General features: G+C 57.1%; 45 protein-coding genes, 1 tRNA gene and 1 riboswitch (2 of these 47 running past the window's edge). Of the genes, 31 read left to right on the forward strand and 15 right to left on the reverse strand.

What is annotated here, in order from left to right:
* The 19 genes from thrS to FXO11_RS06775 form a co-directional block, all read left to right on the forward strand.
* Positions 1 to 1453, forward strand: partial view of a threonine--tRNA ligase gene (gene thrS, locus FXO11_RS06685; RefSeq protein WP_148862268.1) — the 3' portion only. Its footprint begins 473 nt before the window's first position; the window shows 1453 of its 1926 coding nt (coding positions 474-1926); the start codon falls outside the window, past its left edge; it ends in the stop codon at positions 1451 to 1453.
* Entirely contained in the window at positions 1450 to 1992 is a 543-nt protein-coding gene (infC, locus tag FXO11_RS06690; protein WP_148862269.1) for a translation initiation factor IF-3, read from the forward strand. The genes thrS and infC overlap by 4 nt, the downstream gene beginning before the upstream one ends.
* 93 nt (positions 1993 to 2085) lie before the next feature.
* Positions 2086 to 2277: a 50S ribosomal protein L35 gene (gene rpmI / locus FXO11_RS06695; protein WP_148862270.1), complete on the forward strand. Its 192-nt coding sequence runs from the start codon at positions 2086 to 2088 to the stop codon at positions 2275 to 2277.
* A gap of 31 nt (positions 2278 to 2308) precedes the next feature.
* Positions 2309 to 2665: a 50S ribosomal protein L20 gene (gene rplT / locus FXO11_RS06700; protein WP_148862271.1), complete on the forward strand. Its 357-nt coding sequence runs from the start codon at positions 2309 to 2311 to the stop codon at positions 2663 to 2665.
* Positions 2666 to 2864: 199 nt separating this feature from the next.
* Positions 2865 to 3863, forward strand: coding sequence for a phenylalanine--tRNA ligase subunit alpha (pheS, locus tag FXO11_RS06705; protein ID WP_148862272.1), 999 nt, complete (start codon positions 2865 to 2867; stop codon positions 3861 to 3863).
* Between the two features lie 55 nt (positions 3864 to 3918).
* Complete coding sequence (gene pheT, locus FXO11_RS06710) at positions 3919 to 6291, forward strand: phenylalanine--tRNA ligase subunit beta (protein ID WP_148862273.1); 2373 nt, start codon at positions 3919 to 3921, stop codon at positions 6289 to 6291.
* 4 nt (positions 6292 to 6295) lie between these two features.
* Positions 6296 to 6598 carry an integration host factor subunit alpha gene (gene ihfA, locus FXO11_RS06715; RefSeq protein WP_111497793.1) on the forward strand — a complete coding sequence of 101 codons (303 nt, stop codon included), beginning with the start codon at positions 6296 to 6298 and terminating at the stop codon, positions 6596 to 6598.
* Positions 6579 to 6941 carry a MerR family transcriptional regulator gene (locus FXO11_RS06720; RefSeq protein ID WP_123634238.1) on the forward strand — a complete coding sequence of 121 codons (363 nt, stop codon included), beginning with the start codon at positions 6579 to 6581 and terminating at the stop codon, positions 6939 to 6941. The genes ihfA and FXO11_RS06720 overlap by 20 nt, the downstream gene beginning before the upstream one ends.
* A gap of 142 nt (positions 6942 to 7083) precedes the next feature.
* A tRNA-Pro gene (locus FXO11_RS06725) sits at positions 7084 to 7160 on the forward strand.
* A gap of 502 nt (positions 7161 to 7662) precedes the next feature.
* A complete protein-coding gene (locus tag FXO11_RS06730) occupies positions 7663 to 12585 on the forward strand; it encodes a HAMP domain-containing protein (RefSeq protein WP_148862274.1) in 4923 nt (1640 codons plus the stop codon).
* 94 nt (positions 12586 to 12679) lie between these two features.
* The gene (locus FXO11_RS06735) at positions 12680 to 14875 is read left to right on the forward strand and encodes an EAL domain-containing response regulator (RefSeq protein ID WP_148862275.1); all 2196 of its coding nucleotides are present in this window, start codon (positions 12680 to 12682) and stop codon (positions 14873 to 14875) included.
* A 248-nt stretch (positions 14876 to 15123) separates the two neighbouring features.
* Positions 15124 to 15840, forward strand: coding sequence for a response regulator (locus FXO11_RS06740; protein ID WP_148862276.1), 717 nt, complete (start codon positions 15124 to 15126; stop codon positions 15838 to 15840).
* On the forward strand, positions 15827 to 17290 hold the full coding sequence (locus FXO11_RS06745) for an ATP-binding protein (protein WP_168203132.1): 1464 nt from the start codon (positions 15827 to 15829) through the stop codon (positions 17288 to 17290). Before FXO11_RS06740 ends, FXO11_RS06745 begins: the two co-directional genes overlap by 14 nt.
* A gap of 251 nt (positions 17291 to 17541) precedes the next feature.
* Positions 17542 to 18792, forward strand: a complete 1251-nt coding sequence (locus FXO11_RS06750; RefSeq protein WP_148862277.1) for an ABC transporter substrate-binding protein — start codon at positions 17542 to 17544, stop codon at positions 18790 to 18792.
* Between the two features lie 126 nt (positions 18793 to 18918).
* Complete coding sequence (locus FXO11_RS06755; protein WP_148862278.1) at positions 18919 to 19848, forward strand: carbohydrate ABC transporter permease; 930 nt, start codon at positions 18919 to 18921, stop codon at positions 19846 to 19848.
* Positions 19841 to 20710 (forward strand): carbohydrate ABC transporter permease, encoded by an 870-nt coding sequence (locus tag FXO11_RS06760; RefSeq protein ID WP_148862279.1) that lies wholly within the window; start codon positions 19841 to 19843, stop codon positions 20708 to 20710. The genes FXO11_RS06755 and FXO11_RS06760 overlap by 8 nt, the downstream gene beginning before the upstream one ends.
* A gap of 10 nt (positions 20711 to 20720) precedes the next feature.
* Positions 20721 to 21836, forward strand: coding sequence for an ABC transporter ATP-binding protein (locus tag FXO11_RS06765; protein WP_148862280.1), 1116 nt, complete (start codon positions 20721 to 20723; stop codon positions 21834 to 21836).
* A gap of 173 nt (positions 21837 to 22009) precedes the next feature.
* Positions 22010 to 23251: an ATP-grasp domain-containing protein gene (locus tag FXO11_RS06770; RefSeq protein ID WP_148862281.1), complete on the forward strand. Its 1242-nt coding sequence runs from the start codon at positions 22010 to 22012 to the stop codon at positions 23249 to 23251.
* Between the two features lie 33 nt (positions 23252 to 23284).
* Positions 23285 to 25318, forward strand: a complete 2034-nt coding sequence (locus FXO11_RS06775; RefSeq protein WP_148862282.1) for a hypothetical protein — start codon at positions 23285 to 23287, stop codon at positions 25316 to 25318.
* Here FXO11_RS06775 and FXO11_RS06780 read toward each other — a convergent pair whose 3' ends face one another.
* From FXO11_RS06780 to thiB, 3 genes are read right to left on the reverse strand one after another with little or no spacing between them, the layout of a single operon-like run.
* A complete protein-coding gene (locus FXO11_RS06780) occupies positions 25319 to 25996 on the reverse strand; it encodes an ATP-binding cassette domain-containing protein (protein ID WP_148862283.1) in 678 nt (225 codons plus the stop codon). It lies immediately after the preceding gene.
* Complete coding sequence (gene thiP / locus FXO11_RS06785) at positions 25989 to 27668, reverse strand: thiamine/thiamine pyrophosphate ABC transporter permease (RefSeq protein WP_148862284.1); 1680 nt, start codon at positions 27666 to 27668, stop codon at positions 25989 to 25991. Before thiP ends, FXO11_RS06780 begins: the two co-directional genes overlap by 8 nt.
* On the reverse strand, positions 27644 to 28639 hold the full coding sequence (gene thiB, locus FXO11_RS06790; RefSeq protein WP_202980300.1) for a thiamine ABC transporter substrate binding subunit: 996 nt from the start codon (positions 28637 to 28639) through the stop codon (positions 27644 to 27646). Before thiB ends, thiP begins: the two co-directional genes overlap by 25 nt.
* Before the next feature lie 110 nt (positions 28640 to 28749).
* A riboswitch (TPP riboswitch) is annotated at positions 28750 to 28849 on the reverse strand.
* A gap of 371 nt (positions 28850 to 29220) precedes the next feature.
* Here thiB and FXO11_RS06795 point away from each other — a divergent pair.
* The gene (locus FXO11_RS06795; RefSeq protein ID WP_148862285.1) at positions 29221 to 30807 is read left to right on the forward strand and encodes a BCCT family transporter; all 1587 of its coding nucleotides are present in this window, start codon (positions 29221 to 29223) and stop codon (positions 30805 to 30807) included.
* 75 nt (positions 30808 to 30882) lie between these two features.
* Here FXO11_RS06795 and FXO11_RS06800 read toward each other — a convergent pair whose 3' ends face one another.
* From FXO11_RS06800 to FXO11_RS06815, 4 genes are all read right to left on the reverse strand, one after another.
* Positions 30883 to 31884, reverse strand: a complete 1002-nt coding sequence (locus FXO11_RS06800) for an alpha-L-glutamate ligase-like protein (protein ID WP_202980301.1) — start codon at positions 31882 to 31884, stop codon at positions 30883 to 30885.
* Positions 31881 to 33392 carry an inactive transglutaminase family protein gene (locus FXO11_RS06805; protein WP_148862286.1) on the reverse strand — a complete coding sequence of 504 codons (1512 nt, stop codon included), beginning with the start codon at positions 33390 to 33392 and terminating at the stop codon, positions 31881 to 31883. Before FXO11_RS06805 ends, FXO11_RS06800 begins: the two co-directional genes overlap by 4 nt.
* Before the next feature lie 16 nt (positions 33393 to 33408).
* A complete protein-coding gene (locus tag FXO11_RS06810) occupies positions 33409 to 34224 on the reverse strand; it encodes an ATP-dependent zinc protease family protein (protein ID WP_148862287.1) in 816 nt (271 codons plus the stop codon).
* Positions 34225 to 34380: 156 nt separating this feature from the next.
* Complete coding sequence (locus FXO11_RS06815; protein ID WP_148862288.1) at positions 34381 to 34728, reverse strand: hypothetical protein; 348 nt, start codon at positions 34726 to 34728, stop codon at positions 34381 to 34383.
* A gap of 394 nt (positions 34729 to 35122) precedes the next feature.
* On the opposite strand from FXO11_RS06815, the gene rmuC reads away from it, so the two are divergent.
* Positions 35123 to 36784, forward strand: a complete 1662-nt coding sequence (gene rmuC / locus FXO11_RS06820; protein WP_227546066.1) for a DNA recombination protein RmuC — start codon at positions 35123 to 35125, stop codon at positions 36782 to 36784.
* Positions 36785 to 36936: 152 nt separating this feature from the next.
* Positions 36937 to 37785, forward strand: coding sequence for a hypothetical protein (locus tag FXO11_RS06825; protein WP_148862289.1), 849 nt, complete (start codon positions 36937 to 36939; stop codon positions 37783 to 37785).
* Here the strand turns inward: FXO11_RS06825 and FXO11_RS06830 are convergent.
* Entirely contained in the window at positions 37770 to 38786 is a 1017-nt protein-coding gene (locus FXO11_RS06830; protein WP_148862290.1) for an AraC family transcriptional regulator, read from the reverse strand. The genes FXO11_RS06825 and FXO11_RS06830 overlap by 16 nt on opposite strands.
* A gap of 237 nt (positions 38787 to 39023) precedes the next feature.
* Here FXO11_RS06830 and FXO11_RS06835 point away from each other — a divergent pair, with 237 nt between their 5' ends.
* A complete protein-coding gene (locus tag FXO11_RS06835; protein ID WP_148862291.1) occupies positions 39024 to 40163 on the forward strand; it encodes a CaiB/BaiF CoA transferase family protein in 1140 nt (379 codons plus the stop codon).
* A 4-nt stretch (positions 40164 to 40167) separates the two neighbouring features.
* Here the strand turns inward: FXO11_RS06835 and FXO11_RS06840 are convergent, their stop codons facing one another.
* Together FXO11_RS06840 and FXO11_RS06845 are read right to left on the reverse strand one after the other, a co-directional pair.
* Entirely contained in the window at positions 40168 to 41205 is a 1038-nt protein-coding gene (locus tag FXO11_RS06840) for an AraC family transcriptional regulator (RefSeq protein ID WP_148862292.1), read from the reverse strand.
* 745 nt (positions 41206 to 41950) lie between these two features.
* A complete protein-coding gene (locus tag FXO11_RS06845) occupies positions 41951 to 42922 on the reverse strand; it encodes a GGDEF domain-containing response regulator (RefSeq protein ID WP_148862293.1) in 972 nt (323 codons plus the stop codon).
* A 186-nt stretch (positions 42923 to 43108) separates the two neighbouring features.
* On the opposite strand from FXO11_RS06845, the gene FXO11_RS06850 reads away from it, so the two are divergent.
* Both FXO11_RS06850 and FXO11_RS06855 read left to right on the forward strand, forming a co-directional pair.
* Positions 43109 to 43591 carry a YajQ family cyclic di-GMP-binding protein gene (locus FXO11_RS06850; RefSeq protein WP_148862294.1) on the forward strand — a complete coding sequence of 161 codons (483 nt, stop codon included), beginning with the start codon at positions 43109 to 43111 and terminating at the stop codon, positions 43589 to 43591.
* Between the two features lie 52 nt (positions 43592 to 43643).
* Positions 43644 to 45011: an AmpG family muropeptide MFS transporter gene (locus FXO11_RS06855; protein ID WP_406565644.1), complete on the forward strand. Its 1368-nt coding sequence runs from the start codon at positions 43644 to 43646 to the stop codon at positions 45009 to 45011.
* Positions 45012 to 45016: 5 nt separating this feature from the next.
* On the opposite strand, the gene FXO11_RS06860 is transcribed toward FXO11_RS06855, so the two are convergent.
* Both FXO11_RS06860 and FXO11_RS06865 read right to left on the reverse strand, forming a co-directional pair.
* Entirely contained in the window at positions 45017 to 45355 is a 339-nt protein-coding gene (locus tag FXO11_RS06860) for an MGMT family protein (RefSeq protein WP_148862295.1), read from the reverse strand.
* Positions 45339 to 46100, reverse strand: coding sequence for an SDR family oxidoreductase (locus tag FXO11_RS06865; RefSeq protein WP_148862296.1), 762 nt, complete (start codon positions 46098 to 46100; stop codon positions 45339 to 45341). The genes FXO11_RS06860 and FXO11_RS06865 overlap by 17 nt, the downstream gene beginning before the upstream one ends.
* Before the next feature lie 139 nt (positions 46101 to 46239).
* Here FXO11_RS06865 and FXO11_RS06870 point away from each other — a divergent pair, with 139 nt between their 5' ends.
* The 6 genes from FXO11_RS06870 (at position 46240) to gspD (ending at position 52839) form a co-directional block, all read left to right on the forward strand.
* The gene (locus FXO11_RS06870; protein WP_148862297.1) at positions 46240 to 46749 is read left to right on the forward strand and encodes an FxsA family protein; all 510 of its coding nucleotides are present in this window, start codon (positions 46240 to 46242) and stop codon (positions 46747 to 46749) included.
* A 182-nt stretch (positions 46750 to 46931) separates the two neighbouring features.
* Entirely contained in the window at positions 46932 to 47222 is a 291-nt protein-coding gene (gene groES / locus FXO11_RS06875; protein WP_148862298.1) for a co-chaperone GroES, read from the forward strand.
* A gap of 72 nt (positions 47223 to 47294) precedes the next feature.
* Complete coding sequence (gene groL, locus FXO11_RS06880) at positions 47295 to 48944, forward strand: chaperonin GroEL (RefSeq protein ID WP_148862299.1); 1650 nt, start codon at positions 47295 to 47297, stop codon at positions 48942 to 48944.
* 157 nt (positions 48945 to 49101) lie between these two features.
* The gene (gspN, locus tag FXO11_RS06885) at positions 49102 to 49890 is read left to right on the forward strand and encodes a type II secretion system protein N (protein ID WP_148862300.1); all 789 of its coding nucleotides are present in this window, start codon (positions 49102 to 49104) and stop codon (positions 49888 to 49890) included.
* 3 nt (positions 49891 to 49893) lie between these two features.
* Positions 49894 to 50736, forward strand: coding sequence for a type II secretion system protein N (locus FXO11_RS06890; RefSeq protein ID WP_148862301.1), 843 nt, complete (start codon positions 49894 to 49896; stop codon positions 50734 to 50736).
* Positions 50737 to 50853: 117 nt separating this feature from the next.
* A complete protein-coding gene (gene gspD, locus FXO11_RS06895; RefSeq protein ID WP_148862302.1) occupies positions 50854 to 52839 on the forward strand; it encodes a type II secretion system secretin GspD in 1986 nt (661 codons plus the stop codon).
* 506 nt (positions 52840 to 53345) lie between these two features.
* Here the strand turns inward: gspD and FXO11_RS06900 are convergent.
* From FXO11_RS06900 to FXO11_RS06910, 3 genes are all read right to left on the reverse strand, one after another.
* The gene (locus tag FXO11_RS06900; protein ID WP_148862303.1) at positions 53346 to 55412 is read right to left on the reverse strand and encodes a putative bifunctional diguanylate cyclase/phosphodiesterase; all 2067 of its coding nucleotides are present in this window, start codon (positions 55410 to 55412) and stop codon (positions 53346 to 53348) included.
* A gap of 405 nt (positions 55413 to 55817) precedes the next feature.
* Positions 55818 to 56402: a superoxide dismutase [Fe] gene (sodB, locus tag FXO11_RS06905; protein ID WP_148862304.1), complete on the reverse strand. Its 585-nt coding sequence runs from the start codon at positions 56400 to 56402 to the stop codon at positions 55818 to 55820.
* 252 nt (positions 56403 to 56654) lie between these two features.
* A protein-coding gene (locus tag FXO11_RS06910; RefSeq protein ID WP_148862305.1) for a 5-(carboxyamino)imidazole ribonucleotide synthase crosses the window boundary here: on the reverse strand, positions 56655 to 57671 show its 3' portion. It continues 99 nt past the right edge of the window; the window shows 1017 of its 1116 coding nt (coding positions 100-1116); its start codon lies off the right edge, out of view; its stop codon occupies positions 56655 to 56657.

Here is a 57671-nt window from a genome sequence, read left to right on the forward strand (position 1 = left end):
CATCATCCGGGACATTCCGGGTGAAGAAGACCTCTCGTTCTACCGCCAGGGCGATTTCATCGACCTGTGCCGGGGGCCTCATGTGCCCAATACCAGTAAGCTCAAGGCGTTCAAGTTGACCAAAGTGGCCGGCGCCTACTGGCGTGGCGACACCAGCAACGAGCAGTTGCAGCGCATCTACGGTACCGCCTGGGGTAACAAGAAAGACCTTAAGGCCTATTTGCACCGCCTGGAAGAAGCTGAAAAGCGGGACCACCGCAAAATTGGCAAGAAGCTCGACCTGTTCCATATGCAGGAAGAAGCGCCGGGCATGGTGTTTTGGCATCCGGATGGCTGGACCGTCTACCAGGAAATCGAGCAGTACATGCGCGATAAGCTGCGTCGCCACGGCTACCAGGAGATCAAGACGCCCCAGGTGGTCTCGCGCACGCTATGGGAGCAGTCCGGTCACTGGGACAAGTTCGGTGACGACATGTTTACCACCGAGTCCGAGAAACACGACTTTGCCATCAAGCCGATGAACTGCCCGTGTCACATCCAGGTGTTCAATCAGGGGCTCAAAAGTTACAAGGAGCTGCCGCTGCGCCTGGCGGAATTCGGCTCGTGTCATCGCAACGAGGCGTCCGGCGCCTTGCACGGGCTGATGCGTGTACGCGGATTTACCCAGGATGACGCCCACATCTTCTGTGAAGAAGAAGATATTCAGGCGGAAGTGTCCAAGTTCATGGATTTGCTGCATGAGGTTTATACCGATTTCGGTTTTACCGAGATTCTGTATAAACTCTCCACTCGCCCGGAAAAGCGTGTCGGTTCCGACGAAATATGGGATAAGGCGGAAGCCGCCCTGGAAGAAGCGCTCAACCGGGAAGGTGTCGAGTGGGAACTGTTGCCGGGCGAGGGCGCCTTCTATGGCCCCAAAATCGAGTATTCGCTGAAAGACTGTATCGGCCGGGTCTGGCAATGCGGCACCGTGCAAGTGGACTTCTCCATGCCGGGCCGTTTAGGCGCTCAGTATGTCGCGGACAACTCCGAACGCAGAACGCCGGTTATGCTGCATCGCGCAGTACTGGGATCGTTCGAGCGCTTTATCGGCATTCTGATCGAAGAATACGAAGGTGCATTCCCAGCCTGGCTGGCTCCCACTCAGGTTGCGGTCATGAATATCACCGACAACCAGCGCGAATATAGTGAAAAAATCGCCAATGCCCTTGAAAATTCCGGCTATCGGGCGCATGCCGACTTGAGAAACGAGAAGATCGGCTTTAAAATTCGCGAGCACACGCTTAATAAAGTACCTTACCTTGCCGTAGTCGGTGATAAAGAGGTCGAATCCGGCGCGGTTGCCGTACGCAATCGTAAAGGTGATGATCTGGGTACCATGTCGCTGGACGACTTCAAAGCCCTATTGGCAGAAGATGTGTCCCGCAAAGGTAGAAACCAAACGGAGAACTGATTATTAAACAGCGAGCGAATCGGGGACGGGCTCCAAAAGCGCCCATTAACGAGAATATAGAAGCCACAGAAGTACGTCTGATTGCAGCAGACGGTGAGCAGGTGGGTGTCGTATCCATCGAAGATGCTTTGAAAGCTGCTGAAGAAGCTTCTTTGGATCTGGTTCAGGTGACGAATTCCGATCCGGTCGTCTGTAAGATAATGGACTACGGCAAGAAGATCTTCGAAGAGAAGAAGGCCAAAGCTGCTGCTAAGAAGAAGCAGAAGCAGGTCCAGGTAAAAGAAGTGAAGTTCCGGCCTGGCACGGAAGAAGGGGATTATCAGGTCAAGCTACGCAACCTGGTACGTTTCCTTGAGAACGGGGACCGGGGCAAGATTACGATCCGTTTCCGCGGTCGTGAGATGGCGCACCAAGAAATTGGTATGAAACTCATGAACCGTGTTGAAGAGGATATCACTGAACTTGCCCAGGTAGAGCAACGGCCGAAAATGGAAGGCCGGCAAATGACGATGGTTGTTGCCCCCCGCAAGAAAAAATGATCCCAGCGAATTTGCCTGTCCCCCGTCACAGTGCGGGGGATTTGTCGTTCAGGGATCATTATTCATTTAAAATGAAAATGCGGAGTTTTAGAAATGCCTAAGATGAAAACCAAGAGCGGAGCCACCAAGCGGTTCAAACGTACCGCTAAAGGCTTCAAGCATAAGCAGTCCTTCACGAGTCACATCCTGACGAAGAAGAGCCCGAAGCGTAAGCGTCAGCTGCGCGGCACCAAGTTGGTCGCCAAGTCTGACGTCGCATCCATCAAGCGCATGATCGCGCTTTAATTTCAGGTTCTTAGAAGAGAAGGATTGAGTTATGGCTCGTGTAAAGCGTGGTGTCGTCGCGCGTCGTCGTCACAAGAAAATCATGAAGCAGGCCAAGGGCTACTACGGTGCCCGGAGCCGCGTCTATCGTGTTGCCAAGCAGGCGGTTATCAAGGCCGGTCAGTATGCGTACCGTGACCGTCGTAACCGCAAGCGCCAGTTCCGTGCACTGTGGATCGCGCGTATTAACGCCGGTGCCCGTGCCAACGGTCTGACTTACAGCCGTCTGATCGCAGGTCTGAAAAAGGCCAATGTCGAGATTGATCGCAAGGTTCTTGCTGACCTGGCGATGAATGAGCAGCAAGCGTTCAGTGCTGTCGTTGAAAAAGCCAAAACTGCGTTGGCGTAAGCTCTTTCATCGATTGCAGATCGGATTGGATGCCTCAGGGCATTCCGAAGTGAGGGGAAGGGCACATGCTCTTCCCCTTTTTTATTCAGGGGTCTGTAGAATGAGCCTCGCGGAGAGCTGCTGATAAAAGATCGGACGATGCGCCGGTCCTTTCTCAGGAGTTCCCTGAAAGATAAATGACATGTTTGGAGCAGGGTCAATGGACAACCTGGAACAACTCGTACAGGACGGCCTGAAATCGGTTGAGCAGGCGGATAACCTGCAATTGCTGGATCAGGTTCGCGTTGATTATCTGGGTAAGAAAGGTGCGCTCACCCAGCAGTTGAAGTCACTGGGGCAGCTTTCGCCGGAAGAGCGTCCGGCTGCCGGCCAGCTTATCAACCAGGCCAAAGCGCAGGTCCAAGACGCCATTAACGCACGTCGCGCGGAACTCGAGACCGCAGCACTGGACGCCAAGCTGGCTGCCGAGTCTATCGACGTAACGCTGCCGGGCCGGGGTCAGGCTCAAGGGGGGCTTCATCCGGTAACCCGTACCCTCCAGCGTATCGAGAATTTCTTTTCCCGGGCCGGCTATACCGTCGAAGAGGGGCCGGAAATCGAAGACGACTACCACAATTTCGAGGCGCTCAATATTCCGGGTCACCACCCGGCCCGCGCCATGCACGATACCTTCTATTTCAATCCGGGCACGCTGCTGCGAACCCATACCTCGCCGGTGCAAATCCGGACCATGGAGCACGGCAAGCCCCCGTTTCGTATGATTTGCCCGGGGCGGGTCTATCGCTGCGACTCGGATATGACGCATACCCCGATGTTTCACCAAGTCGAGGGGCTATTAGTCGAAAAGAACGTCAGCTTTGCGGATCTGAAGAGCACGGTGGAGGAATTCCTGCGGGTGTTTTTCGAAAAGGATCTAGCGGTGCGTTTCCGGCCGTCCTACTTCCCGTTTACCGAGCCGTCGGCAGAGGTGGATATCGAGTGGGGGCGCAACGAGGATGGTTCCATTAAGTGGCTGGAGGTCATGGGCTGCGGCATGGTGCACCCCAAAGTCTTTGAATACTGTGATATCGATCCTGAAACCTATCGCGGATTTGCCTTCGGTATGGGCGTCGAACGTCTCGCCATGCTGCGCTACGGCGTCAACGATCTGCGCATGTTTTTCGAGAACGACTTGCGTTTCCTACGGCAGTTTCGCTAAACGCGATTGTTTTCAAGGGTTTCAGGATTAACGGCATCAGGACAAGGCAGATAGCATGAAATTCAGCGAACAATGGCTCCGCGAGTGGGTCAATCCGAAAATCGATACCCAGGCCCTCGTCGACCAGATCACCATGGCCGGTTTGGAAGTGGATGATTTCGAGGCCGTCGCCGGAGCTTTCAGTGACGTTATCGTAGGCGAAGTTGTTTCCGTGGAGCCTCATCCGGACGCCGATAAACTGCGTGTCTGCCAGGTCGCTGGCGGTAGCGAAACCGTCCAGGTGGTTTGCGGCGCACCTAATGTGCGTCCGGGGCTGAAGGTGCCGTTCGCGGTGGTCGGCGCGGTGTTGCCTGGAGACTTCAAGATCAAGAAGGCCAAGCTCCGTGGCCAGCCTTCCAACGGCATGCTCTGTTCCGAATCCGAGCTGGAGCTGTCCGAAAGCCACGAGGGGCTTATGGAGCTGCCGGAAGACGCTCCGGTAGGCCAAGACCTGCGTGACTATCTTGGGCTCAACGACGTGACTATCGATGTGGATCTCACGCCCAATCGTAGTGACTGCCTGTCCATACGCGGCCTTGCGCGCGAAGTGGGTGTGCTGAACCGAATGGTGGTCGAAGGGCCGGAAATTCCGCCTGTCGAGCCCGTCCATTCCGAGTTGGTAGACATTAGAATTGATGCGCCGGAAGGCTGTCCGCGGTACCTGGGCCGTATTGTCCGCAATGTGGATCTGAGTGCCGAAACGCCATTATGGATGCGTGAGCGTCTGCGTCGCTCCGGTATTCGCAGTATCGACGCGGCAGTGGATGTCACCAACTACGTCATGCTGGAGCTGGGGCAGCCTTTGCATGCTTTCGACCGCTCCGAGATCAGCGGCGGCGTCGTTGTGCGCTGGGCGAAGGCGGGCGAGAAGCTAGTGCTGTTGGACGGCCAGGAAGTGGGGCTCACCGAGGAAACCCTGGTGATTGCCGACCACGACAAGCCCATTGCGATTGCAGGCGTCATGGGGGGCGAACATTCCGGCGTAGCCGAAGCAACCCGTGATCTGGTGTTGGAAGCGGCTTTCTTCGACCCTATTTCGATCGCCGGCAAAGCGCGTCACTATGGCTTGCACACGGATGCATCCCACCGCTTCGAGCGCGGTGTTGACCCCCTGCTGACGCGCGATGCAATGGAGCGCGCTACCGCGCTGCTGCTGGATATCGTCGGCGGCGAAGCGGGTGAGATCGTGGAAGTTCACAGCGCGGCGCGCTTGCCGGAGGAGCGGGTCATCGAACTGCGCGAACAGCGCGTAGCCGATGTGCTTGGGCTGACAATCAACCGCACGGAAGTTGAGGAGATCCTTACCCGGCTGGGCCTGCATATCGACAAGTTGACGCGAGATGGCTGGAAAATCCATGTGCCGAGTTACCGGCCCGACATCACCATCGAAGTGGATCTGATCGAAGAAATTGGCCGCATCTATGGCTACAACAATTTGCCGGTAACCGAGCCGGTAGGCAGCCTCGGTCTACGGGAAGAGAAGGAGGCCGTCAGGCCGCTATCCAGCGTTCAGGCGCTGCTGGTTTCTCGCGGATACCAGGAAGCGGTCACTTACAGCTTCGTGGACGACAAGATTCAGTCGCTGATCGATATCCATAATGAGGGTATTGAACTGGCCAACCCCATTTCCAGCGATATGGCCGTCATGCGCACCTCGCTTTGGCCGGGCTTGCTGAAAACCGTCGCGTATAACCAGAATCGGCAACAGTCCCGGATTCGCTTCTTCGAAACCGGTTTGCGGTTTATCCGTTCTGGCGACGAAATCGATCAGGTGCCGATGCTCTCCGGCGTGGTGAGCGGCCCGCAAAATCCAGAAAGCTGGGTCAATGGGCGCCGCGCCGTCGATTTCTACGATGTGAAGGGCGATCTGGAAGCACTGTTCGACCTGTTAGGAATCGATGTGGAATTTCAGGCTGCCGAACATGCCGCGCTGCATCCCGGACAGGCTGCAGAGCTGCGTCTGGCGGGGCTTCGCGTGGGTTGGGTTGGGGCCTTGCACCCCCAGGTGCAGAAAAAACTCGACCTGGATGGCACGATCTATGTGTTTGAGCTATTCTTGAATTCGATCCTTTCCGGATATGTGCCTAATTTCAAAGAATTTTCAAAATTCCCTGAAGTTCGCCGAGATTTGGCTATCATTATCAGGAACGAGGTGACCTACGCAGAAGTACAGCGCATTGCGCGTCAGCAGGCCGGAGAGCACCTTACCGGCGTGCGCGTGTTCGATGTGTTTGAGGGCGAAGCCATTGGCGAGGGCCGCAAAAGCCTTGCACTGAGTCTCTTCTGGCAGCATCCTGAACGGACGCTGAATGACGATGAAATTCAGTCGTGGTTTAATGCGGTTATAGATGCTCTGAAGGCTGAGCTTGGTGCAACACTGAGGAGTTAACGAAATGTCGGCTTTGACGAAAGCGGAGATGGCAGAGCGCCTCTATGAAGAGCTGGGGCTCAACAAACGCGAAGCCAAGGAAATGGTGGAAGCCTTTTTCGGAGAGATCAGAGATGCACTGAGCCATAACGAACAGGTCAAGCTGTCGGGGTTCGGTAATTTTGATCTGCGGGACAAGAAGGAGCGGCCCGGCAGGAATCCGAAAACCGGCGAAGAAATTCCAATCAGCGCACGTCGAGTCGTTACTTTCCGACCTGGACAAAAACTAAAACAGAAAGTAGAAGCGTATGCTGGAACCCAGTCATAACAACGAACTGCCTCCAATTCCGGGCAAACGCTACTTCACTATCGGTGAAGTAGCTGACCTCTGTAGCGTGAAAGCCCATGTGCTGCGCTACTGGGAACAGGAATTCCCACAACTGTCGCCGGTCAAGCGTAGGGGTAATCGCCGTTACTACCAGCGCGCCGACGTGCTGACCATTCGCCAGATTCGCAGCTTGCTCTACGATCAGGGCTACACCATCGGTGGCGCCAAGCAGAAGCTGAGCAGTCATGAGATCAAGGACGATACGTCGCAGTACAAGCAACTGATTCGTCAAATGATCGCCGAACTGGAAGAAGTTCTGGACGTCTTGAACAGCCCGACCTGAAACCATCGCCGCTCGGGCTCAACGTGTCATTTTTATCTCGATTTCCTGTTTATTTTTGGTGGGAGCTAGTGTAGACTTCGCTCCCGCTAAGCCATTGAAGTTCCTCTTTAAAGGAGCAATCCACTCAGTGGCTGGCGTGTGTCGGGGCGTAGCGCAGCTTGGTAGCGCATCTGCATGGGGTGCAGAGGGTCGCAGGTTCAAATCCTGCCGTCCCGACCAATTATTTAATCACGGACGAACTTTTCTTTAGTCTCTGTTTTCTTTTCAGTCGTGTGCCTAGTAATGCACTGCTGCTTTCCCGTCGTTCATCGGTTTTTTCCAGCCTCCCAGTGTCCCTTAAAACGATATGCTGCTGTTATTAATCTCGCCCCTGTAATCGGTGAGTGCTCGCCGGACATTTGCCGCTACTCTTTGCCTATAAACCCGATCGCTTTCACGGGCTGGAATAGGCGCAGTGCAAACTATAGGGCTTATCTAGCTAGCAAAAATTTAAGCGATGCCGGGTAGAAAAAACACGGCCTGACAGGGAGGTGGGCTCGCTCAAGCCGCCGCTTCATTCCAAGCGGTCTCGGTGAGTCTAGCGTTACGCTATTTGATAGACGTCAAAACAAAAATGGTTGAGTAACGTCTACCGGGCAGGTATTTTTTAATAGATGAGCTAGAAGTCCATCCATTTAAAAGGGTCCGTGAACCCTTTTTTTCGTTTGTGCAGGAAGTAAAAATGACAAGCGCCCACCTTCATGAATCCGATTTTGACCCCGCCGTTCTCCTGCAAGTCCTAACCGCCGTCAAGAAAGGTGATTTTTCGACCAGAATGCCGCTGGATTGGACCGGCGTCAATGGCAAGATCGCCGACACGCTCAACGATATCATCGATATCAACGACAAGATTTCAACCGAGCTAGATCGGGTCAGCAACGCTGCGGGTAAGGAAGGCAAGCTGGCGCAGAGAGTCTCCTTCGGCGCTGTCGACGGCGCCTGGGCCGTTCAGGGTGACTCCATCAATACCCTGATTTCCGACCTGGCGATGCCGACCAACGAGATGGCGCGGGTTATCGGCGCCGTCGCCAAGGGCGATCTTACCCAGCGGGTCAGTCTGGACGCGGACGGCAAGCCGATGCGTGGGGAGTTCATGCGTACGGCCAAGATCGTTAATACGATGGTGGCGCAGTTGGAGTCATTTTCGTCCGAGGTCACCCGTGTCGCGCGTGAAGTAGGGACCGAGGGCAAACTGGGTGGTCAGGCACAGGTTAAGGGGGTGCTGGGTACCTGGAAAGACCTCACTGACAACGTAAACGCAATGGCGGGCAACCTGACGGTTCAGCTGCGTGACGTCTCCAAGGTGGCTACCGCCATTGCTCAGGGCGATCTGACGCAGAAAATCACGGTGGACGTGAAAGGTGAAATCCTGCAGATCAAAGACGTCATCAATACGATGGTGGACCAGCTGGGTTCCTTTGCCTCGGAGGTAACCCGGGTTGCGCGGGAGGTGGGTTCCGAGGGCAAGCTGGGTGGCCAGGCCCAAGTGCAGGGGGTCGCCGGAACCTGGAAGGACCTCACCGACAACGTCAACTCCATGGCCGGCAACCTGACCGTTCAGTTGCGCGACGTTTCCAAGGTCGCCACAGCGATCGCCCAGGGCGACCTGGGACAGAAGATCACCGTTGACGTAAAGGGTGAGATTCTCCAGATCAAGAACGTGATTAACACGATGGTGGACCAGCTTGGCTCCTTCGCCTCGGAGGTAACCCGGGTGGCCCGGGAAGTGGGCACCGATGGCAAACTGGGTGGCCAGGCCCGGGTAGAAGGTGTAGCCGGCACCTGGAAAGACCTGACCGATAACGTCAACTCGATGGCCGGCAACCTGACCTCGCAGGTGCGAAACATTGCTGAAGTCACGACCGCGGTGGCCAACGGCAATCTTTCCAAGAAGATCACGGTAAACGTCAAAGGCGAGATCATGGAGCTGAAGAACACCATCAACACGATGGTGGATCAGCTCGGTTCGTTCGCATCCGAAGTAACGCGGGTGGCGCGGGAAGTGGGCACGGACGGTAAGCTCGGCGGGCAAGCCCAGGTGCAAGGCGTGGCCGGCACCTGGAAAGACCTGACCGATAACGTCAACTCCATGGCCGGCAACTTGACCTCCCAGGTGCGTAATATCGCCGAGGTGACGACCGCGGTGGCTAACGGCAATCTCTCCAAGAAGATCACGGTAAACGTCAAAGGCGAGATCATGGAGCTGAAGAACACCATCAACACGATGGTGGATCAGCTTGGTTCGTTCGCGTCGGAAGTAACCCGGGTGGCACGGGAGGTGGGCACGGACGGTAAACTCGGTGGTCAGGCTGAGGTAGAAGGCGTCTCGGGCACCTGGAAGGACCTGACGGACAATGTAAATCTGATGGCCTCGAACCTCACCGGCCAGGTGCGTGGTATCGCGCGCGTTGTTACCGCGGTGGCCGAGGGCGACCTGAACAAGAAGCTAACGGTAGATGCCAAAGGGGAGATCGCTTCCCTCGCCGATACCATCAATAACATGATCGACACGCTCGCTATCTTTGCCGACCAGGTAACCAGCGTGGCGCGGGAAGTGGGGGTCGAAGGCAAGCTGGGCGGTCAGGCCCGGGTCCCGGGGGCATCGGGAACCTGGAAGGACCTCACCGATAACGTAAACCAGCTTGCCGCCAATCTGACAGCCCAGGTGCGCGCGATTGCGGAGGTAGCGACAGCGGTAACGAAAGGTGACCTGACACGTTCGATCGGGGTTGCGGCGGAAGGCGAGGTTGCTGTCCTCAAGGACACGATCAACGAGATGATTCGCAACCTCAAGGACACCACGGACAAGAACACCGAACAGGATTGGCTGAAAACGAACCTGACCCGTTTCACCCGTATCCTCCAGGGCCAGCGTGAAATGCTGACCGTCTGTAAGCTGATTTTGTCAGAGCTGGCGCCATTGGTGAATGCCCAGCACGGGGTGTTTTACGGCATCGAAGGCGAACACCGCGATGCGCGCTTGGCGCTCAAAGCCAGTTATGCCTACCGGGCACGGGAAAGCCTGCCCCGGACCTTCGCCTTGGGCGAGGGACTGGTTGGGGAGTGTGCCCTGGAGAAAGAGCGCATCCTGTTGACGAATGTGCCTTCCGACTACATCAAGATCAACTCGGGCGTCGGTGAAGCGTCGCCCCTGAACATCGTCGTTCTGCCGGTCATGTTCGAAGGGCAGACCAAGGCGGTCATCGAACTGGCGTCTTTCGAGCGCTTCAGCCCCACCCACTTGTCGTTCCTTGAGCAGCTGACAGAAAGTATTGGTATCGTTCTCAATACGATAGAGGCGAATTCTCGTACCGAGGGTTTGTTATCCCAGTCTCAGAAAATGGCAGAAGAGCTGCGCGACCAGCAGGAAGAGCTGCAGCAAACCAACGAGGAACTGGAAGAGAAAGCCCAACTGCTGTCGGCCCAGAATATCGAGGTGGAGCGCAAGAACCGGGAGGTGGAGATCGCCAAGCAATCGCTTGAGGAAAAAGCCGCCCAGTTGTCGCTCACCTCAAAGTATAAATCGGAATTCCTCGCCAACATGTCTCATGAGCTGCGTACACCGCTCAACAGTTTGCTCCTGTTGGCGCAGCAGCTCCGTGACAACCCGGACCAGAACCTGAGCGGCAAGCAGGTTGAGTACGCCAAAACGATCTTCGCCTCCGGCCACGATCTGCTAAACCTGATCAACGATATCCTGGACTTGTCCAAGATTGAGTCGGGTACGGTCACAGCGGATATCGGCGAGGTGGCCTTCAGCGATCTCGACCGCTTCGTTCAGCAGACCTTCCAGCATATGGCGGAAGATAAAAAGCTGGACTTCGCCGTCGAACTTGGTGGCGAACTGCCCTCAACCATCCTCACCGACGAACGTCGCCTTAAGCAAATCGCCAAGAATCTCTTGTCCAACGCCTTCAAATTCACCGCCCACGGCTATGTGAAGCTCAGAGTCGAGTTGGTGACCGGCGGCTGGGGCGAGCACACCGGGCTTAGCCGGGCTGACCACGTGGTTGCTTTCTCCGTCAGCGATTCGGGCATTGGCATCTCAGCCGACAAACAGCGCGTTATTTTTGAGGCCTTCCAGCAAGCCGACGGGACAACCAGCCGTAAGTATGGCGGTACGGGCCTCGGTCTTGCCATAAGCCGGGAGCTGGCTCGCCTGCTGGGCGGACAAATCACGCTCAAGAGTCTCCCGGGCAAAGGCAGCCGCTTCACGCTGTATTTACCCCTACAGTACCGGGCTGCCAGTTCGGCCAACCTGCCGGCAAGGGTCGATGAGCTACCCTCTCCCGAGCATACTCGCGAACTCGCTGAGTTAACGTCTGGGACGGAAGGGGCTGCCACGCCGGGCATGGGAGACGATAGTCTGCGCCCCTCGGCCGTGCCAAAAAGCATCGACGACGACCGTCTCGACCTGCAGGCAGAAGAGCGGGTCATGCTAATCGGCGAAGATGACCCTAATCTCGCTAAAACCCTGCTTGGATTAGCTCATGAACGCGGTCTCAAGGGCATCGTGGCGAATCAGGCGCAAACAGCGCTATCGATGGCACGCCAGTATGCGCCCGATTTAATCGTACTGAATCTGAGCCTGCCGGGAATGAGTGGCTGGGGCATTCTGGATCACCTGAAACATGACCCGGAAACGCGGCATATACCGGTCTTTCTCGTCGCTCGGGAGAACGATGTACATGCGGGCCTCAGACTGGGTGCGTTGGGCTCGATGTCCAGCCCGGTGAAGCAAGAGGCTCTGGATCTGGCCATCGAGCGATCACACCAGTACGCGGTCGGGAATCGCAGGGACCTGCTACTGGTAGAAACCAAGCGTACCAAGAAACAGGATCTTGCGGATCTCCTCCGGAGTTCTGGCGTCACCATCACGACCACTGACCGGGCCGGAGCCCTGGAGAGTCTCGGAAACGGGCATTTTGACTGTCTCGTTATCGATCTTAGCGCGGACGTGAAAGCGGGGCTCGAGTTGCTGGAAACGCTTGGGAGGAATGAAGAGCTAAGTGCTTTACCTATCGTCGCCTATCGAGGCGAGCCAGAAGCACTAGACGATGCAGGCCGCAGACAGTTGGAGGCCCTTAGTCAGACGCTGGTCTTGGCCGAGGTCGATTCTCGGGCATGGCTGCTTGATCAGGTCACGTTATTTTTGCACCTGCGTGAAATGGATCTCATGGATTTCCAGCAGGAAGCCCTCGAGCACATCCGTAGGGTAGATCCTCGGCTGGCGGGCAGGAAAGTGCTCATCGTTGACGATGATATTCGCAATATTTTCTCGCTTACCGCCTTCCTGGAGCAGCATCAGATGGAGGTGCTCTCAGCTGAAAACGGTAAGAGCGCGATTGCTCAGCTCGAGAATCGACCGGACATCGAAATAGTCCTGATGGATATCATGATGCCGGAAATGGACGGATACGAAACAACCCGCGCGGTTCGAAGTATGCCGGACCTCAAAACCCTGCCGGTGATAGCGTTGACGGCCAAAGCGATGCCCGGCGACCGCGAAAAGTGTATTGAGGTAGGTGCCTCCGACTATATTCCCAAACCGGTCAATACCGCACAGTTACTCGCCCTGTTGCGTGTCTGGCTGGCGCCTCGGTAAACCGTACTGGCGCACCGGATAGAGTGTTAAAGCGGACGTATGGATGGCTAACGAGTTGCAGGATGGGTGACTGGACGTGAAAGGAACAAGGCGCGTGGAAACCGAACAAAGAGCGAATATCCTGGTGGTCGACGATAATGCGGCGAAGCGCCAGGCTTTATCGGCTGTGTTGGAGGAGCTCGGGCAGAATGTCGTTTTGGCGGACTCCGGTCATGACGCACTCAGATCTTTGCTCGCCCGGGATTATGCCGTCATTTTGATGGACGTCCAGATGCCGGGCATGGACGGCTTCGAGGCGGCCTCTCTTATCCGCAGCCGCGGGCGCTCGGCGCTCACGCCGATCATTTTCGTCACCTCGTACTCCGATGCTGAAACGGATATGCTCGGCGGTTATTCTCTCGGGGCAGTGGATTTTATTTTTGCACCGGTCATTCCAGAGATTCTCCGAGCCAAAGTTTCCGTTTTCGTCGAATTGTTCCACACCACCCAACAGCTCAAACGGCACGAGGACCATTTGGAGAGTCTGGTGCGCCAGCGGACTTCGGCGCTAACGGCAGAAATTGCCGAGCGCGAGCGCGCCGAGCTGATCATTCGTAAGCTGTCCAGTGCGGTTGAGAAAGTGGCTGACTCGATTTTTATCACCGACACCGAAGGCGTTATCGAGTACGTCAACCCAGCGTTTGAGGCAACGACCGGCTATGGCGATGCCGAGGCCATCGGGAAGACACCCCAGTTGATTAGGTCCGGCGAACACGAGCCGGCCTTTTACGCCAACATATGGGAAACCCTGGGCCGCGGGGAAATTTACCGGGAAGTCGTCATCAACCGGAAAAAAGACGGCCAGCTGTACCACGAAGCGGTGACGATTACGCCGCTGGCGGACGATAAAGGGCGCTGCACTCACTATATCTTTTCCGGCAAGGATATGACCGAGCGCATGCAGACCCAGGAGCGGCTGCACCATCTGGCGCACCACGACATTCTCACTGACCTGCCGAATCGGATGTTGTTTGTCGATCATCTCAAACAGGCGTTAAGCCGGGCAAAATGGCGTGATCGATCCGTCGCGGTGATATTTGTGGATCTGGACCGGTTCAAAATTGTCAATGACACTCTGGGCCACGAAGCCGGAGATCAGCTGCTTCAGGCGATTTCCGAACGGATGCAGTCCTGTATGCGCGAGGGTGACATTGCGGCGCGATTCGGAGGCGATGAGTTTGCGGTGTTTCTCAACGATATTGCCTCTCAAGACGACGTTGCGCCGCTTGCCCAGAACCTCCTCGAAGCCATGTCGCCGCCTTTCATGATCGCCGGACAAGAGCTGTTTATAACCTGTAGCCTAGGCATCAGCCTCTACCCCGACGACGGCCACGACACTCAAGCCTTGATGCAGAACGCTGATACTGCCATGTATTGGTCCAAGCAGCAGGGCGGCAACTCCTACCATTTTTACCAGGTGGCCATGAATGCCCACGCCATGGAAAGGCTGCAGCTGGAAACGGATCTTCGCCACGCTCTGGAGCGCGAGGAGTTCGCGCTCGACTACCAGCCACAGTACGATCTTGAGAGCGGCGCGTTGGTTGGCGTAGAGGCGCTGCTCCGCTGGCATCGGCCAGGTTTCGGGATCGTGTCGCCGGAGAACTTCATACCGCTGCTTGAGGAGAATGGCCTCATCGTACCGGTGGGTGAATGGGTGCTCCAAACGGCCTGCGCACAACACCAGAAGTGGACCGCCGAAGGGTTACCGCCGGTTGCTCTGGCCATTAACGTATCCGGTCGTCAAGTGGATACCAAGGTGATCCTGGAGACCGTGAGCCGTGTTCTTGAGAGCACCGGAATGACCCCGGAGCTCCTGGAACTCGAACTCACCGAAAGCGTGCTTATGGAGAACATCGAGTCTATCGGGGACGTCTTTCGGACGCTCAAGTCTATGGGCCTGAAGTTCGCTATCGATGATTTCGGTACCGGGTTTTCGTCGCTTAGCTACCTAAAAAACTTCCCGGTAGATGCCCTGAAGATCGACAAGGATTTCGTTCAGGACATTACGACAGATGCCGACAGTGCAGCCATTGTAATCGCTATTATTAGCCTGGCTCACGCCCTGGGTATGCGTTCTGTCGCCGAAGGCGTTGAAACCCAGGAGCAAGTGGAGTTCCTATGGGCGCAAGGCTGCAACGTCGCGCAGGGCCGCTACTTCAGCGCGCCTTATTCAGCCGAAGAATTCGAGTCCCAAGTGGCCCGGCAGGGCAGCTTTGGCTTTTCTGAATCCCCACTCTTGGTTCGATCTTGACGGGTTAGAAGTTGAATGGCTTAAAGTGGCCGCTTTTCTATGGATTACAAGGGACGTCGAGACACCGCCTAGTGGAGTCAGCAACGACCGTCAGGCCTTTGTCACGTAGCCTATGAATCACAATGCCATGAAATGTCCACCGATCTGGACAGGCGGCCAAGTAGGGCACATAGTGTTGTCCTTGGTGCCGGCGTACCTCGGCATGCCGGCGCTGCAACAATAACAATGGACACTATCGGCTTTCCGCAATGACAGCAGTAACCCATTCCGTACTTGTCGTGGATGACGATGAAGACATCTGCGAGTTGCTTCAAACCTTCCTGGGACAGGCAGGCTACCACGTTCGTACCGCGCCGGATGGCGACGGCATGCGTGCGGCGATGGATGAATGCCTGCCGGATGTGCTGATCCTGGACATTATGCTACCAGGCGATGACGGCTTTTCTTTGTGTCGCTGGGTGCGCGATCATTTCGCCTTGCCAATCATTATGCTGACCGCAAGTTCCGACGAGGCCGACAAGGTTATCGGGCTTGAGCTCGGTGCCGATGACTATATCGCGAAGCCTTTCAGCGCTCGTGAGTTGCAGGCGCGGATCAAGGCGCTGTTGCGCCGGTCCCAGCTAAGCCAGCAGGGTTTCCGGCGTTACGTACGTTTCGGTCAATGGCGCCTGGATTGCCAGAATCACGAACTCAACGCTCAGGACGGCAATCGCGTCGCGCTTTCCGGCGCCGATTTCGCATTACTCAAGCTGTTTATCGACCATGCCAACACGATCCTGGACCGGGATACTATCGCCGGAGTGACCCGGGGGCGGGAATCGGATCCGATGGATCGCGTCGTCGATGTGGCTGTAAGCCGCTTGCGACAGCGTCTAGGCGATCAAGGGCGCCAACCGAGGCTGATTCGTACGGTGCGTGGGGCCGGGTACATGCTGACGGCAACGATCAGCTATGAAAACGAGTAGATGGCGGCCGCTGGCCAGTCGACTCTATCCGCGCTCCCTGTTGACGCGGATGCTGTTGCTGACCCTGCTCGCAGTGGTTTTGGCGCAGGGGATTTCCAGCGCCTTTTGGTACACCACTTTTCGCGCGCAGGACAATGAGGGATTGCTCAACAGCAGCCGCAATCTTGCTTATTCTGCCGCCGCCACTGTCCGCTTTTTCAAATCACTGCCTTTGGAATACCGGCACATCGTATTGGATCAGCTGCGCAATATGGGCGGCACCCGCTTTTTCGTTTCCCTGAACGAGCATGAGATCGCTCTAAAAGCCCTGCCTGATTCGGATCGTAAGCTAATGGTTGTCGATGCCGTTAGTCAGGTGCTCAGGGAACGTTTGGGTGGCGATTTTCCTATCCGGGTGGAGTTTGTTGCGCCAGAAAACGTGCGGATACTCAACAGTCAAATGAGGCTGGCGGACCTGCCGCCATCTTGGGCCAACTACGCCTTGAACCTGGAGCCGGTCCATCCGCCGGTTTTGGTCACCCAGATCGAGATCGCTGTGGACGAATGGCTGTACCTGGCGACGCCGTTGCCGGCGCCGTATGTCTCGCTGGAAGACAGCGGGCTGCCCAAGCAGCAGATTTTCTTTATCGTCTTGATGAGTGTCTTTCTACTGTCGTTTATTGCGATTCTGGTGCGCTGGCAGACGCGCCCCCTGCGCCGGTTGGCCCGGGCCGCACGGGAAATGCCGTTCGACGACGACCGGCCGCCGTTGGCAGAGCGGGGCAGTAGCGAGCTTAGGGACGTGACGCGCGCGTTCAATACGTTGCGCGAACGTATACAGCGTTACTTGAAGGACCGGGAACAACTATTCACGTCGGTTTCTCACGACCTCAAAACCCCGATTACCCGGTTACGGCTGCGCAGTGAATTGCTGGATGACGACCTGCTGCGAACCAAGTTCGAAAAGGATCTGCAGGAGCTGGATCTGCTGGTTAAGAGCGCTCTGCAGTCGGTGAAGGACAACGATATCTACGAGAATATGGAGTCGGTCGACGTGCATGCATTGATCGATCAGGTCACGGAACCGGCGGCGAAAACGCCGGGGAAAGTGACGCTGGTGGGGCGTGCCCGTCGGCCTTATCGCTGCAAGCCACTGGCCTTGCGGCGCTGCATCGGCAATCTGTTTGATAACGCGCTGAAGTACGGCGAGCGGGTCACCATCCGTATTGAGGATTCCCGCGAGACGCTGGCGTTACATTTTGAAGATGAAGGGCCAGGCCTGGCGCCAAAAGAACTCAAGAAGATTTTCGAACCTTACTACCGTGCGTCGCCGAATACACCGGGCGACGGCCTTGGGTTGGGCATTGCCCGCACCATCGCCCACGCTCACGGCGGCGACGTCGAGGCGTCCAATCGCGAGGAACGCGGGTTGCGTCTATCGCTCATACTGCCTCGAGATCCAGTCCAATAGCACTCGCCATTAGCACTCTCCAGTAGCACTCGCCATTAGCACTAGTCAAATAGCACTACTCCAATGGTACCCTCCAAATATAGTACTTCTAGTACCCTCCAAATATAGTACTTCGAACGCTTTTGTATCCTCCTTGATACATTGACCTTGCACTTTGATACTTCAGTCGAAGCGTGCTTGCCATAGACTCATCTGACGTCGTATTCGACGTAAAAAATGCTCAGTCCCAAAACAACAACAAGGTGCCAATTATGAAATCGATCAGGAATTTCCTGGCCGCTGCCGGCCTAAGCGTTGTACTGACGCCTGCCTATGCCGGTCAGGTTGAAGTATTGCATTGGTGGACCTCCGGTGGCGAAGCGAAGGCCATGGGCGTCCTCAAGGAAATGATGGAAGAGCAGGGCCATACCTGGAAAGATTTCGCAGTGGCCGGTGGTGGCGGCGAGGCGGCAATGACCGTGCTCAAGACCCGCGCCGTATCCGGCAACCCTCCCGCAGCTGCTCAAATTAAGGGCCTGGATATCCAGGAATGGGCCAAGCTCGGTTTCCTGACCAGCCTCGATGATGTCGCAGAGGACGCCAAGTGGGACGAGGCGCTCCCGCCCGTCGTCGCAAAAACCAGCAAGTACGAAGGTGATTACGTCTCCGTGCCGATCAACGTTCACCGGGTAAATTGGCTTTGGGCCAATCCTGACGTCTTCGAGAAGGCGGGCGTCGACGTTCCGCAGACGCTGGACGAATTTTTCACCGCGGCCGATAAGCTGAAGAAGGCCGATGTCATTCCGCTGGCTCATGGTGGCCAAGCCTGGCAGGACGCTACCGTATTTGAAGCCATTGCCCTGGCGGTCTTGGGCCCCAAGGATTTTTCAGCCGCTTTCGTCGACCACGATATGGACGTGCTGTCCGGCTCGAAAATGGTTGAGGCGTTGACCAAGTTTCACCGCATCCGTGATTACATCGACCCCAACTCAGTTGGACGTGACTGGAACGTGGCCACCAAGATGGTCATCAACGGTGACGCCGCGATGCAGATCATGGGTGACTGGGCCAAAGGCGAATTCACCGCTGCCGGTATGGTCGCAGGTGAGGACTATCTTTGTGTCCCCGCACCGGGCACTGAAGGCTCCTTTACTTTCAACATCGATTCACTGGCGATGTTCAAGCTGAACGACGAAGAAGACGAGAAAGCGCAGAAGGATCTTGCCCGCACAATCCTGGAGCCGGAATTCCAGACCGTCTTCAATAAAGCTAAAGGCTCTATTCCCGTTCGTACGGACATGGATATATCCGGCTTCGACAGCTGTGCGCAAGCCGCTATGGAATCCTTCAAAACCACCTCTGATAACGGACAGTTGATCCCGAGTCTCGCCCATGGCATGGCAACGACCAGTGCGGTTCAAGGCCAGGTCTTCGATGTCATCACAAATTTCTTCAACACCCCGGATGCCGATCCCAAAACTACGGCTGAGCGCTTCGCCTCCGCGGTACAGTCGGCTCTGTAATCCAGTCTGTCTTCCCGGTTCGAACCACGATCTCGCAGTCTGTGGGAGTGCGGACCGGGAACTTTCCAGAAAGGGTGGAGCTAAGGCTCCACCTTCTGACCGATAACGGTTGAGGAGTTTCTAGAGATGGCTCAGCTCGGTGCGGTGTCCCAGTCGACACCCCGGCATTCCCGTGTCCGTCTTACCCAGCGACTGCAACACTGGCTTCCCAAGTTGGCGCTCGCGCCCACCGGAGTCATGGCGCTGGTCGGCATCTACGGATTTATGATTTGGACCGGTATCCTGTCGTTTACCGGATCCACCTTTCTGCCCAGCTACGAGTTCGTCGGCTTCGATCAGTACGCGCGGCTGCTCGGCAACGATCGCTGGCTTACGGCGTGTACCAACCTGGCGATATTCGGTGGTCTGTTTATCACGCTCTGCCTTGTCATAGGTTGCTTTCTCGCCGTTCTACTGGATCAGCGTATCCGCAACGAAGGCGTCATTCGCACGATTTACCTGTATCCGCTGGCCTTGTCGATGATCGTGACAGGGGCCGTCTGGCAGTGGATTCTTAATCCCAGCCTGGGATTGGAAAAGCTTATGCATGATTGGGGCTGGACCAGCTTTCAATTCGATTGGCTGACCGACCCGGAGATGGTGATCTACACCATTGTCATTGCGGCCGTTTGGCAGGCTTCCGGTTTTGTCATGGCGCTGTTCCTGGCCGGGTTGCGAGGGATCGATCCTGCGATTATCAATGCGGCCCGTGTCGACGGCGCCGGTATGCCGCGCATTTACCTGCGCATCGTATTACCGGCCATGCGTCCCGTGTTTTTCAGTTCGGTCATGGTTTTGGCGCACATTGCCATCAAGAGCTTCGATCTGGTCACGGCGATGACCGCGGGCGGCCCGGGTTACGCGTCGGATCTGCCGGCCTTGTTCATGTATTCCTTTACCTTCACGCGCGGCCAGATGGGCCTGGGCGCGGCGAGCTCCATTCTGATGCTGGGCATGTTGCTGGCGATCCTAGTGCCTTACCTGTATTCCGAACTGAGAGGACAGCGCAATGGCTAGCTACGCCCGTAAATCCCTGACGCCAAGTCGCGTTCTGATCTATGCGATCTTGCTGCTGGCCTGCTTGGCCTATCTGATTCCCGTGTTCATCATGTTGATTACCAGCTTCAAGACCACGGGCGATATCCGCACGGGCAACCTCATCAGTATGCCGGAGGCCTGGTCTCTGGACGCCTGGATCAAAGCCTGGTCCAGCGCATGCACCGGCGTGCAGTGCGAGGGCGTCAGCGGTTACTTCTGGAATTCCATCCAAATGGCGGTGCCAGCGGTACTCATTTCCACGGGGCTGGGGGCGATCAACGGTTACGTGTTATCGAAGTGGCGCTTCCGCGGGTCTGACATTTTCTTCAGCCTGCTGCTGTTCGGCTGCTTCCTGCCGTTCCAGGTTATCCTGCTGCCGATGGCGGCCACACTGGGCAAACTGGGTCTGGCCAATACGACGACGGGGCTGGTGCTGGTCCACGTGGTCTACGGCGTCGCCTTTACCACGTTGTTCTTCCGCAACTTTTATGTGGGCGTACCCGACGCGCTGATCAAGGCCGCGCGGCTGGATGGCGCCGGATTCGTCACGATTTTCGTCCGTATCCTGATGCCGATGTCGACGCCGATCTTCATGGTGTGCGTGATCTGGCAGTTCACTCAGATCTGGAACGACTTCCTGTTTGGTGTGGTATACGCCAGCGGCGATAGCCAGCCGATTACGGTTGGGTTGAACAACCTGGTCAACACCAGTACCGGGGTCAAGGAATACAACGTCGATATGGCCGCGGCCATGATTGCGGCGCTTCCAACGCTGGTGGTCTACATCGTGGCGGGCAAGTATTTCATTCGCGGGCTTACGTCCGGCGCTGTAAAAGGTTAGAGGTCCTACAATGGCACAATTACAACTCAAGGGTATCCGCAAAACCTACGGCAAATCCGTTCAGGAAACCCTGAAAGGTATTGATATTCATATCGAATCCGGCGAATTCCTGATTCTCGTCGGACCCTCCGGTTGTGGCAAGTCGACGTTGATGAACACCATAGCCGGTCTGGAAAGCGTGACCGAGGGCAATATCCTCATCGACGGCCAAGACGTGACTTACGCCGAGCCCAAAGACCGCGATATCGCCATGGTGTTCCAGTCCTATGCGTTGTATCCCACTATGAGCGTGCGAGAGAACATCGCCTTCGGCCTGAAGATCCGGCGTATGCCAAAGGACGAGATCGACACGGAAGTTCAGCGAGTCGCCAAGTTGCTGCAGATCGAACCGCTGCTGGAGCGCAAGCCGTCGCAGCTTTCCGGCGGCCAACAGCAACGTGTGGCCATGGGGCGGGCGCTGGCGCGGAGGCCTAAGATCTACCTGTTCGACGAGCCTCTTTCCAACTTGGATGCCAAGCTCAGGGTTGAGATGCGCACGGAAATCAAGCGCCTGCATCAGCGCTTGGGAACGACGATCGTCTATGTGACTCACGATCAGATCGAGGCCATGACCCTGGCTGACCGTATTGCGGTGATCAAGGATGGTGAGCTGCTGCAATTAGGCACGCCGAAGGAGATTTACGAGCGCCCGGCGACGCGGTATGTGGCGAGCTTTATCGGTTCCCCGGCCATGAGCTTTATTCCGCTGAAAGTGGAGGGCGAGCCGGAAACCCCGCGTGCCCGACTGCTCAGTGCCGACGGCGACGAGACGTTTGTTCCGTTGCCGAAAAAGTTGGCGGCCTATAGCGGCAAGGAGATTCATCTGGGTATCCGTCCGGAGCACATTACCCAGCCTTTGGTTCATAAGGAAGGGCAACCCGCCATTGCTTCCGGCAAGTTCCGCATTGAGGTCACCGAGCCTACGGGGCCGGATGTCATTGCGTTGACCCGGATCAACGACACGGAGGTTCATTGCCGCCTGGATCCGGATCACACCGTCGAGCCGGGGCAACCTGCGGAGCTCATGGTGGATCTCAGCCGTGCCATTTATTTCGAGTCTGGCCAGGAAGCCCGGATAGATATTTGATTTCATTAGCAAATGTAATCTTTGGCCGGTGATCCTTTAACACGTTGTAGGATCACGGGCTTGAGGTTATTTCGGTGTACCGGGAGAACCGCCCGCAGATAGGTGTATTTTTTATCCACTCCCCATTCGTGTACGGTAGTAATAGAACCGGTGTTCGACAAGGAGGGCGTTCGATGTCATCAGATACTCAGCAATCTTATAATCCTGAAAAGGGTTATGTCGCTTTACTCGGCTGGAGTCTTAACGCGGTTGAAGCGGTCGATAAGTTTGACCGGCGTTATGTAGTCGTTGCCCCGGACTGGGCAGAGAGCTACTGCGAAGAACACAATATTCCCTATATCCCCTGGAATTTTGAGCGCCTCAACGATCGCTCCATGGAGATTGCCCAAACGTTGAAAGACAAGGGCGTCGATGTGGCGATTCCGTTGTTCGAGGAAACGGTGGAATGGGCGGGCGCCATCAATGCAGTGCTGATGGATAAGCCGCGTCTGTTCGGTCAGGCGATGCTTCTGCGCGATAAGGCCCTGATGAAGCGCCGCGCGCAGCTCGGTGGCATTCGCGTGGGTATTTTCGAAGAGGCCCATGATCGAGAAGATGTCATCCGTTTCCTCAAGCGAGTGAACCAGACGCTGCTTAAGCTGGATGGCGACCCCAACGATCCTATCCACCTTAAGGCGTTCGACAAGGCCGGCTGTCTCGGGCACCGGGTCATTCGTACCCCGGACGAGGTGGACACGATTCCGGATGAAGAATTCCCGGTATTGATGGAATCCCACCTGGATGGCTGGGAGTTTGCGGTGGAGGCCTGGATCCACAATGGCAAGATCCGCTTCCTCAACATCTCCGAGTACGTGACTCTCGGTTATTCTGTCTTTGTGCCAGCCTCCCCCGAACTCGAGAAGTACCGGGATCTGATCAGGAAGCAGATTGAGAAACTGATCAAGACGTTCGATATCGATTTCGGCTTCGTGCATCCGGAGTACTTCGTCACCAAGGACGACGAGATGTACTTTGGTGAGGTTGCCTATCGGCCGCCGGGCTTCAAGGTATTCGAGCTGCTGGAACGGGTCTACGGTTTCAACGCCTATCAGGCGATGGTTTTAACGTTCGACCCCAAATCCACCGAGGAAGAAGTGGAGGCATTTTTCCCCCGCGAGGTGGTCGATGCCAAGTGTTACGCTGGCTGCTTCGGCGTTTATCCACGCCGGCGCGTGGTCAGCCATCTAGAGATTCCCGAGGAGACAGAAGAGCACGAGTACTATGAGTCGAACGACCTGGCCCCACCGCTCCAGGATACCGTAACCAAACGAACGGCATTCGGTACCCATTGGGGACTGCTGTATTTCAAAGGCGATGATCCTCATCGTCTGAGAGATTTGCTGAAACACCAGGAAGAGCTCGACTTTTACGTGTAGTCTGGCTGCTATCGACGATAGCGAGGATGTCGCGTGGATAACAGAGAGACTTTGGGGGCAGCTCCGGGAAAGCTGGAGGGGCTGCTAGCCAAGCTGGATTATGCCATTGGGCAACTTGCCCAGGCTAAAGGCTTCGCCAAGCCGGGCAAGGTCGGACCGGTTTTCGACCTTGCCCGGCGAGTACTGATGCAGCCTGGCGGCTGTGCTGCGATTGAGGAGCGGGCCCGTCAGTTGGAAGAATCCGGGGTGTTTGAGGGCTCGGACTGGGCCCGGCCCCACATCCTCATTCCCTCGTTCACTACCCACTCGCTCAAGAGCGCTCAAGCCGATACCGTGGTGCTGGAAGCGCTCAGCGAGTTGCGGTTGCTTGCCGTCGCCAAAGAGGATTATCGCCATCCGTTGATGTCCGCCGAGCAGGCGCATCACTACCTGACCCAGGTGCTGGCGATGAACCTGGGACTGCTGTTCGGCCTGTTCGGAGAGGCTGAGCGTGAACAACAGGGCCGGCTGGCTCAGGTCAGTCAGGCTCTGGTCAAACACGTCGCGGACCGTATCGGCTACGAGCACGTTATCGATCAGCTGATTGCCGAGATCTGGCGTATTCTCAATCAGCGGCCGATCCAGACGGCATCGGTTAAGCAGATGATTACCCAGATCGCCATTTGCACCCGTGATCCGGATATTGATCTCGGTGCAAGTGGGCAGGGTGCCTCCCGCTTGATCAGCAGCCTATTCGGGCCCACCCAAGCCTGCCAGGAAGATCCGGGGATAGAGGTTTACGCGCAACGCTTGGCCTCCATGGATGTGCGCAGTCTGCAGAATGAGAGTCTTGGTTGCGCCCGAGCAATGCACGATACGGGGCTGGTGTCCGCCTACCATGCGGAGCTGGTTCGCTTTCTGAGGGAAAATGATAGTTCGCTACTGATTGAGGCGCTTGGTCTGTCCAGCACAGGTCGGGACTGCTACCTATGTTACCGCGATCTGGTCCATGCCTTGATCGATGCCATGGTCCAGCCGGAGACCGCTCAGTCCGTCTATGGATTGTCTCTGCTGCTGGAGCGAGGACTGCTCTACCAGCCGGCAGCGGCGCCAGCATTGTGGCGTCAAGTGTCGTTGCCGCTTTCCCGCACCACTCGGGAGCGCTTACGGCTGGTGTTCGGCTCAGCCGTTTCGTCCCGTTCGTTATTGCTCGAGGGCGTCGTGTGCATGCTCGGTCAGCCGTTGGGCGTGGGCCAGGGAAACAACCCCACCTGCCAGTCGGCGCGCGCCGTGTCCATGTGGGCTTATAGCGATCCCGACTACCTGTTGCAGCTCGTGGTTTGGGCCGCGCGGGACGACGAAGTCATCATGCATTTCGAAGGCAAGGCCGTCTCCTCTTTGGAGAGCCGGGGCGGCGTCGCCCAGGAATTGCACCTGGATCTGGACGCCGTATCGTTGATCCTTGTGCCCCACCTGGACCGGATCTACGGCGAAATGGGACGGCTGTGTGTAGGACGCGAGGGCGACCCTCATCGCTGGATTAATCCGGAATTCCACGGCTGGTGGTGTGGGCGGGGCTTCAGTATCAACGTCGATGTCGCGAGCGGCCGGCTGCAGGATCTCGAGGATTTCCTGCGCCATTTCTACGCCAGCTACCATCCGTTTTATAATGGCAATCAGCCCCTTATTCACCCGCAGCCGGCGGGTATTGCCGTAACCGACAGCGCTGCCCGTTTCATCGGCTGGCACGCAATCAGCGTTCTTCGTGTGGCACTGGATCCACAGGAAATAATGCGCGTGTACTTCTTCAACCCCAATAACGACAGCGGCCAGAACTGGGGTGACGATATCGTCGTCAGTACGTCGGGCCACGACGAGCTTTATGGTGAATCATCCTTACCGTTCGAAGCATTTGCTTCGCGCCTCTATATTTTCCACTTCGATCCGCTGGAGCATGGGGCGCTTGCCGATGTTAAGCCGGACGAACTGCAGCGTGTCACCGACCGAATTTTCCGTAGTTGGGGCGCAGACCGCCTGCCAGCGGCGGACTTGCAGGCGGATTCAGGTACGGGTGAGACCGAGCTGTGATTAGCCGTTGGTCAGTGACAGCGTATGATCCGACAAGATCGCGACATCGTCCGGGTCGTGACTGACCAGGATAAGCGTTGTGCCGTTGGCTTTCTGACGCAAAAGCAAGTCATGCAAGCGCTTGCGAGTTTCGCTGTCCAGCCCGGTGAAAGGCTCGTCCAGTAGCAATAGGGGGGTGTCCCGCAGCAACGCGCGGGCCACTGCGACCCGCTGGCGCTGACCACCTGACAGTTCCGACGGATAACGTCGAGCCATGCCTCCAAGACCGGCCGTACTTCCAAGCTCCGCTGTACCTCCAAGACCAATAGTCTCGAAAAGACCAATAGTCTCGAGAAGGTCGGCAATTCGCTTTTCATCGTTTGCAGTGATTTTCATACCGGGGTGGAGCCCCAAGGCCAGATTGTCCCGGACATTGAGGTGATTGAATAGGTTGTGTTCCTGGAATACCGAGGTGACGGGGCGGTCCCAGGGCGAAAGGTCCGTCAGATCCTTTCCCCGCCATTGAATGCGGCCGGATTCGGGCGTCAGAAATCCAGCCAAAAGGCTGAGCAGGGTCGTCTTGCCACAGCCGCTGGGACCGGTGACGGCCAGACATGTGCCGAGCGCGACCTGAACGTTGAACTCAAAGCTCTGCCGAGCCTCGGGATAGCCAAACCGCAATTGGCTGACATCAAGCATGGGTATTTGATCTCCTGGCTGCCGGCGTCGTTCCGGTCGCCCGAATCGTTGCGTTTTGGCCGAGCCGGTGCAAGACAAAGAATAGGCCGAATAGCAGTATGAGCATCAATAATGCCGTTCCTGCGGCGGCGTCCAGTTGATAGCTCGAGAGCTGCTGGTAGAGGAGCAGCGGCAGGGTCGGCGAGCCGGGGCTGCCGAACAGCGCAATGACGCTGAAGTCGCCCAGGGAAAGACCGGCGGCATAAGCGAAGCCCAGCAGCAGGGGGCGTTTGAGCAAAGGTAATATGAGCTGGCGAAACCGATACCAGCCCCGGATGTTGAACTGGTCCGCCAAACGCAGGGAAAACGGGTCAAGGCTGGTAAAAGGGCCGCGTAAAACCTGGAGCACAAAGGGCAGTGCCATCAAGGCATTGATTAGCGTCACTAGCGCCAGCCCCTGGGATACGTTGCCCAGCTGAGGACGTAGCAGGATAAACAGGCCGGTGCCCAGTACCAGTGCGGGTACGACAAGCGTCAGGTGTCCCCCCGCTTCCGTCAGTCCGGCCTGTGCGTTGCGGTGCGCGTCGCGGTCGCCCTGGCTCGCGGCGAGGATGGCGAGGCCGAAAGAGACACTCAGACCGGCCGCGATCACGGCGACCATCAGACTGCGGACCAGGCTGGACCAGAGGCGCAAACTATCCAGTTCGGCATACAATCCGGGCAGGCCGCGGACGGTAATCGCGGTAAGAGGCAGTATCAGGAATGCCAGGAAAAGCGACAGTAGCAGACGATCCCGCATCCTGGCCTTTTGGGTATCGCGACGTGGCGAGCCGGCGATGTCGATACCGCCAGGAAGCAGATCGCGCGACGTGCGTTGCCGTGTGGCCAGCAGCCAGAGCGTGCCACAAATCAATAGCTGGACGACGGCCAAAATCGCCGCCTGGCTGAAGTCGAATTCGTAACGCAACGCTTGATAGATAGCCACCTCGACCGTGGTCGATTTCGGCCCGCCCCCCAGGGTCATGACAACGGCGAAACTGGTAAAGCACAGGGTAAAGATGAACGCCGCCAAACCCGGCAGTAGTCGGCGTAGGGAAGGCCATTCGAGTGTTTTCCAAATGGGGCCGCTGTCCAGACCGAGCTGTGCCGCGATACGCCATTGGTTGGTAGGAATGCGCTCGAGGCTCAGAAGCATGATGCGGGCGGCCAGCGGGGCATTAAAAAAGACATGCGCCAGGAGAATGCCCTGGAGGCCATAGAGATTCCAGTTAAACGGCAGGGCCATTGCGCCCAACAAGCCGTTGAGCCAGCCAGAGCGGCCGTAGACTGCAACAAGACCAAAAACCGCAACAATCGTGGGCAGGACCAGGCTCAGCTCTGTAAGCCGCAACAGCAGTCCGCGACCCAAAAAGTGGGCCTGTCGGTGCAGGGCGCGCGCGACCGGTAAGGCCACAACTAGGCTCAATGCGGTGGAGAGCGTGGCCTGGTATAGACTGAACCAGATGACTTGCCGCAGGTAGGCACTTTGCCAAAGTTCGGGAATGGCTTGCCATCGCCATTCCCGGAGTAGCCCACAAAAGCCGGCCAACACCACTGCAAGTAATATCAGGGCGACAATCCGCCCGGGCCAGAAGCGCCAACCCGGATGTGCGAGCGGGGGCGTATTTTTCAGCGTGCTGTCGCGTTGAGCCACTCGTCAATCCACTGCTTGCGCCCTTCGGCCACTGCATCCGGTTCAAAGTACAGCGTTTGGGGCGGGTCGATCAGTCGTTCGAAAACGTCTGGCAGTTGTTCGCCCAAATCGGTGGCGGGGTACATCACATTTTTCAGCGGAATCGCTGCTTGGAAGGCCGGTGTCAGCATGAATTCGAGAAATTGCCTGGCCAGCTCCGGATGCTCGCTGGTGCGCACCCGCGCAGCGAGTTCCACCTGCAGGTAATGCCCTTCGTCGAAGGCGACCGCCTGGTAGCGCTCGGTATTGTCGACGGCCATGTGGTAAGCCGGTGACGTGCTGTACGAGAGCACCATCGGCGCTTCGCCATTCATAAACAGGGAAAAGTACGCTTCGCTCCAACCTTTAGTGATGGTCAGGATGTTGTCCTGGAGTGCCTGCCATTTTTGCGGCGCCTGTTCGCCATAGACATGGCGCATCCATAACAGAAACCCAAGGCCCGGCGTGCTGGTGCGCGGATCTTGCAGGATAATTTTCAGATCGTCTGGCGCGTTGATGAGCGCCTCAAGGCTGGACGGCGGCTCGGCGAGCTGCTCGGTATCGTACACGAAAGCGAAGTACCCCCAGTCGTAGGGGACGAAAATGTCGTCTTTCCAAGTGATCGGCAAGGCCAGTGGCGACGTATCGATACCGTGCGCTGTGAGCAGGCCGGTCTTACGGGCGTCGGCCATGATGCTGGCATCCAGACCCAGTACCAAATCGGCCTGGGTGGATTCGCCCTCGAGTCTGAGCCGGTGCAGGATGGCGACGCTACTGTCGAGTGCGACAAAGTTCAGGGTGCAGTCACACTGGTTTTGGAATGCTTCTTTTATAGCCGGGCCGGGACCCCATTCGGACACGAATGACGGGTAAGTGTAGATGGTCAGCGTGGGCGCCGCCCAGACATTGGCTCCGACGACCGTCAGAAAAAGAAAAACGAGAGATCTCGCCACGATGGATACCACCCGCAATGTATAGGAACTATGTTTATAGGGACGATGTTGTACAGCAACAACGTTTTATCGGAGCGTTATAGAGACAGCGGGGCGGGAGACCAAGGGATGGCCTTGAGTTTCTCAATCCCTGCGCTGGCATGATCCGGGTCAGGTTCCGCGGGTCTGATCTCAGCCTGCGCTTGTACGCAGACACCCCGTTGAGGACAGGGGGAGTCTACCAGAGTGGGCTTTGTTCTGCAGGCGTCTAATCTTCCTGGGGTGCTTGATTCTTTGAGGTTGTTCTCTTAGGCTGCGCACCTTTAGAGCTATAAATAAATGTGCCGTGGCGACTCGTGGCGGTTTGCGACCCGATTAGCTGGGTGATTGCTCGGCGTATGCAATGTTTCGAGCACATACGGCTGCAAAACTGTTGCCGGCCAGCAAAAGCGGTCAGGCGTCTGACAGATAGGCCATGTACCCTGCAGATCGACGCACGCACTTTGATCTTTCGAGCTCAAATAAATAGACTTAAATAGTTGTAATCTCGCGCCCTTACTACCTTACTAGAAGGGCAGCTAATCCGTTCGAGGAGACTTGATGTGAGCGAAGGTCTAAAAGACGAGTACTCCACCGATTATCAGGCGGGGCAGGACAACGTGACGCCCCTCGGGCTTGACCTGCACAAGTCGGTATTTTTTATCACTGCATTTCTAATCATTGTTTTTGTTGTTGGCACTCTTCTCTTTCCCGAGGTGTCCACAGGCTTGCTTACCGGAGCGAAAAACGGCGCTATTGCGCATTTTGACTGGCTGTTCCTGATCAGCGGCAATATCTTCGTTATCTTCTGTCTGGCACTGATCGTGATGCCGGTCGGTAAAATCCGGATCGGGGGCATGGACGCCAAGCCGGAATTCTCAACACTCTCTTGGTTTGCCATGCTGTTTGCAGCCGGTATGGGTATTGGCCTGATGTTCTGGGGCGTTGCGGAACCTGTTGCCTATTACACCGACTGGTATGGTACGCCGCTGGGCGTGGAGCCCAATACCCCCCAAGGGGCGGAGTTGGCGCTGGGTGCAACGATGTACCATTGGGGCCTGCATCCTTGGGCAATCTACGCGATTGTCGCGCTATCCCTGTCGTTCTTCGCCTTTAATAAGGGCATGCCTTTGACGTTGCGCTCCGCGTTTTTCCCGATCTTCGGTGATCGCGTATGGGGCTGGATCGGCGATGTGATCGACATTCTTGCCGTCCTGGCGACCATCTTCGGCCTCGCGACTTCACTGGGGCTGGGTGCGCAGCAGGCGGCCGCAGGCCTGAATTACCTGTTTGATATTGATGGCGGCATCGGTACTCAGATTGCGATTATCGTCGGCGTTACCTGTGTCGCTCTCGTGTCTGTCGTACGCGGCCTGGAAGGGGGTGTCCGGGTTCTGAGTAACATCAATATGACCCTTGCGGCCATCCTGCTGCTGTTTGTCATTCTGGCCGGTTCGACCTTGGGCGTATTCCAGGCAATGTGGACGACAACCTCGTCCTACGTCACGAACATCATCCCGCTGAGCAACCCGTTTGGTCGCGAAGACGAAACCTGGTTCCACGGCTGGACCGTGTTCTACTGGGCTTGGTGGATTTCCTGGTCACCGTTCGTCGGCATGTTTATCGCTCGAGTCTCCAAGGGGCGCACGGTACGCGAGTTCATCACCGCCGTTCTGGTTATCCCGACAGTGATCACCATCGTTTGGATGAGTGCTTTTGGTGGTTCTGCGCTTGAGCAGATCCAGGCGGGCGTAGGGCCACTGGCTAGCGAAGGGCTGACGGATGTCTCCCTGGCCATGTTCCAGATGTTCGAAAACATTCCGCTGACTGCCGTAGTGTCTTTCATCGGCATCGTGCTGGTGCTGGTGTTCTTCGTGACCTCATCCGACTCAGGTTCGTTGGTTATCGATAGCATTACGGCCGGCGGCAAGCTGGATGCGCCGACGCAACAGCGTGTGTTCTGGGCGGTAATGGAAGGCGCTATTGCCGCTGCACTGATTTTCGGTGGCGGTGCTGACGCATTGAAAGCATTGCAGGCAGGCGCCGTGAGTGTCGGTCTACCGTTCACGTTTGTCCTGCTGGTCATGTGCTACGGCTTGTTTAAAGGGCTGAATAACGAGCGGGCGCTGATCAACGCTGGCATGAAGTAAGCCCCTGTGGGCCAATAAAAAAAACCCGCCTCTGGAGAAGGGGCGGGTTTTTTAATGCGGGTTTTCTATGACTGATTAGGCCGGCACACGCGGAGATGGCGCCTTTTTTTGCGATGTATAGAGCGTGCCGGTGTGACTGAATACAGACATGGCATATTCCACGCGAGCTTCGGGCGTCAGATGAGTACGCTTGAGGCTTTCAATGTATTTCAGTCGGGGTAGCAGGCCTTTGCCATTGGCCATTTGGATGGCCAGGCCCGGTCGGGCGTTAAGCTCCAGCAGGGTAGGGCCGGCGTTCTGGTCCAATACCAGATCGGCGCCCATGTAGCCTAGCCCCGTGGCTTCATAGCAGCGTGACGCCATAACCAGCATCGTATGCCAATCCTGTACATGAATATGCTCAAGCGCCATTCCCGTGTCCGGATGATGGGTGACCGGGCGGTTGAACTGCACGGCATTGAGGCTCTGACCCGTGGCAATATCGATGCCGACTCCGATTGCACCTTGGTGCAAGTTGGCTTTGCCATCCGATGAGCGGGTCGCCAGACGCAGCATCGCCATGACCGGATAGCCGCGGAATACGACAATGCGGATATCGGGAACGCCCTGAAACGAATAGTCCGTCAACGTGCTGCTGCACTGAATCAGGTCTTCGACGATCGCTACATCGGGCGTGCCGCCCAGGGAGTAAAGCCCCGCGAGAATATTGGTCAGGTGACGCTCCAGCGAGGTCAGGGAGACTGAGGCGCCGGACGCCTTAACGAAGCGATCCTCATCGCGTCCGGTAATCACCAGGATGCCCTTGCCGCCCGAACCTTTGGCGGGTTTTATGGCGAAGCCCTCAAGATCCGCCACACGCTCGCGAAAATGGGATATCTCGTGCTGCTGACTGACCACCTGGCGTAGCTTGGGCGTCGCTACATCGTATTCCGCCGCGACCAGTTTCGTTTTCAGCTTGTTGTCCACCAGGGGATAGGCACGGCGGTCATTGTACTGAGCGATATAGCTGACGTTGCGGCGGTTCATGTTGAGCATGCCGCGACGGTTCAGGGCCGCAGGGGATATCCACCGGATCATTCGTATGCCTTCATCGGATAGAAGCGGCGCAGTTCACTTAGCTTGTAGCCCGTGTACTGTCCCATTAGCAGAATAATGGCCAGAACGATCAGGTGCAGTTCCGGGAAGTTGAACGTCAGGTGACGGGCCAGCGGCGCGATCATCAACAAATAGGCCAATACCGCGACCAACAAACTGCCGGCGCCTTGTACTACGACTTCGTGAGGCCCTTCTTCCTCCCAAAGAATCGACATGCGCTCTATGGTCCAGGCCAGGATGACCATGGGGAAGAAGGTCACGGTCATGCCGGTGTTGAAGCCCATCTGATAGCCGATAATACTGATCGCCGTGCTCATGAAGATGACGAGGATAATCAGCGTGGATATTCGCGATACCAGCAAGAGATTAAGGCTCGACAGGTAGCCCCGTAGCAGCAGACCGATAGTGACGACACTGATAAAGGTCACCAGGCCCGGCAACAACGACGTTTGCAGGAAGGCAACGGCTATGAGTACCGGCATAAACGTACCCGACGTTCGAATGCCCACGATAATCCGCATGAAAGCGACCACCATGGCCCCTAACGGCAAAAGGAGCAGCATCCGGAACATGCTTTGTTCTTCGATAGGTAGCTGATACAGGCTGAGGAAGCCCAGGCCGCTGTCGATGGCTTCGGCTCGGGCAAGCTGCAAAGCGGGCACTGTCTGGCGCAGCATGGCGAAGCTGACGACGGACTGATTGCCACCCATGACGTCCAGCAGCGAGGCGGTATTGCGATTCCAGAGTAATACGTTCTCCGGCAGCCCCTGTTCGCCCGTCTGCGGGTTGAAGGTCAGCCAGCGGTCACCGTCGAAAATTTCCAAAAACGGTCGCAGCGGCTGCCGGCGCCGCGCATCTTCCAACATGATGCCTTCAGAAATCCGTGCCGGAATGTCCGCGTGGTTAAGCAGACGCGAAAGGACATCGACAGGACGGCTGCCGGTCATTAACAAGGCCGTGTTTTGGTCGGGATCGCTGGAGCGAATGAGCTTGATCAACTCCCGGGTCATGCTTTCGGGGGTGCTGGATTTGGCGGCTGAAAGCTCTAATACTTCGTTGGCGGCGGTCGCCTGGGGTTCTTCCCAGTAGATGGTTTCCGGCTGTGGCGGTTTTCTCGGGGGTTGCGCGCGTACATCCGGATCGGGGACGAACTGGGCTTTGTAGTACAGCGTCTGAGTGCCGCTGGCTTCGCGGATGGACCACTCCCCTCGACGGTCGCCTTCGTCCTCGATAATGGAGAAGCCGTAGCCTGGCGAAGCCGCCTGTTCCGACAGAACATGGAAGCCGGGTGGGTTGTCAGGGAGGTTAAGGCTGACTAGCACCGGCTCGCCGCTCGCCTGGAAATCGACTCGGGCTTCCACCAGCCAAACCGGCCGCTCATCGCCCGACAGCCAGGGAATGCCCATCTCCACGTGGCGTAACGTGGCCAGGCCCAAGCCGGCGAGTACTAGAAAGGCAACGCCGATATAAAAGGGATAACGGGACTTCACTGGCTATCTCCTGACTTCACTGATTATCTCCTGCGCCCGCTTTGGTGGCCTGGGGCTTGGCCTCGAGTTTTTGGGGTAGGGAGGTTGCGTGTTCTTTGCCCACATCCACCAACATCACGTCACGTAGGATATTGCGTCCGACAAGCACCGAGTGGGACAGATGTTCGCGATTGGATAGAGTGAATTCCGCCTTCTGTACGTGATCGCCGATGGCGAACTGGAGCTCGACGACAGCCCGGCGCTCGCTATCATCCGCCGAGGCCTGGATGATACGGGCATTGCGGGAGAGTGGGCGTTCAAGCGTTCTGAGTTCGCTTTTGGTGCGAGGAACCGGAACATCGAAACGCACCCAGTCTTCGCCGTTACGCTCGAAGTAGGTCACGTTTCTGGCATCGAGCGAGGAGGTCTCCGCACCGCTGTCGATCCGTGCCTCATAAGTGAAGCCCGGCTCCATGAAGTGCACCTGTTCGAGCTCGCCGACAATCAGCATGCCGTTCAGGCGCTGTGACGATGTGGAACTGGTTTGCTCACGAACTTCGGGGCAGCTGAGTTGCGGTCGCTCGGGGCAGGCTGGCGGGGTAATCTGCTGGCGGATGGTTTCGATCAAAGCCCGGGTGTTCTCGTTGCTGTTGCGTACCACGCCGCGGTGATGCGCCTTGAGGTCGTCGCTCAGCTTGCCGATTTCCCGGGATTGAGATGTCTGGCCCTGCTCAAGTGAACTCAGGTCTTCCCGTTCCACCAAGGCGGAGCCGGGAGCGCAACCGGCAATAGCAAGAGAGGTAAGGGCGAGCAAAAGGATGTTAGGGAGCGTGCAAGCAGCGCGCATCGGCATGAGTGACCTCAATTTGAGTGTGTCCTTAGTCTGTCTATGGCCGGCTTCCGGGAGTTGCCGAAATCTGACGCTCGGGAGTATACATTATTACGACATCGAGAGGCTTTACCGATAGGTAACCCGTTGCTCAGGTTATAAGGAGACGGCACATTTCCGTTAACCCCAGTGCTGAGTCCGGATATAGTGATCGGCGTCGATAATATCGCCAGAGCGTAGGTATTCCTGGATCGCAGGTGGGCAGTTGAGATAAAGCAGGAGCAGTTCCCGCTGGATATCTTGATCCTGGATGCGAGAGGCGTAGTGGATAAGCTGCCGGATGGCCGTATCGGAATGATCGGGGAAGCGTTGGTCGCAACGCAGCTCCACCAGTGTTTGCAGCCGTTCGAGGTGGTACTGACCGGTGTGCGTCAGGTGGTCCGCGAGGCTTAGTTCACCACGGCTGTCTTCGTCGGTAGCCTGGGCGCAATCTTGTCCAGTTGTCTTTCGCCAGAGTGCTTTTAACATGGCTGTGTCTCGAATAATCCTTGCCAGGGCGATTATTTTTGCCCCGCATCACCGCCTGGGCTGGCTCCGATCGTCCACCCGGCACTGGCGTCTTTATTTTTATGGCCCTCGCAATCAGCGAAGGCTCCGCACTGTTTTAGCGTAATTTACGAACCGGTTCCATTTGCCGGTGCAATAAAGGCGCTGCGTGTTCTCCGTTTTGCGACCTGTGCGTCAATCGGGCTGCGCGAAAGTTCACCAACCCGCCAGGATTATCAGCAAAGGCATCGGCTGTCATTTCGCCTTTAGTCGCATTCAGCCGGCAACAGTTCCTTGGCCTCGGCGCCCGCTTTTCTGGATAATTGCCGCTGGAATTCACCCCGTTGCGTTTATGCGCAATCAGTAGGAGTAGAACGTGCCGTTGTCCTTTCCCAGGGAATTACTTCCGGAGTTTGCCGCCGTTGGCCTCGTGGTTGCCATTGTGGCAGCCATCATTGTCGCCCAGGTATATCGCCGCCATACGGCCACCCAGCTCGCTCAGGCCCAAGGCCGCTTGGATGAAATGCAGCGCCGCGCCGAAGCGGCCGAAACCGAGGCTCAATTGAATGGCCGATCCCTGGCATTGGCTGAACAAGAGCGCGACCAAGTGCGACAGGCCGAAGCGCAGGCGCGCCAACGGCTCGATACGGCGGAAACGTCGCGGGAGGAATGGCGTCGCAAGACCGGCGAGTTGGACAACCGGGTGGCCTCTCTGGACGCTGAACGCAATGCTGCGCAACGCCGTGAGCGCTCGCTGGAAGAAGATCTGAAGAACCTGCGCAGTCAACATGAAGCGATCAGCCAATCCTTATCCGAAGCTAAAGTGTCACTTCGAGAATATGAAGTCACCCTGGAGGAAGAGCGGCGCGCCACGCGAGAAAAGCTGGAGTTGCTGGAGCGCAATCGCGACGCCCTGAAGCAGGAGTTCGAAAACCTGGCTAACCGTATCTTCGAGCAGAAAAGCGAGCGCTTTTCCCAGCAGACGCGCACAAGCCTGGATACCCTGCTCAATCCGTTTCGAGAGCAGTTAACCGACTTCCGTAAACGGGTGGAAGATGTGTACACCACCGAAACCCGGGACCGCCAAGCCCTTCGCAGCGAAATCGAATCTTTGCAGAAGCTCAATCGCCAGATCACCGAAGAGGCGGCAAATCTGACGCGAGCGCTAAAAGGCGACAAGAAAATCCAAGGCAACTGGGGCGAACTGATTCTCGAACGCGTGCTGGAAAAATCCGGCCTGCGGAAGGGCGTCGAATACGATACCCAGGGCAGCTATCGCGATGGGGAGGGGCAGCTCTACCGGCCGGACGTGGTGGTGCACCTACCTGACGAACGTAATCTGATCGTCGACTCCAAGGTATCCTTGCTGGCTTATCAGCAGTGGGTAACCGCCGAGGATGAGTTGGAACGGCAGGAGGCGCTCAAGTCGCATGTGGATGCCGTACGTCAGCATATCCGGTCGTTGAGCGAAAAAGATTACAGCCAACTGCACGGGCTGCGGTCGCCGGATTTCGTGCTGCTATTCATGCCTATCGAACCGGCCTTCGTGGCTGCCTTTCAGCAGGATGAAAACCTGTTCGGCGAAGCGTTTGACCGCAAGATCATTGTGGTGACCCCAACAACCTTATTGGCGACGCTGCGCACCATCGAGAATATCTGGCGTTATGAGCGCCAGAGCCAGAATGCGCGCCGAATTGCCGATCGGGCTGGTGCCGTTTACGACAAGCTGCGTGTGTTTGTCGAGTCCATGGAGAAGCTCGGCAGTCAATTGCAGACCGTGCATGGCACGTACGATTCGGCGATGAACACGCTGACGCGAGGTAAGGGCAATTTGATCTCCCAGGCCAACCGCTTTGTGGAACTCGGTGTACGGGTCAAGAAGGAACTGCCCAAAAGCGTGCGGGACCAAGCGGAAGTGGACGAACTCTCCCTTGGGGATATGGAAGAGAGCGAGGAGGGCGGTATTGGAAAGGGCAATAAGGGCAATAAAGAGACTGACGAAGGCAGGGACGATGCCGGCGACCGGGAGCATGACTGAAAATTGTCAGGCCTCGTGGTTTCGAATGGAATTCAGGTCACAAAGCACAATACCATACGCGTCAATCTGTCAGGTTGAATCCTCCCCGCGAATGGCAGACACTTTAATGGATCCAACGCGTAACCAGTGATGTTCCCTGTGGAGATTTCAGGATGAAAACCAGATGGATGGGTGTTGTTGTCGGTGGGTTGCTATTGACCCAGTTGGCTTACGGGTTGCCGCCCGAGCATGAAACGCGCCGTTTGATGCTGGCGGTGCAACAGGCGGTGGAAAACCAGAAGTGGGGCGAGGCCGGTGAGTACCTGAACCGCCTGCAGACACTGGAAACCAAGAAGCCCGACGATTACGCGTTCTACCGTGGCCGCGTAATGTATGAGGCGGGACATTTGAACGAGGCCATGGCGGCGCTCGACGGTTATGTGACTCAGGCCGGTAGCGAGGGCGAACACTATACTCAAGCGCTCGAGCTCATTACCACGATCGAGCAGTCACGCAAGAAGCAGGGCACTGCGAGTCAGTCGAAGGGCAACGGTGAGCCGGTGGCCACGATCGAACCGGCCAGCGGCGACTCGGTGAAGGATTTGCAGCGCCTGTACCTTGCCGACACGCCGTTAGAAGCGCTCGAACGGCATGCTAACAGTCTGCTCTCGCAAAATGCCTGGCGTGCGGGTAGCGACAAACGTGCGGGTAACGACAAGATAGTACGCACTGACGGCGAGCCGGATGTTCAGTATCGCGTTATCGCCAAGTCCGGCGAGCTGCAGGTACAGGAAACCCGTAAGGTGGCGGAAGGGCGTTCGGAAGTGGTTTCCAACGGTTTTCCGGTTTATGGCCTAAACCCGTTACTCGACTGGGACTGCGTTCCAGTTGAACGTACGTGCTTTATCTACGATCCCCGGGATGGTTCGCGTTGGATCAAGCTGGGTGGACAGGAAACGACCACCGAAGAACTGGCCCGCACACTGGGTGATCTGATACGCCGACTTCAATCGCCCTCCTGAGTCTCTCCCTCGCGCCAGGCGCCCGGTGTCATGCCGGTCCATTTCTTGAAAGCGCGATGGAAGGTTGAAGGTTCCGTGAATCCGACCAAAAGGGCGATGTCGTTAATCGCCCGATCCTCTTTTCCCAAGTGGTAAATGGCCAGATCGCGACGCAGCAGATCTTTGATCTCCTGGAATGATGTGTTTTCTTGCTTCAGCCGGCGCCGCAAGGTTTGTGGGCTCACATGTAGCTTCGAAGCGATCCATTCGAAATCGGGAACCGGACGGGAGAAATCCCGGCCGATCAGCCCTCGAATTTTGCCGGTATAACTGTTGCCTTCGTCCGGCCGGGCCAGCAGGTCGGCCGGCGAGGTTTTGAGGAAACGTTTCATTTCCGGTCGATCGCGAATGACAGGTGCCGACAGAAATCGGGCGCTGAAAATCAGTTCGGTTCTGTCTGCTTCAAAGGTCAGCGGGCAGTGGAAGATATGCCGGTATTCATCGCCATGGAGGGGATAGGGGTAGTCGAAGCAGGCCTGTTCCAGGGTAATAGCCTGGCCGATCAGCCAGCTACACAGCCGATGCCAAATCACCAGGATGCTCTCGCGGAAGAACAAGAGTGGATCGTGGGTGGGGCCATCCACTTCCAGTACCAGCGCAATCTGTTCGCCGCGGCGTTCGTGACGCATACAGACGGGGTTTTCGAACAGATTGGAGAACTGATAAGCCCTGAGCAGAACGCTCTCCAATGTCGAGCAGCCAATCAGCAGCGAGCACATGGTGGCAAAGGTGCCGGGCTTGCAGCGCCGCGGTCCCATTCCCATGAACTCATCCTGCATCTCTTGCCAGATCACCTGCATCAGGCGGCTGAACTGGGCGCTGTTGACTCGGGCGCCTGGCGCACGAAGCAACTCCGGCGAGATGCCGGCACGGCGCAGCAGAGCGGGTGTTTCAAGCTGCTGACGTTCAGCGCCGCATAGCGCGGCCCGTACGAAATGCCCGGAAACCGTCAGATTTGCCATGAATTGCCCCGCGTCAAGAAATGCGTCACCGACAGATCATCCTTCCCGTTCATGGAACAGCGGTCCCGTAAGTTCTTGCCTATCATAAGAAGACACCCCTGGTTTGCAACTTCCTTGGGGTACCGGGACGCTCTGGAAGATGTGGCCAATGAGAATGTCGCCTGATGCCGTTGGCGTTTGCAGCGGTTAGAGGCAGGCTGTCGGGCTGAATAAACTCGTAACGAAGGAGGTAGGGCTATGTCAGGTCCGCTGGAAGGTCTGCGCATTCTCGATTTCACCACGCTATTGCCCGGGCCCTACGCGACCATGCTGCTGGCGGATATGGGCGCGGAAGTCCTGCGTATCGAAGCACCGGATCGCATGGACCTGACGCGGGTGATGCCGCCCCATGACGACGGTGTCAGCACCGCACACACGTATCTGAATCGAGGCAAGGCCTCCGTCGCCCTAGACCTCAAGCAGCCCGAAAGCATCGAGTTCGTAAAGCGCCTCGTGGTTGACTATGACATCGTGATTGAACAGTTTCGCCCCGGGGTCATGCAGCGTCTGGGACTGGATGAAGACGCACTGCGAAGCATTAACCCAGCGCTGATCTACTGTGCTATTACCGGTTACGGTCAGACGGGCCCGTATAAGCATCGGGCCGGGCACGATATCAACTACCTCTCGCTCGCTGGCGTAAGCAGTCATTGCGGCCGAAAAGAAACCGGACCGCCGCCGATGGGTATCCAGGTGGCGGATGTAGCGGGTGGCTCCCACCACGCGGTGATGGGAATACTCGCCGCTGTGGTGCATCGCCAGCGTACTGGCGATGGACAATGTGTTGACGTCAGCATGACCGATGCGGCCTTCGCGTTAAATGCCATGACCGGTGCTGCTCACCTCGCGGGCGGTGAATCGCCGGGACCGGAGCGATCCTTGCTCAATGGTGGCAGCTTCTACGACTATTACGAGACCGCCGATGGTCGCTGGCTGTCGGTCGGCAGCCTAGAACCGCAGTTCATGACCCGTTTGTGCGACGTGCTGGGCCTGGAGGAGATGAAGAGTTTTGGCCTGAGCCAGAATCCGGCGCATCAAAAGAAGCTGAAGCAAGCGCTGGCCAAAGCCATTGTCCAGCGTAACCTGGCGGACTGGGAGGGCATCTTTGCCGAGCAGGATGCCTGCGTTGAGCCGGTGCTGACCTTGGAGGAAGCGGCGGCCCATCCCCAGATCCAGGCCCGCCACATGGTAATCAATGTGCCCAGGGAAACCGGTGGAGCGCAACGGCAGATCGGTCATCCCATCAAGTTCAGCCAGACGCCCTGTGAAGCGTCACATACGGGCCGCCAGCTTGGCGCCGACAATGAGTCTGTGCTGCGTCGACTGAAGACAGAGTAGAGGTCTACCGCGCACACTTGTGCCGCTCCCGATACTCGCCGGGCGTTATCCCGGCACTGTTCTTAAACCGCCGATGGAACGAGGTGGTTTCGCTGAAGCCGAGCCGGAAGGCGATTTCGGGAATGGGAAGTTCGGTATTCCCCAGGAGGTCCTCGGCCAACGACTGCCTGACGGCGTCCAGCAGCTTTTGGTAACTGCTGCCTTCGTAGCTGAGCTTGCGTTGCAGCGTTCGGCTGGTCATACCCAATTGCTCGGCCACGATATCCTGTCGACTCACACCCTGTAGCAATTGATGGCGAATGGCATTTTTCACCTGGGTCAGCAGCGCCGTGTGACGTTCGATGCCGGCCATTTGGTTCTGGGCGTGGGCTTCTAAAGTCCGGCGCAGGTTCGGGTCGGGTTGGCGTAGGGGGACGTCCAGCAGCGACTTGGCGGCGACCACCCGGTTGTCGCTGGCTTCGAAGTGCACTGGGCAGCCCCAGCGCGTTTGATAGGCAGACTCATAGTCCGGTCCCGGCGAACGGTGCTCAAGGTAGACTGCCCGTGGGCGGGTATTCGGCTCGTCACCCAGCCAGCGGGCATAGTTGATCCAGGAGGCAATCACGTTGTCGATCACTTGTGTTCGCACGATGGGGTCGGTGTAGGCGCACTGCCAGACCAGGTGCATCTCGTCGTCTTGCACGAAAAACTGGGTGATGCCCAAATCGCCCACCAGCTTCTCGTAGGGAATGATGTACTGAATGGCTTCTCCCAGCGTGGCGCAGCTCATGGTGATGTAGCCCAGCACGCTATAGGAACCTGGCTGGACGTAGTCGCCGGTTTCCAGTCCCAGAATGGGGTTGCTGTTGGCATCGGCCAGCTGGCGGATGAAATGCTGGAAACGTGCGCCGTCGATCCTGGCGTCGTCGGCGGGCAGTGCCTCCGGGTCCAGTCCTGCGTCGGTGAGCAACGATTGGGTATCGATATTCTTGTGATCGGCCGCTCGCAAGTATTGGCGCAATGCGGCGACGGATACGGAGCCCAGGGGTGTGGTCGTCTTCATGCGTACCGTTGTTATTGACGGTTACCCGTTCGATGGTTTCCCGTATTAATAAAGGTGCGGCGTCGCTAAATCAATGTTTGGGAGGTATAGATGCGCTTGAATCGGCAGATTGGCAGGACAACGGCAGGGTCAAAAGTAGGCAGCGTGAAAAATAAACGAAATAAAAAAGCGGGCTGGATAAACCAGCCCGCCTAAAAATAAGGAAAGAACGAAAGTGCCTGAAAAATTCGTTAATCCGTTGGGAGGTAAAACCCCCATACTGCGACGAAGGGACTGCTGACTCTCCAGACTGCTCGCTTGGAAGACTACTGACTCTCCAGACTGCTTACTTGGAAGACTGCTCACTCCTCCGTCATGGGGGGTACTGCTTACATCCACGATTGAGATATTAGGGGCTGACGCCGGAGAAGTCTGTTTGTGATGTGTATGCCCGTGTAACGGATTGTGCTGTGAGCCCGTTCCCGGATTTACAGGGGGTTCTAGTGTGCCGTGCGGTTAATTCGCTGATCTACTGCGCGTCGCTGACGGCGCTGGACAAGGCGCCAAGCCGCAGGCGGGGTGGTTCCCCGTCAAGGTTTGGGAACGACGGCCCAGCGTCGTCAGCGATGCGCCCTTCGGGAGCCCCTGAGAGCTTTGATAGCCGCGTTGCGCTGGCTCGATTTGGAACCACCAAACCTTCGCCACCGCGCCTTGCTCTCAAAGCTTTCAGGGGCTCAGTAGATCAGCGAATTAGCCGCACGGCACACTAGGCTTCCTGCAACACATCGGGGGCGGTTTCCGTAAACAGCCGGGTCTCGTACGCGTCCATGAGGCCCTGGACCGCTGCTTTTTCGACGTCCGCGACGCTTGGGGTTCCATGCTGGATGTCCGTGCGGCACAGCGCCATACCGGCTTCGACCGAAATGTAGCCCGCTGTGGTTTTGAGCGCCTTGTGATTAATGCCGTCGTAGATACGCCGGAAGGCGCTGACGGAGCAGTGCTCAGGGTTATCGAAATGCGCGACGATGGCGTACTGATTGTCGCCGACCCGGCACAGGGTATCCATGGGGCGAATCAGGTGACTGAGCCGGCGGCCGATGCCCACCGCCAGCTCGCTCATGGTTCCGGCACTGTGCTGGCGTTTGAGCGGCTGCCAGTTACGGATGCCTACCAGCACATAGGCCGACGCGCCACCGCGGGATTCGGCCTGGCGTAGACTCCGTTCCAGCCGCTCCCGGGCATAGGCGTTGTTGCACAGACCGGTTTCCAGATCGATGATGTTGCGCGATTCAAGCTCACGGTTGTTCTCCACGAGCAGGGCGTTGGCCATGAGTAGCGTATTTTGTCGATCCGCCATGCGATCGGCGGCGAAAATCCGTGGTAGCAGTTGCTTGCTCATGTCTGACTTGTAGATGAAATCGTCCACACCGCGATCGAACGCTTCCGCTAGCGCATCGACGCTTTCACGTGCTGTCAGCAGCATCACGTAAGTATAGTGGTTGCCCTGTTCGTCCAGCTGACGCACACGGTCGGTCAGTTCCAGGCCATCCATCTCCGGCATGAGCCAATCGGCAATCAGTACGCTTACCGGTCGATCCTCCATCAGCCCCACGGCGTCCGGAGCGTTGTGGGCGATACGTACATCGCGGTAGCCGGCTTTCTTTAGCGTGCGGGCAACAACCATGCTGCTAAATTTGGCATCGTCGACGACGAGTATGGGGAGATCCAGGTTGGGCATGCTGATTGACGACTCTCAGGGTCCGATCCAGGGTGCGGCTGTGAAGCCAACTTGATATTCTAATCCAGGCGCGGCAAGTATAACGCGAATCGTGCCGCCTGCCGCTTTCATTTGTAAAACCTGCGGATCCAATTTCGGTGCACGTGTTCGGTTGCGTGACCGCGTCCGCATTTTTGGAGCTTGAGCATGCCCTCTTTTGATATCGTCTCTGAAATTGATATGCACGAAGTCACCAATGCTGTCGACCAGGCCAAACGCGAGCTGGGCAACCGCTGGGATTTCAAAAACGTCGAGGTGGATGTTGAGCTTGACGACAAGGGCATCACATTGAGCGCAGAGCAGGAGTTTCAGCTCGAGCAGTTGTTGGATATGGTGCGTATGGCTTTTGCCAAGCGCAACGTCGACACTCGCGCTCTGGAAGAAAGCGGCGACAGCCGTTCCGGCAAACTGGTTAAAAAGCACTTTACCTTGCGTCAAGGTATTGAAACACCGGACGCCAAGAAGATCGTCAAGCTGCTCAAGGATGCCAAGATGAAGGTGCAGGCGAGCATTCAGGGCGACAAGGTGCGGGTAACCGGCAAGAAGCGTGACGACCTGCAGGCGGCGATTGCACTGATCAAAGAATCGGAGCTTGAGCTGCCGTTGCAATACAACAACTTCCGCGACTGACGGAGCCGCCGCAATCACTTCCCGGACCCGACGCGACCTCCTGCGGGAGACGATTTACACGTTTACTCGCTGGCAGGTACTTGCCCTCCTGTTGCTTGGCTTTTCTGCGGGCCTGCCTTTTCTGCTGGTGTTTTCCACACTTAATGCCCGCCTGGCGGATGTTGGCGTGGAAACGGCCACGATTGGTTTTTTCAGTTGGCTGGGGATTACCTATTCGATCAAGGTGTTCTGGGCGCCCGTAGTAGACCGTTTGCCTTTGCCTGTCCTCGACCGTTTACTGGGCAAGCGGCGAAGCTGGATGTTGCTGGCACAAGTAGGTATTGCCGCAGGTCTGTTATTGATGGCGGGTGTCGATGCCGCATCGGCTCCGACACTGATGGCTTTATGCGGGCTGTTGGTGGCTTTTTCCTCGGCGACACAGGATGTGGCCATCGATGCTTACCGGATCGAAATTGCCGAACCCAGGATTCAAGCGGCACTGGCGGCAGCCTACATTTTTGGCTATCGGGTCGCCTTGTTGGTGGCCGGGGCGGGGGCTCTTTATCTGGCGGAATACTGGTCCTGGGAAATATCCTATCAAGTGATGGCGTTGCTTGTGGGCATCGGTATCGTCACCGTTCTTTTTGTCCGGGAGCCGCGGGCCAATCACTATGCAGCGGCTCAAGACCTGGCCGAGGCGGTGGAGCGGGAGACGCTCAAGCGCGCCCACCTTTCTCCGCAGGTGGCCAAGCTGGCCGGCTGGACATCTGCGGCTATCGTCGGTCCATTCCTTGATTTCTTTCGCCGCTATCGTGACCTGGCGGTGGCGATACTGGTACTGGTGGCAGTCTACCGTATCTGCGACATCGCTTTGGGGGTCATGGCCAATCCCTTCTATCTCAATTTCATGGGCTTTTCCAAAACGGACGTTGCCGACGTCACCAAGATTTTCGGTTTCGCCATGACGATTGCGGGCTCGGGATTGGGCGGCGTCCTGGTCGTGCGTTACGGCGTGCGTCCCATCCTGTTGGTGGGCGCGGTTCTCGGCGCACTCAGTAATCTGCTGTTTATGGTGATCGCCCAGTATCCACCCGATATTTACACCCTGGCTTTGGTGGTCAGCGCTGACAATCTGAGCGGTGGGATCGCTAATGTGGCCTTAATTGCGTGGTTGTCGAGTATGACCAGTGCAGCGTTTACGGCAACGCAGTACGCTTTGTTCAGCTCGCTAATGACCTTGCCGGGCAAATTCATCGGTGGTTTTTCGGGAATCGTTGTCGAGTCTTTCGGCTACGATCAGTTCTTTCTCGTTTCCGCCGTGATGGGTATTCCGGCCATCCTGCTCGCCTGGTACATGCTGCGTCATGGCGATCGGCTGGACGCTTTGGCCCCGGCCAACGAGGGAGGCGAAGAGGAGGAGGGCGGCCGGCAGTCGAACTGAACGGCTCACAGTGTCCAGCGGAACTGTGTCATGGACACGCGGCCGTTTTTCACGAGCACCCCTTCCTCGGTCAGCCGTTGGCACTGCTGAACGTAACGATTGGAATCCGGTGAAAACGCGACGCGTCCGTCTTGCTTCAGGACGCGGTACCAAGGCACCTCCGAACCGTCCGGAAGTTGGCTCAGGGTCCGGCCCACGAAGCGGGCCAGTCCCTGGAATCCCGCCAGCCGCGCAATCTGGCCGTAGCTGGCCACGCGCCCGGGCGGGATGGTGCAGACCACCTGCCAGATGATCTGCTCGCGACTGATGCCGCTCTCGATAGACGGCTCAGAGACGGAGGGCACCGTCCACCTCGATCATGCGACCGGACATGTAGTCGTTCTCCATGATAAAGGCCGCGGCGGAGGCAATATCTTCCGGTTTGCCCATGCGCTTGAGGGGGATGCCGGCCGTCATCTTTTCCAGTGCTTCGGGCTTCATCGACGCGGTCATTTCAGTCTCGATAAAGCCGGGCGCGATGCCCATGGCGCGAATGCCGTAGCGAGCCAGTTCCTTGGCCCAGACCGGGACCAGGGCGGCGACGGCCGCTTTCGCCGACGAATAGTTACTCTGGCCCATGTTGCCGGCGCGGGAAATGCTGCTGATATTGATGAGCACGCCCTTGTCACCGTGCTTGATCATCTGGGTGGCCGCCTCGCGGCCGCACAGGAACACGCCGGTCAGATTGACGTCGATCACTGCCTGCCATTCCGCCAGGCTCATGCGCTTTTCGATTTCGCCGTTCTTGGCCTTGATCATCAGGCCGTCCCGTAGAATGCCGGCATTGTTGATCAGCCCGTTAAGCTGGCCGAAGTCGTCGTGAATGGCGGCGAAGGTGGACTCGACTTCTTCTTCGCGGGCGACGTTGCAGGTATACGCCATGGCTTGGCCGCCAGCGGCTTTGCAGGCTGCGACGGCCTCGTCGAGCTTTTCCGGCATCAAGTCAATCAAGGCCAGCCGCGCGCCCCGCGCCGCCAGGTACTCCGCCATGGCCCGACCTAGTCCCTGGCCACCGCCGGTAATCGCAATCACTGAATCTTGAAGTTTCATGTTACGCCCTAATTGTTTGTTGTGGATTGGTGTTTATGTGAGTTGATTATTGTGAGTCGGTAAATTTGGCGAGCAAGAGTATACCAGAGCGTCGATGGGCTTCATCGGCTGGAGACATTCGTTATTGAGGAGCGGCGACATGGGTTTTCTCTTTGTAGCCTTCATTGTGTTGCCTATCGTCGAAATGGTCATCCTGATCAAGGTGGGTGGGATTATCGGCGCATTAAGTACCATCGGCCTGGTTCTGTTAACCGCCGTGGTTGGCGCCGCCCTACTGCGTCAGCAGGGGCTTGCGACGCTGTTCCGGGCCAACCAGCGCATCAACAGCGGTGAGTTGCCCGCCCGGGAGGTGGCCGAAGGGCTGATTCTGGCAGTCGGCGGGGCCCTGCTACTGACGCCGGGCTTCGTTACCGATGCCGTCGGCTTTCTATGCCTGCTGCCGCCAACCCGGCGCTGGCTGGCCAGCCACGCGCTAAAGCGAATGGTCGTTGCCGGTGCGTCTCGCAGCGGTTTTCACTTCACCGCCGGCGGTCAAGATCCCTTCGGACGTTCCCCCTTTAGTCGTGACGATATTATCGAGGGGGAATACCGTCGGCAGGAAGACGACACCAAGAGTTCCGAAGACCGGGATGCGTTAGAAAAAAAGTGAAAATTTTTTTCACCGGGGGTGTTGAAATGCCGGGCCGTAACCCCACATAAGGACCACAAGTTTGCTGTGGGTCACGAAGATCCTGACAAAACAGGTGCTTACGAGCCCCGGCGTTTTGGGTAAACCTCATTGCCAAAGACAATCTGACTTTTGTCGCAATCTGACTACTGGAGAAAAGAGCAATGAAAATTCGTCCGCTACACGATCGTGTTGTCGTACGCCGTAAGGAAGAGGAAGAGAAGACCGCTGGCGGTATCGTCCTACCGGGCAACGCCAAGGAAAAGCCGTCCCAGGGCGAAGTGCTCGCCATCGGCAACGGCCGTATTCTCGACAATGGCGAAACCCGTGCGCTGGCGGTGAACGTCGGTGATACCGTGGTGTTTGGTCAGTACGCTGGAAACACTGTGAAGATCGACGGTGAAGACCTGCTTATTCTGAGCGAGAACGAAATCTACGGTGTGCTGGAAAGCTAAGCCCAGCCTCTACGTTTACTCGCGTCATTCGAAGATTGTTTAACGAATATACGAATACAGGAAAAGATTACTATGGCAGCTAAAGACGTTAAATTTGGCGATTCAGCCCGCAAGCGTATGGTTGCAGGTGTCAACATTCTGGCCGACGCCGTTAAGGTAACTCTGGGGCCGAAAGGCCGTAACGTGGTTCTGGACAAGTCCTTCGGCGCACCGACCGTGACCAAGGACGGTGTCTCTGTCGCCAAGGAAATCGAGCTGAAAGACAAGTTCGAGAACATGGGCGCGCAGATGGTCAAGGAAGTCGCTTCCCAGACCAACGACACGGCGGGTGACGGCACCACGACGGCGACCGTACTGGCTCAGTCCATCGTTAACGAAGGTCTGAAGGCGGTTGCCGCGGGCATGAATCCGATGGACCTCAAGCGCGGTATCGACAAAGCCACTACATTCGCGGTTAAAGCGATCCGTGAGATGGCCAAGCCGTGCGACGACAGCCGCAACATTGCCCAGGTCGGTACGATCTCCGCCAATGGTGACGAAACCATCGGTAAGATTATCGCCGACGCCATGGAGCGTGTGGGTAAAGAAGGCGTTATCACCGTTGAAGAAGGCCGTGGCCTGGAAGACGAGCTGGACGTGGTTGAAGGTATGCAGTTCGACCGTGGCTACCTGTCCCCGTACTTCATCAACAACCAGGACAACATGTCCGCTGAGCTTGACGATCCGTACATCCTGCTGGTCGACAAGAAGATCTCCAACATCCGCGAATTGCTGCCGGTTCTCGAAAGCGTGGCCAAGGCTGGCAAGCCGCTGATGATCATCGCCGAAGACATCGAAGGCGAAGCGCTGGCTACCCTGGTGGTCAACAACATGCGCGGTATCGTCAAAGTTGCCGCAGTGAAGGCGCCTGGCTTCGGTGATCGTCGCAAGGAAATGCTGCAGGACATCGCGATTCTGTCCGGCGGTACTGTGATTTCCGAAGAGGTTGGTTTGTCCCTGGAAAACACGACGCTGGATGATCTGGGTACAGCCAAGCGCGTGAATATCACCAAGGAAAACACCACCCTCATCGATGGTGCGGGTGCTCAGGCCGATATCGAAGCGCGTGTTGAGCAGATCCGCAAGCAGATCGAAGACAGCTCCTCCGACTACGACAAAGAGAAGCTGCAAGAGCGCGTTGCCAAGCTGGCTGGCGGTGTGGCCGTGATCAAGGTTGGCGCGGGCTCTGAAGTTGAAATGAAAGAGAAGAAGGCCCGTGTCGAAGACGCGCTGCATTCTACCCGCGCTGCGGTCGAAGAAGGTATCGTGGCCGGTGGCGGCGTAACCCTGATTCGCGCCCTTTCAGCACTGAGCGAAGTTCAGGCTGATAACGAAGAGCAGAAAGCAGGTATCAACATCCTGCGCCGTGCGATGGAAGCACCCCTGCGTCAGATCGTAACCAACGCAGGCGGCGAAGCGTCTGTTGTGGTCGACAAGGTACGTCAGGGCGAAGGTAGCTACGGCTACAATGCGTCTACTGAAGCCTACGGCGATATGCTGGAAATGGGCATCCTGGATCCCGCCAAGGTGACCCGTTCAGCCCTGCAGGCAGCGGCCTCCATTGCCGGCCTGATGATCACCACCGAAGCGATGGTGACTGACGAGCAGGAAGACGAGAAAGGTGGCGGCATGCCGGATATGGGCGGCATGGGCGGAATGGGTGGTATGGGCGGCATGATGTAAGCCGACCCTCACCCGGTCCGACGACCGTTTCCGGTCATAAAAGGCCCCACGCTTAGGCGTGGGGTTTTTTTTGGACTGCGTCATGCACTTGTGGTGGCGGTTTGTTAGACTCCGGTTCACTTGCGTGACGACGCGTTGATCCATGTCCTGAATATGTATGACTGATACCCCAGAATCTCCTTTTCTGCGACCCGGCAAAGTGGTGTTACTGACGTTGCTAGGATTGGTCGTCTATCTTGTCGCGTTGGTATTCTGGATTCCCGCCGGTTGGGTGTGGCACCTGAGCCGCGACTCTGTTCCCTTACCGCCCGGTGTCGCTGTCGAACAGGTTTCGGGCCAGCTCTGGAACGGGGCTTTACAGGCCCGTGTTATGGGGCATTCGCTCCAGGTGGGCTGGCATATCGATGGCCTCATCGACGAGGACGCTTATCTGCCTGTCGGTTGGCGGGTGCAAACCTCGAAATCCAGCCTGCAGGGCGAGGTTCGGCTCACCGGTGTCAACGCTATGGCGCTCTCGGCCGACGGTCATATCAACATCTCTGAGTTCAGCCGAGAAATACAGCGTAGCGGAGGCGCCATGATCGAGGGTAACGTCAACGTAAACTCCCTTTCCCTCGCCATGACGGACGGATCGCTGACTCAACTTAATGGGCGCGCAAGTTGGCCTGGAGGTCAGGTCACTTGGCCAATGGGCGGCTCGACCCAAAGCGCAGTGCTACCTGCCATGCAGGCCAGCGTGGATGAGCGGCAGGGGCGGATAGATTTGCAGATTTCATCTGCGGATAGCCCGGATCCGGTAATCAGTGCCAACCTTCAGCCGGACGGTATGGCGCAGATTCAGGTATTCCGGCGAATGCTGGATTTGGTCAATCAACCCTGGTCGGGCAATGCTGCGCCCGGCGATGTGGTTTTCAGTGTGCGTCAGCGCGTCATGCCAGCGGGGTAAACGATGGCTTCGGTTCGCTACGCAACGCCGTTTGCCAGTGTGCCTCGCTGGATCGCCAACGTGTTGCTTATTGGTCTGGTTATCTATTCCGCTTGGATCATGGGCCGTTTGACCTGGATGCTGGTTTGGACCGATCCCGTTATGGTCGGGCCCAGGACGAGCTCTCAGTCCTCCACTGCGGGTGAAACAGGGCAATCTCAGCCATTGGCCGCCTACGATCTGTTTGGCCGGCCGGATGCCGGCACGCCGGTGGCGGAAGCGGTACGGCGATCTGCGCCGCAAACCCACCTGCGAATGAAGCTTGAGGGCGTCCTCGTGGCCACACGCCCGGAACTGTCCGGTGCTATAGTTTCAGGGACCGACGGCTCCACAGCGTACTACCGCGTTGGCGAGACGATGCCCGGCAACATCGAATTGGCTGAAGTTGAATCACAGCGCATTTTGATCCGCCGCAATGGTGAAATTGAATCCCTGGCCTTTGAAGAGGGCGAGGGTGAAGGTATGGTATCGCAAGTTGAGGATGCGGATTATGCCTCGCCGGAGGCGTTCGTTGAAGAGGCCCAGGCCGAGTTGGCTGCGCAGGGGGATGCTGCGCTCCAGCAGTATGGTTTGCGCCCGGTAGAACCGGGTACGACTCAAGGTTATGTCTACGACGGATCGAACCCCATGCTGTCGGCCTTGAATCTGCAGTCCGGCGATGTGATTACCGCGATCAATGGCCAGTCGCTGGGAGATATCGAGCAGGACCGGGAGTTGCTCAACTCCTGGCGGGACATGCCTCAGATTGAGGTGGAGGTCATGCGTGACGGTGTCAGTTTTACGGTCAATTACGCGCTCCCCCAGTAGCCATAGAACGTATGTGGAACAACAGCGATTAAACGTGACATTACAACGTGACATTACAACAAGGGTGGGCGACAGTAGCCCATCTGTAAGAAAGCCTGTACAGGAAACCAGCACTGCATGACTAATCTGAAGACGCCATTTGTTCGGGCTCTGGTTCTGGCCTTGCTCCTTCCCCTGAGTATGGTCGTTCACAGTCAGGAGGGAACCTGGAAGCTGAACCTCAAAGATGCCGACATTCGCGCGTTTGTAACGCAGATTGCCGATATCACCGGATACAGCTTTGTGGTGGATCCGCGGGTGAAAGGTAAAGTCACGGTGCTTTCTTCGGCCCCGATGAATAAAGACGAGATCTACGACCTGTTCCTGGCGGTACTACAGGTGCATGGCTTCACGGCAATCCCGGGCGAAGAGGTCATCAAGATTGTGCAGCAGGTGGACGCCAAGCAGTCCGCCGAATCCTTGGGGCGTTTCACGACGATTCCTTCCGAACAGTTGATAACCAAGGTCATCCAGGTCAACAACGCCAATGCGCTGGAGTTAGTGCCCATCCTGCGTCCGCTGGTCGCAAAATACGGTCACCTCGCCGGCGTGGCAGCCGCCAACGCTTTGATTATCAGCGACCATGCGTCCAATATCGACCGCATCGAGGATATCGTCAGCGAGCTGGACAGCCCGTCGAAGTACGAAGTGGAAGTGATGCAGCTCGATGAAGCCTGGGTGGGCGACATGGTCCGTCTGTTGCAGGAACTGGCGCCTGCAGAACTGGGCAAATCTGCCAACGACGCGGCCAATAAGTACAGTGTCACAGCCGACGAGCGCAGCAACCGCCTGATCCTCCGCGGCGACGAGAACTTCCGCGACAAGATGCGCGACCTGATCCGTAAGCTGGATCAGCCATCTGCATCGGGCGGCACCACGAAAGTCGTTCGTCTCAAGCATGCTGACGCTAAATCTCTTGCCGAGCTACTCAAGGGCGTGATGGGCGAAGTCGCGCGTGAAAAGCAGCAAGGCCAGCAGGCCTCCGGTGGATCGAGCCCGTCCGGCGGGAACAGCGGGTTCGCCATTTTTGCAGACGAGGGATTGAATGCATTGGTTGTGCGTGGCGAGCCTTCGCTCATGCAGGAAGTGGACGCCATCGTCGACGCGCTGGATGTGCGTCGCGCGCAGGTCATGATCGAAGCGGCCATTGTCGAAATCAGCGACGAACTGGGTCAGGATTTAGGCGTCCAGTTTGCGCTTGGCGATGAAGGCAGTGGCTCGACACCCATCGCGGGCTCTAATTTTGACAACGTCGGACGTAGTCTCGGAGCCGTTATCGGCGCTATCGCGACAGATGAGCTGATTACGCCTGCAACTGGTGGGCTGTCTCTGGGGCTGGGTCAGCGTGATGAGGATGGTGTTACCTGGGGGGTGCTGATCCAGGCCCTGTCGAACTCCACGGCGGCGAACCTGCTGTCGACGCCGAGCATTATTACCCTGGACAACCAGGAGTCTGAAATCGTCGTGGGCCAGAATGTGCCGTTCGTAACCGGTCAAACCACTAATACCAGCGCCGGCCTGAACAATCCGTTTACCACGATTGAGCGCCGCGATGTCGGTCTGACACTTAAAGTCACGCCGTCGATCAGCGAAGACCAACTGGTGAAGCTGACGGTTGAACAGACCACTGAATCCATCGCAGACAGCATCGACGCGGCCTCCGATATCGTCACCAACAAACGCGAGATCAAGACCACGGTACTGGCGGACAACGGCGAGACCATTGTTCTTGGCGGCCTGATTCGCGAGGACTACCGTGTTCAGAAGAGCAAGGTACCGCTGCTGGGCGATATTCCCTATCTCGGGGCGCTATTCTCATCCGAGTCCGAAACCACGACCAAGCGCAATCTTCTGGTGTTCCTGCGACCGACGATCCTGTTGCACAAAAGCGATACTGTCGCGATTACCGATGAGAAGTATCAAGGGCTGTGGGAGATCAATCTAGGTCTCAGTCGCAAGCTTGATAAAGACATTCCAGACGACGCGACACGTCCGCCTATCGAGCAGTTGTTCAATCGCAACCGCATGCTTCCCGATAACATGAAACAGAATCAGGTGGAATGATCGAAATGGCCGGCAATTGCCGGCCATTTTCTTTATAGGGTCAGGAACATTTGTGCGTCACGCAGAAGCAATCCTCGCAAGCGTTAATAACCGCTGGTTTGAGCAAGGGCGATAGTCCACGCCGACCCGTTGCGACAACGCCTGCTCAAGCGTCTGCTTGGGTCCAGTTTACGTAGTGCGGGTCTAGAGCGGGCAGCCGGGTGTTTTTCGCCCAGGGCGTCCAGAGTAGGGCAGAAACGCTCGATAAGCTCCGGCTGGAAGGCGAGTACGGCCCCGGCCGTGCTACTGCGTAAGGTCGCTTCACGCTCTTTATCGTCCATCGCGTGGAAGATCAGGCTGTAGGAGAACTGAATGGCACCAGGCCAACGATTGTGGTTGCGCCCTGGCCCTTGCTTTCCCGGGAACCGTGATAACGGCCGCGGTTGCCGCTACCCAGTAGGAATTGGCCGATCTGGCCGAGCATCAAAATGCGGGCGGGTAGACATGTCCAAATCAGCGAAGCAGATTTAACGTTCGGTTGAATCCACGGTGATTTTATGGTGAAAGTCAGTCACAAAGCGTGCGAAATCATCGGGCTTGAGCGGTTTGCTGAAGTAGTAGCCCTGAGCGAGTTGGCAACCGCGATTGTGCAAGTAGAACTCCTGCTCTTCGGTTTCCACGCCCTCGGCGATGACATCGAGATTTAAACTCCTCCCCAGATCAATAATGGTATTGGCGATCCGGGTATCTTCTTCGTTAACGAGCAAGTCATGGATGAACTGCTTATCGATTTTCAGATGCTGTAACGGCAGTCGTTTGATGTAGGTTAGGGATGAATAGCCCGTGCCGAAATCGTCAACGGCAATGTTGATACCTTCGCTGCGTAGCCGGCTCAGTTTCTCTATCGCGCTATCCAGATTTTCCATGAAGCCGGTTTCGGTCACTTCCAGCTCTAGTCTGCCTGGCGGAATGGCGTGACGTTTCAGGGTGCTAAGAACCGTATCGACGATGTCGTCCTGACGTAGTTGAACGGCGGACAAATTGACGGCGATGCGGATCGGCATACCTGCCTTTGTCCATTCGGCTGCCTGGGCACAGGCTTGGTCGAGCACCCAGAGGCCAATATCGACGATGGAGCCATTGAACTCGGCCAGCGGTATGAACTGATCCGGTGGGACAAGACCGTGTTCCGGATGCTCCCAGCGTAACAAGGCCTCCGCACCGATGACCCGCCGGGTTTCAAGGTTAATCTGGGGTTGATAGACCAAGTGGAACTGATGGCTTGGCAGGGCGAGTTGGAGGTCTTTCTCCAGTTTCTTCCGGCTGCGTATTTCTTGGTCGACGCTGGCAACGTAAAACTGGAACTGATTGCGGCCGGCGGTCTTTGCCAATGTCATCGTCTGCTCCGCGCGTTGCAGCAGTTGTTCGCTGTGGTCGGCGTCAGCGGGATACAGCGCAATGCCAATGGTAGCTGTCACCGAAACAACGCGCCCAGCCAGGCTAATTGGCTGGGCAATTCTTTGCAGTAACCACTCCGAGGTAGCGGCACCCTGGTAGCCATCCCGGAGATGCCGGTCCACGACAACGAACTGATCGCTACCTAGCCGCGCGACGACCAGCGGACCATTGGGACCGTCGCCGTTGAGACGTTCAGCGACGGTCTGCAAGAGCTGGTCGCCCATATGGTAGCCGTGTTGCTCGTTGACGCCCTTGAAGTCGTCGATGCCGAAGCAGAAGACGGCCAAAGATTGATTGTTGCGTCGATGCTCGTCCAGGTAGCTGCCCAAGTTGGCCAGCAGGAGTTCGCGATTAGGCAGCCCGGTAAGCTTGTCGTAGCGGGATAAACGACTGACCCTTGCCTCTGTTTCGGCTTGCTTTTCCAGGTTCTCGGTGATTGCCATCAGCAAGTTGTTGGTGGCGTTGACCCATAGGCCAAGTTCGTCTTTGTGATGGCCTTTGGGTGGCTCCAGCAAGGTGTGGCCCGGGTTGTCCGGGTTTACCCGGGACAGCGATTTGATGATTCGAAACAATGGGCGTGTCAGCAGGATATGGAAAACGCAGAACAGCACCATGGCCAACACCACGGCCCGGGCGATGCCCGAGAGAAAGGTCAGGGTGGCGCGTTCGAGCCATGAGGCGGCGGTATAAGAGGTATCGTAGTTGACGTCGAGATAGCCGTAGATCGTCGGATCGTTACCGCCCCGGGATAGCGGCGTACGGTAGCTGCGCTCGGGGAGGAAAATCGGGTCGGTCAAAGGTCGGTAATCGGCGGGCAGCAAGGGGCGCTGGCGGCGGGCTAGGGGTTCGCCATCCGGATGTGTAATGCTGGCCATGCGCACGGCCTGCTGTTGGAATAGTCCATCCACGACCTGCTGGGCAAGTTCTTCATCGATGCTGTAAACCGCTTGGCTGGCGGCCTCGCGCACCAGGGCCAGGCTCTGGTTGGCCTGCTGATCAAGCTCATCTGAAACCCGCCAGGCATCGATGAACGCCTGAGCCGTGCTAAGCAGAATACCGCTTAGTAACGCAATGAGCAGAACCCAGCGTAATATCCTGTAGCCCAGTCGATGTTCGAACTGAAACTCTTTATCCATTGATTCAGCGCTTAGGGAATCGGCTGGAACGACATCGCCCTCCGATTCCTCCGGTTATGATTTCACCGGCATCCTTTTCGCTGCAGCCGGTCCTCGATGAGGTTGCCGTGGACAGCGCAAACTCTGTCCACACATCCTCGGACAGGTTACGCCGGTTGCAGATCGCCGTTGTTGGTTTTTTGTTTTATTGTGATGTTTGGTTGTACGGTGCGACTCCTCATGCCGAGGACATAGTCAGCTCGATAGAGGGTAGGGTGCGACCGGTCGCGTCCGTATCATGTCCAGTAACCGGACAGAGCGCAGGGTTCACTGCAGGTGGGTCAAGCTTTCAATAAAAAATGCCCGCTCGGGGAGCGGGCATTTTTTTCTTCGCACGGGACTGGATCTCAGTCCGGACGAGGCGATTTAGCCAGCCAGGTTCTCGTTGACGAAGTCCCAGTTGACCAGATTCCAGAACGCCTCAAGGTAGTTCGGACGGGAATTGCGATAGTCGATGTAGTAGGCGTGCTCCCACACATCAACCGTCAGTACGGGCTTATCCGCGGTTGTTAGCGGCGTGCCGGCATCGTCGGTGTTGACGATGGCTACGCTGCCGTCCGACTTCTTGACCAGCCAGGTCCAGCCGGAACCGAAGTTGTTGGCTGCCTTATCGTTGAACTGCTTCTTGAACTCGTCGAACGAGCCAAAGGCCTTGTTGATGGCATCGGCTGCTTCACCGGTAGGTTCGCCACCACCGTTCGGGGCCAGGCAGTTCCAATAAAAGGTGTGGTTCCAGACTTGAGCTGCGTTGTTGAACAGCGGACCTGCACTCGCACTCTTGATGATCTCTTCAAGAGACTTCTCTGCGTCGGCGGTACCGTCAACCAGCCCATTGAGCTTGGTGACGTAAGTGTTGTGGTGCTTACCGTAATGGTATTCCAGGGTTTCCTGTGAGATGTGCGGTTCAAGTGCGTTCTTTTCGTAAGGCAGTGCAGGAAGTTCAAATGCCATTGGAAGGTCTCCCTCTTCGTTCTCTCAACAGTATTTATGATGATGTGAACAGCTCAACAACATACCTAGAAAACTGAATCGCCGTTCCGTTTCGCGATCTTAGGTATGCAAAGCTTAACACCCGGTATGGGGCGATTCCACGACGTAACAGTTTGGGGCAACAGAATTTTTTTCAAGGGCCGACGCACGCCGACCCCAATAAATTGATTGCCCGGGTCAACTAACCAGAGAGTGCGCTTGTGTTAAGAGTCACTAACGTCGGGTGAGCGAGCAGTCCAGCTCCGGCGCTCCCGGCAGGAAGCATGCGCAGTTTCTGACGCGCCAGACGAGCTCCTCGTAACTGTCGGCCACGATATTAACGTGCCCCAGCTTGCGGCCGGGCCGCTCAAGCTTGTCGTAAAGATGGACGTGTGCATAAGGTAAGCGAAGGATGTCCTTGATGGAGCCTTGCTCGCCAATAATGTTGACCATACAGCTCACGCCGCGAGGGCTGACATTGCCGAGAGGCATGCCGGTAATGGCCCGGACGTGGTTCTCGAACTGGCTGGTCTGGGCACCGTCCATGCTCCAGTGGCCAGAGTTATGGACCCGCGGAGCCATTTCATTCGCAACCAATGCGTCGTCCGTCTCGAAAAGTTCCAGTGCCAGCACGCCTACGTAATCCAATTCGTTGAGTAGCGTGCGGACATAGTGCTCGGCACTTTCCTGAATCTCCGGCCGAAGTCCGGGGGCCGGGGCAATGGAATAGCGCAAGATACCGTCTCTGTGGACGTTCTCTGCCATGGGATAGATGGCTACCTCGCCATCCTCGCCGCGAGCCGCAATAACCGAGACTTCGCGGTTGAAGTCGACGAACTTTTCGACAATCAGTTTTTCGTGGCCAATGGCTGCCCAGGCGTGATCGGCCTCTTCCGGCGAACGTAGCACGGCCTGGCCTTTACCGTCGTAGCCCTCGGTGTTCGACTTCGCAACCACGGGGCAGCCCAGTTCATCGGCTGCCTTGCGCAGGTTGGCTGCGCTCTCGGCAATGCGCCATTCCGGTGTGGGTATGCCCAGGCTGCCGAACAAGGTCTTTTCCGCCTCTCGGTTCTGGCACACTTGCAGGGCTCGAGGCGAGGGATAGACCGTCTTCTCTCGGGCTATGATTTCGGCGACTTCGACCGGTAGGTGCTCGAATTCATAGGTGACCCGGTCGACCCGAGCGAGGAAATCTTTCAGGTACTCGTGGTTACGGTCGATAATGACTTCGCCCAAGCCAACGCTGGGGCT

Source organism: Marinobacter fonticola, from assembly GCF_008122265.1.
GTDB lineage: Bacteria > Pseudomonadota > Gammaproteobacteria > Pseudomonadales > Oleiphilaceae > Marinobacter_A > Marinobacter_A fonticola.

Bases quoted from the DNA above. Each gene is read 5' to 3' on its own strand.
- FXO11_RS06835 (WP_148862291.1), top strand. From the start codon at position 39,024: ATGTCAGGTCCGCTGGAAGGTCTGCGCATTCTCGATTTCACCACGCTA.
- FXO11_RS06745 (WP_168203132.1), top strand. From the start codon at position 15,827: ATGAAAACGAGTAGATGGCGGCCGCTGGCCAGTCGACTCTATCCGCGC.
- FXO11_RS06870 (WP_148862297.1), top strand. From the start codon at position 46,240: ATGGGTTTTCTCTTTGTAGCCTTCATTGTGTTGCCTATCGTCGAAATG.
- FXO11_RS06840 (WP_148862292.1), bottom strand. From the start codon at position 41,205: ATGAAGACGACCACACCCCTGGGCTCCGTATCCGTCGCCGCATTGCGC.
- FXO11_RS06810 (WP_148862287.1), bottom strand. From the start codon at position 34,224: ATGCCGATGCGCGCTGCTTGCACGCTCCCTAACATCCTTTTGCTCGCC.
- FXO11_RS06740 (WP_148862276.1), top strand. From the start codon at position 15,124: ATGACAGCAGTAACCCATTCCGTACTTGTCGTGGATGACGATGAAGAC.
- FXO11_RS06890 (WP_148862301.1), top strand. From the start codon at position 49,894: ATGGCTTCGGTTCGCTACGCAACGCCGTTTGCCAGTGTGCCTCGCTGG.
- FXO11_RS06780 (WP_148862283.1), bottom strand. From the start codon at position 25,996: ATGCTTGATGTCAGCCAATTGCGGTTTGGCTATCCCGAGGCTCGGCAG.
- pheT (WP_148862273.1), top strand. From the start codon at position 3,919: ATGAAATTCAGCGAACAATGGCTCCGCGAGTGGGTCAATCCGAAAATC.
- FXO11_RS06830 (WP_148862290.1), bottom strand. From the start codon at position 38,786: ATGGCAAATCTGACGGTTTCCGGGCATTTCGTACGGGCCGCGCTATGC.
- FXO11_RS06770 (WP_148862281.1), top strand. From the start codon at position 22,010: ATGTCATCAGATACTCAGCAATCTTATAATCCTGAAAAGGGTTATGTC.
- FXO11_RS06755 (WP_148862278.1), top strand. From the start codon at position 18,919: ATGGCTCAGCTCGGTGCGGTGTCCCAGTCGACACCCCGGCATTCCCGT.
- gspD (WP_148862302.1), top strand. From the start codon at position 50,854: ATGACTAATCTGAAGACGCCATTTGTTCGGGCTCTGGTTCTGGCCTTG.
- FXO11_RS06765 (WP_148862280.1), top strand. From the start codon at position 20,721: ATGGCACAATTACAACTCAAGGGTATCCGCAAAACCTACGGCAAATCC.
- FXO11_RS06730 (WP_148862274.1), top strand. From the start codon at position 7,663: ATGACAAGCGCCCACCTTCATGAATCCGATTTTGACCCCGCCGTTCTC.
- FXO11_RS06815 (WP_148862288.1), bottom strand. From the start codon at position 34,728: ATGTTAAAAGCACTCTGGCGAAAGACAACTGGACAAGATTGCGCCCAG.
- FXO11_RS06865 (WP_148862296.1), bottom strand. From the start codon at position 46,100: ATGAAACTTCAAGATTCAGTGATTGCGATTACCGGCGGTGGCCAGGGA.
- groL (WP_148862299.1), top strand. From the start codon at position 47,295: ATGGCAGCTAAAGACGTTAAATTTGGCGATTCAGCCCGCAAGCGTATG.
- FXO11_RS06760 (WP_148862279.1), top strand. From the start codon at position 19,841: ATGGCTAGCTACGCCCGTAAATCCCTGACGCCAAGTCGCGTTCTGATC.
- FXO11_RS06850 (WP_148862294.1), top strand. From the start codon at position 43,109: ATGCCCTCTTTTGATATCGTCTCTGAAATTGATATGCACGAAGTCACC.
- FXO11_RS06720 (WP_123634238.1), top strand. From the start codon at position 6,579: ATGCTGGAACCCAGTCATAACAACGAACTGCCTCCAATTCCGGGCAAA.
- sodB (WP_148862304.1), bottom strand. From the start codon at position 56,402: ATGGCATTTGAACTTCCTGCACTGCCTTACGAAAAGAACGCACTTGAA.
- ihfA (WP_111497793.1), top strand. From the start codon at position 6,296: ATGTCGGCTTTGACGAAAGCGGAGATGGCAGAGCGCCTCTATGAAGAG.
- groES (WP_148862298.1), top strand. From the start codon at position 46,932: ATGAAAATTCGTCCGCTACACGATCGTGTTGTCGTACGCCGTAAGGAA.
- FXO11_RS06845 (WP_148862293.1), bottom strand. From the start codon at position 42,922: ATGCCCAACCTGGATCTCCCCATACTCGTCGTCGACGATGCCAAATTT.
- pheS (WP_148862272.1), top strand. From the start codon at position 2,865: ATGGACAACCTGGAACAACTCGTACAGGACGGCCTGAAATCGGTTGAG.
- FXO11_RS06750 (WP_148862277.1), top strand. From the start codon at position 17,542: ATGAAATCGATCAGGAATTTCCTGGCCGCTGCCGGCCTAAGCGTTGTA.
- rpmI (WP_148862270.1), top strand. From the start codon at position 2,086: ATGCCTAAGATGAAAACCAAGAGCGGAGCCACCAAGCGGTTCAAACGT.
- gspN (WP_148862300.1), top strand. From the start codon at position 49,102: ATGACTGATACCCCAGAATCTCCTTTTCTGCGACCCGGCAAAGTGGTG.
- FXO11_RS06800 (WP_202980301.1), bottom strand. From the start codon at position 31,884: ATGATCCGGTGGATATCCCCTGCGGCCCTGAACCGTCGCGGCATGCTC.
- rplT (WP_148862271.1), top strand. From the start codon at position 2,309: ATGGCTCGTGTAAAGCGTGGTGTCGTCGCGCGTCGTCGTCACAAGAAA.
- FXO11_RS06825 (WP_148862289.1), top strand. From the start codon at position 36,937: ATGAAAACCAGATGGATGGGTGTTGTTGTCGGTGGGTTGCTATTGACC.
- FXO11_RS06900 (WP_148862303.1), bottom strand. From the start codon at position 55,412: ATGGATAAAGAGTTTCAGTTCGAACATCGACTGGGCTACAGGATATTA.